The organism is Acinetobacter sp. WU_MDCI_Abxc222, assembly GCF_025514755.1.
Classification (GTDB): domain Bacteria; phylum Pseudomonadota; class Gammaproteobacteria; order Pseudomonadales; family Moraxellaceae; genus Acinetobacter; species Acinetobacter geminorum.
Window position 1 is genome coordinate 1 of the sequence record NZ_JAHPVG010000013.1, and the last position, 56,368, is coordinate 56,368.

Annotated in this window: 60 protein-coding genes and 2 pseudogenes; 18 read left to right on the forward strand and 44 right to left on the reverse strand. The window is 37.5% G+C overall.

Annotation, left to right across the window (positions count from 1 at the left end):
• Positions 1-230: 230 nt before the first annotated feature.
• From KTJ10_RS15730 to KTJ10_RS15740, 3 genes are all read right to left on the reverse strand, one after another.
• Entirely contained in the window at positions 231-419 is a 189-nt protein-coding gene (locus KTJ10_RS15730; protein ID WP_199977540.1) for a type II toxin-antitoxin system Phd/YefM family antitoxin, read from the reverse strand.
• A 61-nt stretch (positions 420-480) separates the two neighbouring features.
• The gene (locus tag KTJ10_RS15735; RefSeq protein ID WP_262442399.1) at positions 481-1,749 is read right to left on the reverse strand and encodes a DcaP family trimeric outer membrane transporter; all 1,269 of its coding nucleotides are present in this window, start codon (positions 1,747-1,749) and stop codon (positions 481-483) included.
• A gap of 156 nt (positions 1,750-1,905) precedes the next feature.
• Positions 1,906-2,583 carry an RraA family protein gene (locus tag KTJ10_RS15740; RefSeq protein ID WP_262442400.1) on the reverse strand — a complete coding sequence of 226 codons (678 nt, stop codon included), beginning with the start codon at positions 2,581-2,583 and terminating at the stop codon, positions 1,906-1,908.
• A gap of 211 nt (positions 2,584-2,794) precedes the next feature.
• Here KTJ10_RS15740 and KTJ10_RS15745 point away from each other — a divergent pair, with 211 nt between their 5' ends.
• Together KTJ10_RS15745 and KTJ10_RS15750 are read left to right on the forward strand one after the other, a co-directional pair.
• Positions 2,795-3,772 (forward strand): hydroxyacid dehydrogenase, encoded by a 978-nt coding sequence (locus tag KTJ10_RS15745; RefSeq protein WP_005305610.1) that lies wholly within the window; start codon positions 2,795-2,797, stop codon positions 3,770-3,772.
• Positions 3,773-3,847: 75 nt separating this feature from the next.
• A complete protein-coding gene (locus KTJ10_RS15750) occupies positions 3,848-5,167 on the forward strand; it encodes an MFS transporter (protein ID WP_032006243.1) in 1,320 nt (439 codons plus the stop codon).
• Positions 5,168-5,226: 59 nt separating this feature from the next.
• On the opposite strand, the gene KTJ10_RS15755 is transcribed toward KTJ10_RS15750, so the two are convergent.
• From KTJ10_RS15755 to KTJ10_RS15765, 3 genes are all read right to left on the reverse strand, one after another.
• Positions 5,227-5,925: an IclR family transcriptional regulator gene (locus tag KTJ10_RS15755; protein ID WP_002113797.1), complete on the reverse strand. Its 699-nt coding sequence runs from the start codon at positions 5,923-5,925 to the stop codon at positions 5,227-5,229.
• 203 nt (positions 5,926-6,128) lie between these two features.
• Positions 6,129-6,587, reverse strand: coding sequence for a DMT family transporter (locus tag KTJ10_RS15760; RefSeq protein ID WP_086398763.1), 459 nt, complete (start codon positions 6,585-6,587; stop codon positions 6,129-6,131).
• 9 nt (positions 6,588-6,596) lie between these two features.
• A complete protein-coding gene (locus KTJ10_RS15765; RefSeq protein WP_001166490.1) occupies positions 6,597-7,031 on the reverse strand; it encodes a DMT family transporter in 435 nt (144 codons plus the stop codon).
• Positions 7,032-7,130: 99 nt separating this feature from the next.
• Between KTJ10_RS15765 and KTJ10_RS15770 the strand changes: the two genes are divergently transcribed.
• Positions 7,131-8,063: a LysR family transcriptional regulator gene (locus KTJ10_RS15770; protein WP_262442401.1), complete on the forward strand. Its 933-nt coding sequence runs from the start codon at positions 7,131-7,133 to the stop codon at positions 8,061-8,063.
• A 38-nt stretch (positions 8,064-8,101) separates the two neighbouring features.
• On the opposite strand, the gene KTJ10_RS15775 is transcribed toward KTJ10_RS15770, so the two are convergent.
• From KTJ10_RS15775 to KTJ10_RS15785, 3 genes are all read right to left on the reverse strand, one after another.
• Entirely contained in the window at positions 8,102-8,485 is a 384-nt protein-coding gene (locus KTJ10_RS15775) for a hypothetical protein (protein WP_262442424.1), read from the reverse strand.
• Between the two features lie 29 nt (positions 8,486-8,514).
• Positions 8,515-9,105 carry a hypothetical protein gene (locus KTJ10_RS15780; protein ID WP_262442402.1) on the reverse strand — a complete coding sequence of 197 codons (591 nt, stop codon included), beginning with the start codon at positions 9,103-9,105 and terminating at the stop codon, positions 8,515-8,517.
• 204 nt (positions 9,106-9,309) lie between these two features.
• Complete coding sequence (locus tag KTJ10_RS15785; RefSeq protein WP_262442403.1) at positions 9,310-9,669, reverse strand: hypothetical protein; 360 nt, start codon at positions 9,667-9,669, stop codon at positions 9,310-9,312.
• A gap of 244 nt (positions 9,670-9,913) precedes the next feature.
• Between KTJ10_RS15785 and KTJ10_RS15790 the strand changes: the two genes are divergently transcribed.
• On the forward strand, positions 9,914-10,378 hold the full coding sequence (locus tag KTJ10_RS15790; protein WP_262442425.1) for a DoxX family protein: 465 nt from the start codon (positions 9,914-9,916) through the stop codon (positions 10,376-10,378).
• Positions 10,379-10,501: 123 nt separating this feature from the next.
• Here the strand turns inward: KTJ10_RS15790 and KTJ10_RS15795 are convergent, their stop codons facing one another.
• Positions 10,502-10,717 (reverse strand): hypothetical protein, encoded by a 216-nt coding sequence (locus KTJ10_RS15795; RefSeq protein ID WP_017481069.1) that lies wholly within the window; start codon positions 10,715-10,717, stop codon positions 10,502-10,504.
• A 352-nt stretch (positions 10,718-11,069) separates the two neighbouring features.
• On the opposite strand from KTJ10_RS15795, the gene KTJ10_RS15800 reads away from it, so the two are divergent.
• Positions 11,070-11,246 carry a hypothetical protein gene (locus KTJ10_RS15800; RefSeq protein ID WP_017481068.1) on the forward strand — a complete coding sequence of 59 codons (177 nt, stop codon included), beginning with the start codon at positions 11,070-11,072 and terminating at the stop codon, positions 11,244-11,246.
• A 253-nt stretch (positions 11,247-11,499) separates the two neighbouring features.
• Here KTJ10_RS15800 and KTJ10_RS15805 read toward each other — a convergent pair whose 3' ends face one another.
• From KTJ10_RS15805 to KTJ10_RS15845, 9 genes and pseudogenes are all read right to left on the reverse strand, one after another.
• Entirely contained in the window at positions 11,500-11,736 is a 237-nt protein-coding gene (locus KTJ10_RS15805) for a hypothetical protein (RefSeq protein ID WP_061875132.1), read from the reverse strand.
• 191 nt (positions 11,737-11,927) lie between these two features.
• Positions 11,928-12,071 (reverse strand): hypothetical protein, encoded by a 144-nt coding sequence (locus KTJ10_RS15810; protein ID WP_262442404.1) that lies wholly within the window; start codon positions 12,069-12,071, stop codon positions 11,928-11,930.
• A 269-nt stretch (positions 12,072-12,340) separates the two neighbouring features.
• Positions 12,341-12,658, reverse strand: coding sequence for a hypothetical protein (locus KTJ10_RS15815; protein WP_262442405.1), 318 nt, complete (start codon positions 12,656-12,658; stop codon positions 12,341-12,343).
• Between the two features lie 100 nt (positions 12,659-12,758).
• Positions 12,759-13,796, reverse strand: a complete 1,038-nt coding sequence (locus KTJ10_RS15820; RefSeq protein WP_262442406.1) for a hypothetical protein — start codon at positions 13,794-13,796, stop codon at positions 12,759-12,761.
• A 202-nt stretch (positions 13,797-13,998) separates the two neighbouring features.
• Positions 13,999-14,178, reverse strand: a pseudogene (locus KTJ10_RS15825) (TetR family transcriptional regulator); the annotation flags it as partial.
• A gap of 103 nt (positions 14,179-14,281) precedes the next feature.
• Positions 14,282-16,681 carry a membrane-bound PQQ-dependent dehydrogenase, glucose/quinate/shikimate family gene (locus KTJ10_RS15830; protein WP_262442407.1) on the reverse strand — a complete coding sequence of 800 codons (2,400 nt, stop codon included), beginning with the start codon at positions 16,679-16,681 and terminating at the stop codon, positions 14,282-14,284.
• Between the two features lie 313 nt (positions 16,682-16,994).
• Entirely contained in the window at positions 16,995-17,606 is a 612-nt protein-coding gene (locus tag KTJ10_RS15835; RefSeq protein WP_017403363.1) for a glutathione S-transferase family protein, read from the reverse strand.
• A 70-nt stretch (positions 17,607-17,676) separates the two neighbouring features.
• Positions 17,677-18,096 (reverse strand): DoxX family protein, encoded by a 420-nt coding sequence (locus KTJ10_RS15840; protein ID WP_017403364.1) that lies wholly within the window; start codon positions 18,094-18,096, stop codon positions 17,677-17,679.
• A gap of 12 nt (positions 18,097-18,108) precedes the next feature.
• Complete coding sequence (locus KTJ10_RS15845) at positions 18,109-18,681, reverse strand: FMN-dependent NADH-azoreductase (RefSeq protein ID WP_262442408.1); 573 nt, start codon at positions 18,679-18,681, stop codon at positions 18,109-18,111.
• Between the two features lie 158 nt (positions 18,682-18,839).
• On the opposite strand from KTJ10_RS15845, the gene KTJ10_RS15850 reads away from it, so the two are divergent.
• Positions 18,840-19,757 (forward strand): LysR substrate-binding domain-containing protein, encoded by a 918-nt coding sequence (locus KTJ10_RS15850; protein ID WP_262442409.1) that lies wholly within the window; start codon positions 18,840-18,842, stop codon positions 19,755-19,757.
• A 54-nt stretch (positions 19,758-19,811) separates the two neighbouring features.
• Here the strand turns inward: KTJ10_RS15850 and KTJ10_RS15855 are convergent, their stop codons facing one another.
• The 13 genes from KTJ10_RS15855 to KTJ10_RS15915 form a co-directional block, all read right to left on the reverse strand.
• Positions 19,812-20,873 carry an MBL fold metallo-hydrolase gene (locus tag KTJ10_RS15855; RefSeq protein ID WP_262442410.1) on the reverse strand — a complete coding sequence of 354 codons (1,062 nt, stop codon included), beginning with the start codon at positions 20,871-20,873 and terminating at the stop codon, positions 19,812-19,814.
• A gap of 193 nt (positions 20,874-21,066) precedes the next feature.
• Positions 21,067-21,243: a hypothetical protein gene (locus KTJ10_RS15860; protein WP_017481060.1), complete on the reverse strand. Its 177-nt coding sequence runs from the start codon at positions 21,241-21,243 to the stop codon at positions 21,067-21,069.
• A 103-nt stretch (positions 21,244-21,346) separates the two neighbouring features.
• On the reverse strand, positions 21,347-21,898 hold the full coding sequence (locus KTJ10_RS15865; protein WP_262442426.1) for a TetR/AcrR family transcriptional regulator: 552 nt from the start codon (positions 21,896-21,898) through the stop codon (positions 21,347-21,349).
• 234 nt (positions 21,899-22,132) lie between these two features.
• Positions 22,133-22,294, reverse strand: a complete 162-nt coding sequence (locus KTJ10_RS15870; RefSeq protein WP_262442411.1) for a hypothetical protein — start codon at positions 22,292-22,294, stop codon at positions 22,133-22,135.
• 187 nt (positions 22,295-22,481) lie between these two features.
• Positions 22,482-22,880 carry a hypothetical protein gene (locus KTJ10_RS15875; RefSeq protein ID WP_262442412.1) on the reverse strand — a complete coding sequence of 133 codons (399 nt, stop codon included), beginning with the start codon at positions 22,878-22,880 and terminating at the stop codon, positions 22,482-22,484.
• 254 nt (positions 22,881-23,134) lie between these two features.
• On the reverse strand, positions 23,135-24,037 hold the full coding sequence (locus tag KTJ10_RS15880) for a bile acid:sodium symporter family protein (protein WP_262442413.1): 903 nt from the start codon (positions 24,035-24,037) through the stop codon (positions 23,135-23,137).
• A 74-nt stretch (positions 24,038-24,111) separates the two neighbouring features.
• Entirely contained in the window at positions 24,112-25,752 is a 1,641-nt protein-coding gene (locus KTJ10_RS15885; protein WP_199993336.1) for an AMP-binding protein, read from the reverse strand.
• A gap of 137 nt (positions 25,753-25,889) precedes the next feature.
• Positions 25,890-27,263, reverse strand: a complete 1,374-nt coding sequence (locus KTJ10_RS15890; protein ID WP_002113782.1) for an outer membrane protein transport protein — start codon at positions 27,261-27,263, stop codon at positions 25,890-25,892.
• 157 nt (positions 27,264-27,420) lie between these two features.
• On the reverse strand, positions 27,421-29,244 hold the full coding sequence (locus KTJ10_RS15895; protein WP_262442414.1) for an acyl-CoA dehydrogenase: 1,824 nt from the start codon (positions 29,242-29,244) through the stop codon (positions 27,421-27,423).
• A 9-nt stretch (positions 29,245-29,253) separates the two neighbouring features.
• The gene (locus tag KTJ10_RS15900) at positions 29,254-29,715 is read right to left on the reverse strand and encodes a MaoC family dehydratase (RefSeq protein ID WP_069036739.1); all 462 of its coding nucleotides are present in this window, start codon (positions 29,713-29,715) and stop codon (positions 29,254-29,256) included.
• Positions 29,716-29,717: 2 nt separating this feature from the next.
• A complete protein-coding gene (locus KTJ10_RS15905) occupies positions 29,718-30,629 on the reverse strand; it encodes an SDR family NAD(P)-dependent oxidoreductase (protein WP_000154577.1) in 912 nt (303 codons plus the stop codon).
• Positions 30,630-30,673: 44 nt separating this feature from the next.
• On the reverse strand, positions 30,674-31,429 hold the full coding sequence (locus KTJ10_RS15910; protein WP_199993339.1) for an SDR family NAD(P)-dependent oxidoreductase: 756 nt from the start codon (positions 31,427-31,429) through the stop codon (positions 30,674-30,676).
• Between the two features lie 12 nt (positions 31,430-31,441).
• Positions 31,442-32,206: an SDR family oxidoreductase gene (locus KTJ10_RS15915; RefSeq protein WP_000190709.1), complete on the reverse strand. Its 765-nt coding sequence runs from the start codon at positions 32,204-32,206 to the stop codon at positions 31,442-31,444.
• Between the two features lie 179 nt (positions 32,207-32,385).
• Between KTJ10_RS15915 and KTJ10_RS15920 the strand changes: the two genes are divergently transcribed.
• The 3 genes from KTJ10_RS15920 (at position 32,386) to KTJ10_RS15930 (ending at position 35,143) form a co-directional block, all read left to right on the forward strand.
• Positions 32,386-33,321, forward strand: coding sequence for a LysR family transcriptional regulator (locus tag KTJ10_RS15920; protein WP_032056047.1), 936 nt, complete (start codon positions 32,386-32,388; stop codon positions 33,319-33,321).
• 93 nt (positions 33,322-33,414) lie between these two features.
• Entirely contained in the window at positions 33,415-33,984 is a 570-nt protein-coding gene (locus KTJ10_RS15925) for a TetR/AcrR family transcriptional regulator (protein WP_262442415.1), read from the forward strand.
• Positions 33,985-34,123: 139 nt separating this feature from the next.
• A complete protein-coding gene (locus KTJ10_RS15930) occupies positions 34,124-35,143 on the forward strand; it encodes an MBL fold metallo-hydrolase (RefSeq protein WP_262442416.1) in 1,020 nt (339 codons plus the stop codon).
• Positions 35,144-35,200: 57 nt separating this feature from the next.
• Here KTJ10_RS15930 and KTJ10_RS15935 read toward each other — a convergent pair whose 3' ends face one another.
• Positions 35,201-35,569 carry a hypothetical protein gene (locus tag KTJ10_RS15935; protein WP_026056125.1) on the reverse strand — a complete coding sequence of 123 codons (369 nt, stop codon included), beginning with the start codon at positions 35,567-35,569 and terminating at the stop codon, positions 35,201-35,203.
• 406 nt (positions 35,570-35,975) lie between these two features.
• On the opposite strand from KTJ10_RS15935, the gene KTJ10_RS15940 reads away from it, so the two are divergent.
• Complete coding sequence (locus KTJ10_RS15940) at positions 35,976-36,524, forward strand: RrF2 family transcriptional regulator (RefSeq protein ID WP_000323486.1); 549 nt, start codon at positions 35,976-35,978, stop codon at positions 36,522-36,524.
• 158 nt (positions 36,525-36,682) lie between these two features.
• The gene (locus tag KTJ10_RS15945) at positions 36,683-37,888 is read left to right on the forward strand and encodes an NAD(P)/FAD-dependent oxidoreductase (protein ID WP_262442417.1); all 1,206 of its coding nucleotides are present in this window, start codon (positions 36,683-36,685) and stop codon (positions 37,886-37,888) included.
• A 92-nt stretch (positions 37,889-37,980) separates the two neighbouring features.
• On the opposite strand, the gene KTJ10_RS15950 is transcribed toward KTJ10_RS15945, so the two are convergent.
• The 6 genes from KTJ10_RS15950 to KTJ10_RS15975 all read right to left on the reverse strand — a co-directional run bounded on the left by KTJ10_RS15950 (position 37,981) and on the right by KTJ10_RS15975 (position 44,110).
• Complete coding sequence (locus KTJ10_RS15950; RefSeq protein ID WP_262442418.1) at positions 37,981-38,673, reverse strand: type 1 glutamine amidotransferase domain-containing protein; 693 nt, start codon at positions 38,671-38,673, stop codon at positions 37,981-37,983.
• Between the two features lie 182 nt (positions 38,674-38,855).
• Positions 38,856-39,686, reverse strand: coding sequence for an alpha/beta fold hydrolase (locus KTJ10_RS15955; RefSeq protein WP_126645604.1), 831 nt, complete (start codon positions 39,684-39,686; stop codon positions 38,856-38,858).
• 306 nt (positions 39,687-39,992) lie between these two features.
• The gene (locus tag KTJ10_RS15960) at positions 39,993-41,462 is read right to left on the reverse strand and encodes an amidohydrolase family protein (protein ID WP_238516846.1); all 1,470 of its coding nucleotides are present in this window, start codon (positions 41,460-41,462) and stop codon (positions 39,993-39,995) included.
• Positions 41,459-42,253, reverse strand: coding sequence for an ABC transporter permease (locus KTJ10_RS15965; RefSeq protein ID WP_032063340.1), 795 nt, complete (start codon positions 42,251-42,253; stop codon positions 41,459-41,461). Before KTJ10_RS15965 ends, KTJ10_RS15960 begins: the two co-directional genes overlap by 4 nt.
• Entirely contained in the window at positions 42,246-43,067 is an 822-nt protein-coding gene (locus KTJ10_RS15970) for an ABC transporter ATP-binding protein (RefSeq protein ID WP_262442419.1), read from the reverse strand. Before KTJ10_RS15970 ends, KTJ10_RS15965 begins: the two co-directional genes overlap by 8 nt.
• A 50-nt stretch (positions 43,068-43,117) precedes the next feature.
• Positions 43,118-44,110: an ABC transporter substrate-binding protein gene (locus tag KTJ10_RS15975; RefSeq protein ID WP_019767751.1), complete on the reverse strand. Its 993-nt coding sequence runs from the start codon at positions 44,108-44,110 to the stop codon at positions 43,118-43,120.
• 658 nt (positions 44,111-44,768) lie between these two features.
• Here KTJ10_RS15975 and KTJ10_RS15980 point away from each other — a divergent pair.
• The 3 genes from KTJ10_RS15980 (at position 44,769) to hpxO (ending at position 48,082) form a co-directional block, all read left to right on the forward strand.
• Complete coding sequence (locus tag KTJ10_RS15980; protein ID WP_199977581.1) at positions 44,769-45,782, forward strand: isopenicillin N synthase family dioxygenase; 1,014 nt, start codon at positions 44,769-44,771, stop codon at positions 45,780-45,782.
• Between the two features lie 233 nt (positions 45,783-46,015).
• Positions 46,016-46,732 carry a FadR/GntR family transcriptional regulator gene (locus KTJ10_RS15985; RefSeq protein WP_002113694.1) on the forward strand — a complete coding sequence of 239 codons (717 nt, stop codon included), beginning with the start codon at positions 46,016-46,018 and terminating at the stop codon, positions 46,730-46,732.
• A 192-nt stretch (positions 46,733-46,924) separates the two neighbouring features.
• The gene (hpxO, locus tag KTJ10_RS15990) at positions 46,925-48,082 is read left to right on the forward strand and encodes an FAD-dependent urate hydroxylase HpxO (protein WP_262442420.1); all 1,158 of its coding nucleotides are present in this window, start codon (positions 46,925-46,927) and stop codon (positions 48,080-48,082) included.
• Between the two features lie 97 nt (positions 48,083-48,179).
• Here the strand turns inward: hpxO and KTJ10_RS15995 are convergent, their stop codons facing one another.
• From KTJ10_RS15995 to KTJ10_RS16015, 5 genes are all read right to left on the reverse strand, one after another.
• Positions 48,180-49,475, reverse strand: coding sequence for a hypothetical protein (locus tag KTJ10_RS15995; RefSeq protein WP_262442421.1), 1,296 nt, complete (start codon positions 49,473-49,475; stop codon positions 48,180-48,182).
• Positions 49,476-49,650: 175 nt separating this feature from the next.
• Complete coding sequence (locus KTJ10_RS16000) at positions 49,651-51,021, reverse strand: nucleobase:cation symporter-2 family protein (protein ID WP_262442422.1); 1,371 nt, start codon at positions 51,019-51,021, stop codon at positions 49,651-49,653.
• A 50-nt stretch (positions 51,022-51,071) separates the two neighbouring features.
• A complete protein-coding gene (gene uraH / locus KTJ10_RS16005) occupies positions 51,072-51,407 on the reverse strand; it encodes a hydroxyisourate hydrolase (RefSeq protein WP_262442427.1) in 336 nt (111 codons plus the stop codon).
• A gap of 358 nt (positions 51,408-51,765) precedes the next feature.
• The gene (locus KTJ10_RS16010) at positions 51,766-52,560 is read right to left on the reverse strand and encodes a TorF family putative porin (protein WP_262442423.1); all 795 of its coding nucleotides are present in this window, start codon (positions 52,558-52,560) and stop codon (positions 51,766-51,768) included.
• A gap of 80 nt (positions 52,561-52,640) precedes the next feature.
• A complete protein-coding gene (locus KTJ10_RS16015; protein WP_017386078.1) occupies positions 52,641-53,555 on the reverse strand; it encodes a LysR family transcriptional regulator in 915 nt (304 codons plus the stop codon).
• 100 nt (positions 53,556-53,655) lie between these two features.
• Between KTJ10_RS16015 and KTJ10_RS16020 the strand changes: the two genes are divergently transcribed.
• From KTJ10_RS16020 to KTJ10_RS16035, 4 genes and pseudogenes are all read left to right on the forward strand, one after another.
• Positions 53,656-54,762 carry a muconate/chloromuconate family cycloisomerase gene (locus KTJ10_RS16020; RefSeq protein ID WP_025465977.1) on the forward strand — a complete coding sequence of 369 codons (1,107 nt, stop codon included), beginning with the start codon at positions 53,656-53,658 and terminating at the stop codon, positions 54,760-54,762.
• 23 nt (positions 54,763-54,785) lie between these two features.
• Entirely contained in the window at positions 54,786-55,076 is a 291-nt protein-coding gene (catC, locus tag KTJ10_RS16025) for a muconolactone Delta-isomerase (protein WP_000897236.1), read from the forward strand.
• 160 nt (positions 55,077-55,236) lie between these two features.
• A complete protein-coding gene (gene catA, locus KTJ10_RS16030) occupies positions 55,237-56,157 on the forward strand; it encodes a catechol 1,2-dioxygenase (RefSeq protein ID WP_032006281.1) in 921 nt (306 codons plus the stop codon).
• A gap of 134 nt (positions 56,158-56,291) precedes the next feature.
• Positions 56,292-56,368 (forward strand): annotated as a pseudogene (locus KTJ10_RS16035) (hypothetical protein); the annotation flags it as partial.

Below are 56,368 nucleotides of genomic sequence, written 5' to 3' on the forward strand. Positions count from 1 at the left end.
GAATAAGGGAAGAAGTTATAAAATTCTTAGTTAACATTTTATAGACAGAATTGTACGTATAATCACACTATTTTACATAAAAAAACATATTATTCAATTTTTCTTTATCTTTTGATAAAATTAAATTTATCAAGATTAAGTAACTACCGACCACCATCTTATTAATTTTAATAAAAAGATATTATTTTAAAAACCTTTATGGAGATGCTTGAGAAGCGGATTGTTGCGGGTTAAAAATCTTTGTTTTTTAATTTATTGAGCTCAAACATTGCATTTTTATATTCAAGATATGCCTTTTCACTGATTAGAACCACAGCATCTTTCTCTTTTCGTGTAATTTTTACGGGGTAACCTAACAGCACTCTTTCCATGACTTTTGAAAATTGTGATCTTGCATTCGCATAATTAATTTGTTCCACAATATTAGACCTTCTCAAATAAAAGAAAGCCACTTCTGATATTAAAGTGGCTGTGATTACATTAAAAATTGTATCGACCTAATAAGTTGATTCGAGATAATTTCCCTTCTAAATCTGAAAATGTTTCTCTCTTTCCATAGGTGTATTCAACACCAAGATCGACTTTCTCAACAGGCGTCCAAAATAAATTGACGCTTGCATTGATTAGCCTTTTATTTTGATCACGGTTATTTTCTGAAAAATTTGAATCTTTATAGATAAGGCTACCAGCAGATAAAGAAGAGCGTAAATTTTCATTCCATTTACGCAGATACCCTAACTCAATAGAATCAAATTCACTTAAATACATTCGATTTTGATCAAAGTAGAAGGCATCATTATCTTTTGAATAAAGCATGTAACGGTTATCGCCAGCAATGTGATAGTAATTAAACACAACTGAGTCATTTTCAGAAAGCTTATACTTTGTGCCTAATCCAACACCCCAAGCAAGTTTAGTTTGCTCTTCATTCGTGTCAGACACTGCTCGATTTTCATGAAGCATGCCGTGTAATTGAACCAAAAAATCTGGATTCTTAAATTCATATCGCATGGTTAATGCAGGAAAACGGCTTCCACCTTCTATGTTTTTATTTTCAACATCACCGCCCTCTAAAGCGACTAATAATTTTTGTTTGGCATCAACGATGTGCTGATAACGGATTTGTATATTACGCTGAGTTCCTGTGCCCATCGCTCCTGTAAAATCAACCAAACTTGGAGCCGTATCACTATTCACAAAAGGTGAAGTCGTCTGGCCAATCAACCAATTTCCTAGTGAAATATAAGCGTGTCTAACCCGAACCGAACCATTACCGTTATCTCCACCACTTCCCATAAAATCGGCTTCTAGCTTTCCAACCAAATCTCCTTTCGAGGTCGGCTTAACAATATCCACCCCTACACGTGAAGTCGCGGCAGAAACATTTAATGATTTGCTTGTTGAGTTTGAATTGTCTAATGGTATTGACCCTGTCTTATTCGCAATGGAACGCGTTGAACCTTCAAAATCATATGCCGCATCAACACGTATATTTCCATAAAATTTAATTTTAGTCTGTTCAGCCGAAACAGGCTTGTCAGTGTTTGATGTTTTGTTTTGAATTAACTCAGGCGCTTTACTCACTCCGTTATTTTGATTTAAATTCTGCCTCTCCATGAGATAGTCTATTTGCTGTTGTAATTTAATTATTTTCTCATTTAACGCCGAGTTATCTTCGCTTTCAGCTTTGGCTTGCTGCAAAGTAATACTCATTAGTAATGATAAAGAAATTATCCCTTTATATTTCATGTCCTTTTCCTTTAGACGAAATCACATAGACCGAATTGAAATTTCCTATTTTTCAATCAGTAAAATAATGATTATTGAATTAACTTTAGATAGGCTAACGAAGCTCAATCATTGACTTCGCTAGTTCCCTTTGTGTTTGAATGGTTTTGAATAACCTTATTCCGGTAATTCACATCCTTTTTGTTTTAAGCTGTTAATCACCCAGCTACGGTCATTTTCACCTACGGCGATTTGCTCTAATTGCTTTTGTTCAGCGGCATGTTTGGCGCTTGCTTTCAGATAAACTTCTTCAACTTCTGCATAAGGCACGCTTAAAAGCCCATCTTCATCACCTAAAATCAAGTCTCCCGGTTCAATTACCATTCCATTGATTGCGATAGGGACATTAATTTCCCCCGGTCCGTCTTTATAAGGTCCTCGATGTGAAACTCCTGCCGCAAAAAGTGGAAAATCTCCCTCTCCAATTACTGCTGCATCACGAATAGCACCATTAATAACAATGCCAGCAACACCTTTCTTAATGGCATACGCGACCATCATTTCCCCAATTAATGCATTGGTTAGATCGCCACCAGCATCAACCACAATGACATCTCCTGGTTGGGCGATATCAATAGCATAGTGCAACATCAGGTTGTCACCCGGACGAGCCTTAACTGTAATTGCTGGCCCACAAAGATATCCCTCTTTATGCATTGGTCTTAATTGAGCCCCACCTGAAGTCATTCGATTCATTGAGTCACTGACATTAGCGACTGGTAGATCTCGATATTGCTCAATCCATTTTTGCTCAACTTTTCTGTCGTTTTTTAGCACTCTAAAACCAATTGCCATAACTTTTCCCTTAGATCAGTTTTCTTGTGCAAATTAATATGACAGCATTTTTTTGAAATGTCATTTCATTTTTAATTAAATTTAAACTAAAATTTGCTCAATTTTTAAATTTATTTTTTGCTATTGACTATTTTTTTGAAATGACGTTTTAATAATATGGATTATTAAGGACGTATTTTGCTCGAAATACTTAAATGGAGTGTAAGTCAAAATGAAACGTAAAGTTCTTATCACGGGGCCAACATTAACTTCAGATGCGTTACTGTATGCTCAGTCCCATGATATTCAGTTGATTCCAACTGAACCCTACATGGCAAAAGATGAAATGGAAAAACTCATCCATGATGAACAACCTGATGCAATCATTGTTCGAACAGGCAAACTTTCTAGAGATATGATTTTTGCTTCTGATAATTTAAAAGTGATTGCAAAACATGGTGTTGGGTTTGACACAATCGACACTCAAGCTGCTGCTGAACGAAAAATTCCTGTCACTATTGCAGTAGGCGCAAATGCACAATCTGTTGCCGAACACGCTTTTGCACTCATGTTCAATGTTGCTCGACAAGTCACATGGTTAGACCAACGTATTCGAGAAGGTCATTGGGACAAAGCAAGTGCAAATGGTGTGGAGCTTTATGGTAAAACACTGGGCTTAATTGGTTTAGGGGCAATCGGTAGCATACTCATGAAGTTAGTGGCTCCCTTAAACATGAAAGTAAAAGTATATGATCCGTTTTTACAAAATTTGCCAGAGCTCGATTATGTAGAACAGGAGCACGACTTTGAAAAACTTTTAGAAACCAGTGACATTATTAGCCTACATTGCCCACTTACAGCAGAGAATAGACACTTATTTTCTCATGCCCAATTTGAAAAGATGAAACGCTCAAGCATCTTAATCAATACAGCACGTGGTGAATTAATTGATCAAGCTGCATTAGTTGATGCACTAAAAAATAATAAAATTGCTGGTGCAGGTTTAGATACCTTTTCTTCAGAACCACCAGAAAAAGATAATCCACTATGGGAATTACCTAACTTGGTTGTGACTCCCCACATAGGAGCAAACACAACAGATTCGCGTAATCGCGTCGGTCTTTTAGCACTTGAACAGATTGTGAGTATTTGGGATGGCCAATTACTAAACCCACGAGCTATCGCTAACTGGAAGTTACTCAATAGCTAATCATGGAACTCAATTGTTTCTAAGCTTTTAGATGCGAGAACAATTAAAATACTGAATATAAAAAAGGATTTTTTTATGTCTACAGAATATTCTCAAGTAAGTGCGATTGAACGCGAAACGATGCGCAAGGTGGCGTGGCGATTACTGCCTTTTTTAACACTTTGTTATGTCATCGCTATTATTGATCGTGGCAATATTGGTATGGCTTCATTACAAATGAATGAAGACCTTGGATTAACAGCTACTGCTTTTGGTTTTGCCAGTAGCTTATTTTTCTTTGCATATTTTCTATTTGAAGTACCCAGCAACCTCGCCATGCAAAAATTTGGAGCAAAAGTATGGATTGCTCGAATTATGGTGACGTGGGGAGTGATTACAGCCGCAACAGCATTCGTTGAAAGCTCCACATCATTATATATTATGCGATTCTTACTCGGCGCTGCCGAAGCAGGCTTTTTCCCTGGTGTAATTTTATATTTAACCTATTGGTTGCCTGCAAACTATAGAGCCAGAATGGTTGCAATATTTATGGTGGCAATTCCGGGTGCAAACTTTATCGGTTCACCACTATCGGGTCTTTTATTATCGCTAGATGGCTGGATGGGCATGCGTGGGTGGCATTGGCTATTTATTTTAGAAGGTATCCCTGCCATTTTATTAGGTATTGCCTGCCTATTTGCACTCACAGATCGACCAGAACAAGCAAAATGGCTCAATAGCGAACAAAAAGCTTGGTTAGTTGAAAGATTACAGTTTGAACGCCAACAAAAAACCCCAATTGGCCATATTTCACTATGGCAACTTTTAAAGAATAAATATATTTGGTCTATGATCATTATTTATTCTGGTGCTTCTGCTGCTGGAAGTACAATGAGTGTTTGGGCACCACAATTAATTAAATCATTTGGTTTGAGTAATTTAGAAATCGGTTTAGTAAATGCGATTCCTTATGGCTTAGCTTCTATTGCAATGATTTTTTGGGGTCGTAGTTCTGATCGTAAAAATGAACGCCGTTGGCATACAGCAATCACACTATTGATGATCTCATTTGGTTTATTAATTGCTTTGTTCACGTCTTCACTTATTGGCACAATCTTTTTACTCAGTATCGTATTAATTGGTGCTTATTCTATGAAAGGTCCTTTCTGGGCTTTAGCATCCTCATGGATGTCACCGACTACAACGGCGGCAGGTCTAGCAGCCATTGGTGCATGTGCTAATTTAATTGGTGGCGGCATGATGGTGAATATCTATGGCGCAATTCATGATGCAACAGGAAGCCACGCTATTGCCTTACTTCCACTTGCAGCCTTAAATCTCGTGTCGGCTATCATGGTTTTCGTTATGTCTAGAAAGAAAGCAGTTTTGTTTAGCCAACCACAAAGTACTTCATAAACAATATATATAAAAAGGGGCTAACGATTTAGCCCCTTTTTATATCTACAATATTAGAATTAATTACGAATACTCTTACCACCTAAACTTTTCGTTAAATCATCTGCAATTTTGAAGAAAAAATCCCCCACAGATTTTGCAATTTCCGCAGTAAAACGACTTGATGGTCCCGAAACGACTAATGCTCCAACTACATCATTTTGAGCGTCAAATACTGGCAATGCCATTGAAGCAGCATGTGGTTCCGTTACACCCGTTGAATAAAAAGGTTCAGTTCTTGCTAAAACTTGTTCGTGTGTTGATCGCAATGCTTGAGCGCCTGCTGCTCCATCCATTGGTCGAACTTCGCCCGGCTGAATATGAACACGCAGTCGATGGGTAGAGTTCACTCTATATTGGCAAAGACGATATGCCCCATGTTTAACGTAAAATGAAGCAGTTTCACCAGTTTCATCAACAAGTTGCTGTAAACACGGCACCACATGTCTTTCTAGATCTAAAGCATCTTGATAAATTGTATTTAAACGCATAACTTCGCTGGCAAGCGTATATCTGCCATCCGAAAGACGGTTAACAAAACCAAAATCTTCTAGCGAAACGATTAAGCGCATGATGGTTGCTTTATTTAATTCTGTTCGTTCTGCGAGTTCTGCTAAGGTTAAAGATTTATCACCTATTCTAAAAGCAGTTAACAAAGTTAAAAGGCGATCAGCCGATGCATTTCCGCTTGTTGCTGGGTGAGGTTTAATTTTAACCATGTTTTTCCTACAATAGCTTGATATCAATTTTAATGTATTGAATTAGGTTTTTAACTTTACCATATTTCTTATATTTTAATTCTATCTCTCGACAGCAACTTCTTTCATTTATCAAAGTACTTAAAATATGAAGTATAGCCTCATTATTAGTATGCTTTACGACTAACAATGAGACCTATATTAATTTCAATTTTAAGCTTGTATTACGCTTCTATCTTTTTGTCTTTACTACTTGAATAGATAAAATATAAAGCAATCCCTAAGCAAATTAGCGCTCCTAATCGATACGGTGAAAAAGAGAGCATTTCATTACCAAACCAGCCAAAGTTATCAATCAAGATACTCATCAAAAGTTGTCCAAAAATTACAGCTACCGTAGCTACGGCAGCTCCAATTCTTTGCACGGCCATTACCATAATGACAATATACGGCACTCCACACATAGCACCCAACAACTGCCATTTGGGAACATCTAACAAGGTTAAGGTTTGTTTTGGTTCAAAGTAAAAAATAAGGAGTGCAGTAATTAGAGCACCGACTGAGAAAGTCAAAAAAGCACTACGAAATACACCAACTTTTGCTCCAAGTTGACCATTAATTGCGGCCTGTACACTCAATAAAGCACCACCAATGACGGCGAGAAGGATCATTAAAATTGTCATGCGGGTCTCCTATGCTTTTGCGACAAGTACAAGTGCAGCAACAATAAAGATGAGTGCCAAAATTCGTTTACGGTCTACCTTTCGGTGTGGAGTCCCCAACAAACCATAGTGGTCGATGATCAGGCTTTTAGACACCTGACCCGCTAAAATGCCTATCATCGTCATGGCAATACCGATAATTGGAGTGGTAATGGTCAAAATAATGACGTAAGCAGGCCCTAAAACACCACCCAGTAATTGCCAAGAAGGAAGCGTAAAAAATGAAGGACTATTACGTGGACTAAAAAACAGCATGAGTAAAAAGGTAAGTGCTGCACCTACACCAAAAATACTAAACGTGGCCCATAACTCACCCACTTCCTTTCCTAACGGCCCTAAAAGCCCCGCTTCGACCGATAGCCCCATACCCCCTAAAATGGTTAGGAGTAGTAATAGAATTTGCATCTACATTGCCTCTTCTGTATCTAGGCAACGAATACTAAGGTAGCCAATTCATCAGAAAAACAGCATAATTCATGAATCACTTTTGCAGAAATTGCACAAATGGATTTAACAAATTCGATTGATATCCGCACGCTTCGCTTCTTTATTAGTGTTTATAACGCACAAAACTTCTCAAATGTAGCACGTAAAGAAGACGTATCAGCATCTATGATTTCTCGAACCATCCAACAGCTTGAAGATGCGTTGGGACAGCAACTTTTCTACCGAAATACGCGAGCAATTACGCCGACCGAATCGGGCAAATTATTTTTTGAATATGCAAAAAGAATTACCGAACAATTTGATGAAGCACAAAAGGCATTACAAGATAAAACCATAGAACCATCCGGACTCGTCCGCATCAATGCCCCTGTATTTTTTGGTCAACGGCATATTGCGCCGTGGTTGGCGGGTTTATCAGAACGTTATCCAAGACTCTTAATAGAACTAATACAAACCGATGAATTTATAGATCCGTTACGCGAAAGCACCGATTTAATATTTCGGATTGGAACGCTAACTGATTCTTCATTTCATGCCCGTATTTTTGCTACACAAAAGTATCATTTAGCAGCATCTCCTCAGTATGTTGCCAAATATGGTGTTCTTGATCACCCAACAGAACTTAATCAACACAAATGCCTAGTCTATAAAGGTTTTGAAGGGCCTAACCGCTGGTTAGTGAAAAAGCCTGATGAAGAATGGATACATTACCCCCTTACTCCTTTACTTTCGTCAAATAATGCCGAGAGCTTAATGACAGCTGCGCTTCATGGTATGGGGATTGTTTTATTTCCTGATTGGCTGATTGGCGAAGCTTTAAAACAAGGTGACTTAATAAAGCTTTTACCTGAATATGAAGTCGCGATTAAATCACAACCCCAGCATATCGCAGCCATTTATCCAAATGTCCGCCATCCTCCCTTAAATATTCGAGTGGTAATAGATTATTTTGCTGAAATCTATGGAGACACACCGTATTGGCAGAATTAATTTTTTATTTATAACAAATCTATAAAGACTAAGATGAATCAATGTTTTCCTATCCTTATACGAAAACTATGCGGACTTACATCCGTAATTTTAATCGTATATAGATATTTAAGCTGTTCTTGATCTTTTCTCATATCAATCTTAACTACCCCATCAGCTTTCTCACCTGTTATATCAACCCGATAAGAGTAAGCTGGTCGCTTAGGGCTAGAATAATGGTCCGATCCAAAACTACGAATACTATAACTTTTAATTTCTCCAAATTTCTCAGTTATCGTTTTATCTGTGTATATCACTGATTCTATTCTTTGAACATTTCCCTTATTATTAATAATTAAATACGATCCACCAAAAATAAGAAAAATTACAGTTAATAAAGCGATGTTCCTTTTTTTCTTTAAATCTCTAAATTCTATAAATATTTTGTTTTATCGATATTCAGCAGAATTAATCATACAAACGATAATGGTTTAATAGACCAACTAACAAATTTAATTTCTATTGGTAGATCTGGATTATTCCAAAGAGATTGTATTTCATCAACCTTTTTTAAATTTTCAACTGTACTTTTCCCTTTAACTTCAACAACAATATTCCCATTCTTTTCATTGTAGCTAACAGTTTGAATGGTATTAAAATAATTTTTTACTAGTTTTTGGGCTTTATTTATCTGATCTTTAGCAACCTCTCTTGTTTCTTTTGCCCCATATTGAATATCAATAGGCAAATTATTTTTAGAAAATTCATTTCCTACTGCTATATTTCTTTTCTCATTCTGGCCATACCCTTTGACTCTGACCACAATTTTATATGTAGGTAAGTTTTCCACATAAATACCAGCTATACGTCCCTTAAACTCCTTTTCAATAGCATCTAATGCAGAGTCTCGATGAGCCTCTAAAAATAATGCTTTATTTGCTTCTGCTGTGCTAACGCCATGCAATAAAGAATAACTATGGATATCCTGCTCAAATCCCTCATTTGATGCAGCAAATGTATAAGATGATGAAATTAAAATTGTTAGCAATAATATTTTTTCCACTTTTACCTTCGAATCAGAAATAAGGTTAATATATAACAATATATTGTTTATTTAAAAACCAACCAAATTTTAAAAATGAGCTGCATAACCTGAAGTGTTCTTTGACACTTCAGCATTAAATATAATATTTATAAGGAAAAATTAGAAAATTAAAACTCATAAAACAAAATATTATAACCCGTTATTTTTTGTTTATTTTCTAAGTTAGCCGCACATACTAGCAACTATTCTTTTAGTTTTTGGGTTGATTACTATAGTGACTCTGTCGGGGCGAAATTCTTCTGTAACTGGTTCCCCAATGTAAGCACTTCGATAGACTCTTGCATTAGTCATCGATAGGATCTGCTTTTCTGTTAAATCAGTTTTACCTATGAGATTCTTAGCTTTAACTGGATCACAATCAAAAGACGGATCCCATTCTTTACTTTTGCTAGGTACTAGAGGCTTAGATTCTATCTTTTGTTGCTGTTCTTGAGCTTGTTTAGCAGCTTCAGCATTTAATACATTATTTGAGCAAGCTGAAAGTAGGCTTATCACAAGCCCCCAAAGAATATACTTTTTCATATTTCTAAATACTAATTATCTATTTAGAACCAATATATCATAAATTAGAAAGGTAACCCCCGCCCACAGCCCATATAGCATAGAGCTTACTGTATTGTGATAATCTATTAATTTTTAATATAAAATCAGTTAATTGCTTTTTAGCGTAAAGAATTGAAAGACAAATATCATACATCACAAAACTTGCTTAAGCGTGAACACTTCATCCATATTTCTTGAATATTTCTCCACTTTTTCCCACTCTATGTTGAAAATATTTTTCCAAAATCCCCTCTACTCACCACAATTTAGTAATTTTTCCGGAGCCTTAATAAGAATATCAGTTGGGCTATTCTTTTTAACAACTGGTTATAACAAGCTATTTGTAGAAAAGAATCAGCAAATTATGTTGGATACCATAATTCATGCAGGAATACCATTTCCTGAATTCATGGCTGTCTTTGTGTCTCTTTGTGAGTTTGTACTAGGACTAATGCTTATCATCGGGCTTTTTACTCAACTTTCTTGTTTGATCTTAATCTTTATTTGTTTTATTGCATTCATCACAGTAGGCATCTATACAATTCCATCAGGACTAGATTTAATAACTTGGACAAGTTGGTTTTTCTATATTCATGATCTGCTTTATATATTTATTCTAACTTTTATTCTTTCCAAAAAGCCTGATCCTTTAACTCTTGATCATTTGTTATTTAAAAAGTATATGTAAATAAAAGTTCTGCTAATAATAAATCTTTAGCAGGACTTCCTATAGCTAAACATGTTCGACTAATAGAGACCAATTAACTGGTCTTTATATATAGATCACTCATAAAAAACCCACCGAAGTAGGTCATTTATATTCTATATAATAGCTGTTGCCATCAGAACTGTTGAAAACCATATTTAAAGTAGGGTAAATAAATTCACCTCTTAATAAAATATATTCAACTTTAGTTCTCTGAACTCTAGATGAATGATTGATTCTATTAGTATTTTCCTCTGTATAGTTTGCCTGTGCCCTTGTTTCTTTTCCTTGGTAATCAATAATTGTAATGTCTTTTAGCATTAATATGCTCCAATTTAATTAGACATATTATGCTTAACAAATTTTTTATACTATCAATATTTTGTAGGCAACTAATTTAAATTAATTTTTAAAACTTAATCATCTGTACCTTGAGAAAATTTATATATGTGTGCTTTATGTACCCCTACTTGAAATTGAAATAGGATATTTTCAAGTTTTAAAGGATAAGACTCAACAGGTTACATATAATTGATTTTATTTACGAAATATACAGTCGAAATAAAGTCGATTTCTATGACATATCAACACATATCAGTCTTAAAACAACCGTAATGTAAAGTGATTTAAAGCGTAGTATGAACTTTCCTCTAGTGAAGATAAGAAGATAAAAATGTCAGGTTTTAAAAGTTTTTCTCAAAATACAACTAACAACGCTAATGTCGTTAAAGCTCAAATGAATAAGCATTCTGCAACACAACCACCTACCGAAACTCAACCATCAGAAGTTCCTGGCACCGTAAAAGATCTGCCTGAGAATAATGATCAACCTGATCCAAATAACAAATAATTTCTTATTAACAGTGCCTTGGAAGTTATTTTGAGGTCCTGCTACTATTAAAAATAAATTAGTGCACTGATTTATTATACTATTAACTACTTTTATCAATTTGATTTGTTTAGTTATTTAAGAAATTGCAGCCATTCATTCCAGAAAATTGATATGACTAGTCTCTCAGATATGAGGGGCTTTTTTAATTGTATTTCTACTTAACCAGTACTTACCCACTCATTAAAAAGAGCACCTAAGTGCTCTCTCATCCTTATTGATTTTTATATAAGGCAAAATTTATTGCCCTATCATATGCCTGTTCCTGTAACTCCGTATATACATAAAAGTGCTGTTCTGCCTTGGTAACAGGATTAATAAGTTTCATTGGTTCATAACTATGAGTATTTAAATCATTAGGATCAACATCAAAAGCTTCTAATTGCTGCTCTCTCCATTCTCCACTTAGTACACCACCTACACAAAGCCATTTCGTTGTATTGTCTGACATATCTAATCCATATTTTGGAGGTGTTTACATACCATAACACGCCGTTCTTTGAGCTGTATTATTTTTTTCATGACTAAAAAATCGATCATCTAATTAAATGACTTCTTTAGTAAAGTAACTTTAGGATCCATCACAATAAAAAAAGCCCATCTTCCGATGAGCTTTTTATTTAATTAAAAATATTAAATGTATTAGGCTTTAAATTCTGCTAATACAAAGTTTTTTACTATTTCATCAAAATTAGGTTTCAGAAGAGTTGGCTTGCTATCTTTTATAGTTTTATACCAATAACTCGCTGCAACTACTCCCATACTAATCAAAGCTAACAATTTCATTGCTCACCTCACTTATTGGGAAGATTGAAACTTAAAGTATCACTTGCATTTGTAGCGTTCCAACTCGTTTCAGGGAGTTTTCTGTATATTTTTTAAGCAATGTGTAATAAAAAAGCTCACATCTTTTTGAGCTTTTTTAAGCTTCAGAATGAAAATATCTTTATATTAATTCAAATCATATTAACTGCACATTCTATAAATAACATAACAGAAACTAGCCTATTTGTAAGATCATCCTTTCTACAAAGAATGTTCCCCTTCTATTTAAGTTAGTCTTTACACTTAACTTTCAAAATTGCCGCTTTGGTATTCACCGGAATAATCATTCCTGAATTGTAGGCAGTGTGATGGTTTACAATTTTGTTATTACTATCTAACTCATCAAAACCTTTATTCTTACATATTTCTTCAGCCTTATTGATGAGCTTTGATCGTAAAGCATCCCTTGAACCAAATGCATTGCTTTGAGCATGAAGTTGATAAATTCCAGGGTTTATCTCAGCTACGGTAGGCGGAAACATTTGTAAACAACCTGACAACATGAATGGAACTATACCCAGAATAGTTATTAATTTGGTCTTTTTCATTTATCTGATCTTCAAAAATAATTAAGCAAAATAAAGCTTGAAAATGACAATATCATTTCAATAATTAAATTCTCATTTTTGAGAATAAAATCATCTGAAATTAATTCAATAAACTCTGATTAATCAATGATTCAATTTTTTGAGATGCAACTGAATTATAGTAAGTACACTCATTCTTTGCTTCTTCAATTGCACTTTTGAATGAAATTACATCAATATTACTATTAAATGAATCAAGTGATCTTTCATAACCTGCAACTAGAGTCTCAATTGAAGTATTAGGATTTTTTTGCCAATAACCTGAAGCTAATTTATTGTCTATATTCATATAAACCGAAATCGTATAATACTTTGGATCATTTGCCTCGGTATTTAAATAAGCCCACTGTACATTCCCCCATTTTCCAGTAACGGCATTACTTCCGGCTAAAGAAATATAATTTGAAAGGTTATTAACACTAACACCATTAATAAAAGCCAAGCTGTCCGTATTTGTAATTACATAATAAGGTACTGAATAACTTGTTCTTTCAACTTGAAAACATTTCGCTCCTGCTGGAAATGTATTTTTCTTGGTTAAAGCTAAAAAATCTTTAAACTGATCACCAATAAGTTTTGGATGAAAAAATACACTTGTAGGAATTTTCTCTGCAAGAAGATTCCAATATACAGCGGTTCTGTCACTTATCCTGACATTTTTTAAATCAATCCAGCGGCCTTTCTCTTCTATAACAATATTTTTTAGACCATCTTTGTTATAAGGGGTTTTTCTAAGTGTCGTTCCATCTTGCGAAGTCGATCTCAAAATATAACGTCTATAACCCAATGGATACTTCGTCTCATCTGGTCTATAAAGGCCATCTGTACTTAACATTAAGCGTCCAATATCTGGTTCTGTACCTTTATCTAACTTAGGATAATCAGCATACCAAATATTTCCATTTCTTGAATTCTTTGTAATCTCAACAAATGTTGTATCAAACTGAATAGATCCCCATTTGTAAGAAGTTGTATTATCAAATTCTGTATTAAGAATTTCATCTTTTGTTGTGGCAACAGTTTCGTTACTTCCACCACCACCACAGCCCACTATAAGACCTGAAAGTAGAAAAAGAAAAATAGTTTTATTAAGTGTCATCAAATTTACTCTTTTTTATTGACTGGTATAAAATACTTTTAAATATAATAATTTAAAAATTTATTTTATGAAATAATTAATTCTCAGCTTTAACTTCTTTAATAGCAGACGGGATAATAGAAAACTATTAACGGCCCATCCCTCAAAAAAACCTCACCCCCACCACATCCCTTTTCTCCAGACTTTTTGAGCTTAAAATCTAGAACATCAAGCCATCAATTAAGTTTAAAACCATATCGGCACTTGGTTTCAACGAGCAGTTTTCCAAACTAAAAACCAAATCAAAAAGTTCTTAAAGCAGCTATTTTCTATACTCAATTGCCATGGGGTAGACCTGTAGGTAAATCTATTTAATTTCAAAAATGACTTTAAGTATGCAGTGCCGCCTAATTATGCCACTACACCTCAAGCAGTAAAACTAAGAAAAAAGAGACCTTTTATGGCCTCTTTTTCTAAAAAATAGAACTTGGTAAAAGATTTAAAATTTATTTTTTCATTAGTTTAAAAGCAACTACATAGTCACCGGGCGGTGTTTGCATAAAGTAATGGCCACCTGCAACAATGACAACATACTGCTCTCCATCAATAGAATAAGTCATAGGTGTTGCTTGTCCACCCGCAGGTAATTTGGCACTCCAGATCGACTTACCCGTTTTACTGTCAAAGGCATGCAAACGGTTATCAGTTGCAGCAGCAACGAATACAACTCCACCATCTGTAATAATAGGCCCACCATTATTAGGTGTACCAATATTAATAGGTAAATATGTTGGCAATCCAAATGGACCATTGTGCTCTGCAGTTCCCAAAGGTTTTTGCCAAATCACTTTCTTGGTGTTCATATTAATAGCAGTAACCATTCCATATGGTGGTTCATTACAAAGCACATTGGTAATTGGAGCATAGAATGGTTGAACATTTACTGCATAAGGAGATTCAGCCATTGCTGCAATTGAGCCATTTTTCTTAGCACTAAATTTCGGATCATCCATCGGTAAAATACCTTCTTGATCTGCTTTAGCTCTTGCAACCAACTGGTTGTACATTGGGGTATTACTCCAGTTAGCGATCAAAATACCATTTTTAGGGTTATAGGCTATGCTTCCCCAATCACTACCACCATTAAATCCAGGATATTGAATCCATGGTTTATTAACCGTAGGAGGAGTAAATTCACCAACATAATATGCTTGTCTATATTTAATACGACAAAGCATTTGGTCAATTGGTGATATGCCCCACATTTTTGATTCTGTTAAATCTGAAAACCCTAATCGAGGAATATCTACAGACCATGGTTGTGTAGGCGAACGCACATCATCTGGAATAACAGATTCAGGAGCTTGGCGCTCGACAACTTTTGAAATGGGTTTGCCTGTAATTCGGTTTAATACAAATGTTTGTCCTCTTTTTGTTGGCATAATGAGCGCTGGAACAATATTTCCTGATTGATCTTTATAATCAAGTAGAGTTGCTTGTGATCCTAAATCATAATCCCATGCGTCCTTATGAACAGTTTGAAAACTCCATTTTTTTAAACCTGTTTGAGCATCTAATGCGACAACTGCGGTAGAAACTTGATTTTCTTCTTCTGTACGTAAAGCGCTATAGTAGTCGGGTGCTGAACTTCCTGTTGGAACATAAACTGTATTTAATTTTTCATCAACAGTCATAACTGTCCAAGAGTTAGGCGTACCACGGCTATAGGTTTCACCTTTTGGAGGTAATCCATGTCGATTTGGTTGTCTTACATCCCAAGCCCATTTAAGAGAACCAGTATCAACATCATATGCACGTATTACACCAGAAGGAGCTGTACGGCGTTGGTTATCTTGAACTTTATGGTTGACTACAATTACTCCATTTACGACAGGGGGTGGCGATGTAACAGCCATGAATCCTGGAACTGTATGACCAATTCCTTCTAGCAAGTTCACATGTCCGTTTGTACCAAATTGGGGACATTCCTTTCCTGTTTTTGCATCTACCGCTATAAGTTGCATATCTAGCGTGCCTTCAATCACCTTTTCATGACATATTTCATTCTCAGGAATTACTTTTGAAGTATAGAACGTGACACCGCGACACACTGCGGTCGACGGTAATTTCTCGTAAGCTAAATTATGCTTATATTCCCAAATTTTCTTACCAGTACGCGCATCTAATTTCAGCATGTTATTAGTAGCAGTACACAAGTAAAGAGCATCATTGACTTTAATTGGTGTTGTTTGGGCAGCCCATTTATTTTTTTTATCTACAGGAGGCATATCTCCTGTACGTGTTACCCAGACTTGTTTTAATTGATTAATATTTTCAGGGGTAATTTGATTAGTGGGTGAAAAACGGGTTCCCTGCGCATCTCTTCCATAATACCGCCAATCGTCAGTAGGCTGTTGATTATCCGAATGGTATTGAGCAAGAGCTGTATTTGGAATTTGGTTTTGATCAAATGTAGAGTAGTGTGGAAACCAAGCTAATGCACCCGCCATAATAAAACATAAAATGACTAGAGCTGTTAAAATACGAGAGATTCTTTTGCTAACGCCTTGTTCAATATAAGGTAAAAGTAAAGTTAAAAATAAAGTAAAAATAGCAATTGTTGCAACCCTAGGTATCCACCCCCAGTATCGATCACCTACCTCCCACATTGTCCATATTAAAGTATAAATAAAGACGCCAGCAAAAATTTTAGCTCCTAGCAATTTATTTCTGAATAAATAAAAACTTGAGACTAAAAGTAAAAGCCCTGTTATCAGATAATAACTAGATCCATTCAGATAGATTAAATACGCACCCCCACAGTACAATATAAGGGCAAATATCATTTGAAATAGTGCATAGGTTTTTATAAAAAAAATATGCATATTAGTAGGTGCATCTTTCATTAATACCTCTTTAATTTTTATAGAACATGAGAGTGCTAATGAATAGTTAACTAACCTCTTTAAATATGATTTTTTCAATACTTAAAGACTCATTTTTAATTCACGCTTTCTTATTATATTTTTTTTAACGCAAATCTTTGTTGCCAAATTCACAACTTTAAATTTCACTTTTGACAACATAATTTATCTTTAAATTATAATTTTAATTATTTATTTAAATTTCATCCTACAAAATACGTTATTTCTATAATCTATTTTATGACTATAAAATATAAAAGAGGAACATACGGATGTTCCTCTTTTTACATAAAATTTATTGCGACAAACTTGATTCAAACTTTAGAACTTCTTGTATAGAACTTCTTTTTTCCAAGTTATATTTCAAATTGAGAATCTTAGGCCATTTCTCTAAGTCTATAGAAAAATAGTCACACCAATGTAGCATTACAAAGAAATAGAAATCTGCGATTGAGATTTCATTGCCGTTTAAATACTGATTTGACTGAAGTTTATTTTCAATAAAATCAAAACTTCTTGACAACTTATGTTTGGATACTTCAATCCAAGACTCAATCTTTTCTTTGTAGAAAAAAGCAGAGAAATTTTTATGTATATCCATACTAATAAATGACAATAGACTCATCATTTCATAACGTTCAAAAGAACTAGATTTGGGTATTAGATTTTTCTCTGGAACCAAGTCAGCTAAATAAGTCAGTATTGTTGTAACTTCAGTTATGACTTTACCATTTTCAAGTCCAAGTGCTGGAACTGCCCCTTTAGGATTAATCTTTAAATAATCCAATCCGGACCCAGTGACTTTTGTTGATAAGTCTACAAACTCTGTATCAAATACTTGCCCTGTTTCTTTTAAAGCAATATGAATCGCCATTGAACAGGCATGAGGATAAAAAAATAATCTCATTGATAACAACCATTATTTAAATAGAAAAATAAAGGTAAAAATACAAATATGTACCTTTACCTTTCTGAAATTATTTAAGTTTCTTATCTACACTCAGGCCACCTGCGCCAAAGATAACAAGAGCCAGTAGACCTCCAGCCATTGAAATGTTTTTCATAAACATAATTTGGCTGTTCATATCAGAACCACTGTGAAATAGCACTGCTGCCACTAACGAGAAACCAAACAATAGAAATGCTGCAAGTCGCGTTTGAAGGCCAATCAATACAAGGAAACCACCTCCAAACTCAACCAGAATTGCTAATGGCAATAATGCAGATGACACTCCCATAGACTCCATATATCCAGCATTACTCGAATATTGAAATATCTTTCCTAATCCGGATAAGACAAAAATTACAGATATCATTACCCGCATTAGAAGTGATGCAAATCCAAATACTTTTGGATGTTGGATAATTTTTTCGATTGCGTTATTAATTCTAGTCATAATTATTCTCTCTCAGTTTGGAACAGGCATAGCAAACATTTGTGGAATACTATTAATTGCTTTACTAATTGATTGAGAACGAGTTGGAAAAGCCATTCCTTCAGCACGTACTACAAATACGTCTTGTATACCTAAGAAATTAAAAATATCTTTTAAATAAGATTCTTGATGATCCATAGGAAATTGATCACCATAAGCACTACCGCGAGCACTCACAATAATAACTTTCTTACCAGAAACTAAGCCTTGTGGCCCATTCTCTGTATATCTGAAAGTCCGACCTGCAATTAAAATTCGGTCTATCCATGCTTTCAATGTAGTGGGAATACTCAAGTTGTACATCGGTGCCCCTAGTACAAAAATATCTGTTTCTTCAAATTGTTGAAGAATACGTTCATCAACTTGTGCTTCTTCACTCAAACTATCAAAGTGTTTTGAAAAATGTGGAAGTGGCTCTACATGCAAGTCGCGATAGGTTACCTCTAAAGGCCCATGTTTTTTTAACTCTTGAACTACTGCTTGCCCAATCTCCCGAGTAGCCGAGAATTCACCGAGAGCACTTGAGTCTAAATGTAAAAGTTTCATTTCATACCTATAAGGGTTTTAAGTCGTGAAATGAGTTTATTCGTTTTATATTTGCCACTTAAGCCCTATAATCGGGAACATATGTTGCAAAAAATGCAACCAACAAAGATAAAGTTCGAAGTAAGATAAATTATTGGTTCATTAAGGTTAAAACACCGATGAAAGATTTAAATGATTTATATATTTTTGCTTTAATTGTCGAACATGGTGGTCTAAGTAAAGTAGAACAAAAAACAGGTATATCTAAATCAAAATTAAGCCGAAGACTCTCAAATTTAGAGAAAAATTTAAACGTTAAATTATTACAACGAGACTCTAGACAAATTAAGCTTACGGCAATCGGCGAGCAGATTTATCAATATGTACAATCAATGCTTTTAGAAGCGCAAACTGTTTATGACTTAATAGATCAGTTACGCGGCGAGCCGATTGGATCAATTACTGTAAGCATTCCTATAGATGTTGCAGAAAGAATTATGCCTCTCATTCTTCCTGAATTTATGGATAGATACCCAAAAGTAGAAATTAAATTTATTGTCACTAACAAGAGAGTTGATATCCTTAAAGAATCTGTCGATATCGGGATCCGTATTCGACAGAACTTAGATAGCGATCACAATTTAGTGATGAGACATCTTGGTTATACACAATCAGTATTAGTCGCCAGTCCACAATATCTCAGCCAATATGGTACACCTACGCATCCTAGCGATTTAAGTAAGCATAAATTGTTAAGTAATATCGAAAATGAAAATCAAACTTGGTTCTTTAGCAATCAAACTATTAATGAAAACGTAAGTTTGCCTATAAAACCATTTATCAAAGCTGCAAGTTTAACTTTGCTTAATTGTTTAGCTACCGATGGAAAAGGTATCGCTTTGCTGCCTTTGTTAAAATGCAAAAGCCTGATATTAGAAAAGAAACTTATCGTCGTTTTACCTGACTGGGAACTTCCAACTGGAAATTTTCATTTAATCTTTCCATCTCGAAGCGGTGCTTTACCAGCATCAAAGGTTTTTCTTGATTTCTTAATCGAAAAAATTCCTCCTCTACTCAAAGAAATGCAGGATATCTAATTAAAATAAATATATAAAATGTCTACACCCAATTTTAGGTATAGACATTTTTTACTATTGATAGGCATACATTAGTAAAGCTGTGATTTCACCATTCTTTGGAACTGAAGTTTCAAACCCATAATATTGTCCATATTTTGGTCGTAAATATTCAGTTGCCTGATTACCTATTGCATCAAGATATGCTGGTAGCTGGGCCATATGTGAATTTGTTTTCTGAGGATCAGGAGCTCCTACTCCCCACTGCACTACGCCATATGATTGGCCCACTGCTTGTTTCATATCTTTTAGGAACTCTAAATAGAAGTCTACATCAGCTTTAGATCCAACATTTCCATGGCCACCACTCAGAAATACCCAATTTAAACTTTTTAATTCTTTTAAATTTTCTTCAAAATAAAGAGGAACTTCAGCACCAGCGAAACCCCAATAAGGTAATTGATCGGCATTTATTAGATCGGGAATATGTGCAACTTTCTCACTTGGAATTAACCAAACACCTGTATCGGCAGTATGTGCTGCATATTTGAAACCATGTATTTGAACATTCACCCCTTCAAAATTAAAACTACCATTTTTAAAAGGAATTGTTTCAGTAGGTTTTGGTAATTTACTTTTAATTCGGTTTAAAAGCTCTGCTGTAGCATCAGATGAAATAATACGTACTTTGACACCTGCCTTTTTAGAAGCTTCAACAATTACTGGAGCTGAGCTGATATGATCAGCGTGCGCATGCGAATAGACAATTGTTGTAACAGGTAATTTTGTTACTTCTGAGATGGCTTTTAAAATCTTTTCTCCAGCATTTTCAACTGGGTCAAATAACAGTACTCCTTTTTCACCTACATAAAACATCGTTCCATAAAATTGAGATTGAAAAAAATAAGTATGTTCTGTCATACGTTGCAGTACATACTCTTGCTGAAGATTTCGGTTATATAGACGGTCAATTTTTTCCGATGGATTTAAAGCTTTATTACTCGATTGGGAAACATAAACCGCATTTACAGTAGAGGGAGCTTCTGGAATATCTATCGTACTTTGAGCATTGGCTCCATAACTTATGCTCAAATACATTAAGCCTAGTAGTGTGGTATTTAAAAAGATCTTTTTCATTCGAAACCTCAGATATACAATTAAATTAAATGTTCTATACTTGATAAAAACATTCTTATATTTCTGATTTCGAAAGATTAAAACAAGCTACTAAAATAAGAACTTAAGTTGCAAAAATAAGAACAGTCAGCAGTTATTTTTTAACTTAATATTCTCGTATTAATAAATTTTTTTTAAATATAAATGCTCAACGCTATTTTCTAGATTCGTAACAAGCTTTTTTTAAGTTTTCCATTGCCTCTGCTGGCATAGGTGCTGTCATCATTGCATGATAATTCATACATTCTGGGGTCTCTTCCTTTTGCACATTCTGATTAGTAACACAGGCAGAGATAATAAAAGGGATAGATAATATTCCTAACAATTTCATAAGCAAATTCCCAAATTATGATGAAATAATTCTAAATAATTTTATTTTAATATATGTTTGATTTTGTTAAATATACTCAAAAATCAAACAATTAAAACTATGTTCAATTAATAGAAAAAAACCTCTCCACCACCACATCCCTTTCATCCAAACTCTTTGAGCTTAAAATCTGGAACATCAAGCCATCAATTAAGTTTAAAACCATGTCGGCACTTGGTTTTAAAGCAGGAGTTTCCAAACTAAAAACCAGATCAAAAAGCTCTTTAAGCAGCCATTTTCTATATTCAAGCGCTATACGGTAGGCTTGCGGGTAAATCTGTTCAGTTTCAAAAATGGCTTTAAGTAATAGATAGTACAGGCTATTAAAATTGACATGTAAAACAATAATCTCTTTGAGTTTATCGCTTGAGGTTCGGTAACGGCTTGAATAAATAATTGCCAGCACTTCTTCTTTGAGTTTGCTTTTTTGAAAGGATACGCACATTTCAATAAGTCGCTGTTTTGAGTGAAAGTAGTTATAAAAAGTGGCTTTAGGAATCTTGGATTTTTTGACAATTAAGTCCACACCCGCATTGTGAAATCCATAGAGATTGAACAGCTCAATTGCTGTATGAAGAACCTGTAATTTTTTGGAAGATCTTTCTAAAGTTGGCATCGTTTTACCGTTATAAATTCTTGTTGTTGCTAAAAGAGATAAAAAAGCCTGTGCCTTTTCTGGGAGAAAAAAAGGCACAGCAAAGCCGTAAAGACTGTGCTTGGCACATCTCAAGTTTTATTGTTGCTAAGTTTTAGACGTAATGATTTAAAGCCTGAAAAGCCTATAAGCAATCAAACTGCTTTAAAATTTTAAGTTGTGTCGAGATAGATTTTGACAGTGACTGCCGATAATTTATGAATGTGCATAGCCAACTCCTTCTTTTGGGAGTTCTGCCGAAACATTATAAATTATGGTGGCAGAACGGAAGCGGGTTGACGGACTGGGTAAGACTCCAGCACACCCGAAGGTGTCCCACTCCCGTCCTACCGCTACGGGAGGGAACGGGGTGCGCACATATGAGTATCCCTCAGAAGGAATAGCTCTGATGTGGTCTTACAAACTCGGTCCGTCAAAACCGACTGGCAATGTAGGCCAGCCCGCAAATGGTAATCTTCAATATTTGAGCTGTCAATGTGAAATTGGCTAGAAATTATTTAATTAAATTATTGTTTTTCATTTAATTACATAATTAAGAAAAACCTTAAATATAAGATTTATTTAAGTTAGACTTAAAAGCTACTCTAACGGTATAAGTTGGAAAAAGTGGTTCTAATAGGATAGTTTCATTAAAAATAAAAACTTTAGGGCACAAAGCCATAACGTCGTATATATTTTCGATAATTGATTTCAGCTTAGAAGTAAAGACTGGAATATTCTGATCATCTGCAACAACATAGACATTTTCATTGTGAATTGTTTGCATGCTTTCTAACAACTCGTCCATATTATCAAAGTCGTTAAAATTCATATCTGTCCATAAAATACAGTTTTGTTTTATGGGATACATATTCAATTTCGTATAAACAACTTCTACGTCTATACCACTAATAATTTGAAAATCATTTTTGAGTGCATTTTTGCATTCTTCAAATAAGGACATATCTTTTACCTAATTTCTTTTTAAGAGTAATAATCTATTCCAGATGTATTTTATAACTTTTCAGCAATTAATTTAAGGTTTTCCAATTAGTTACCAAATTAAGAAAAACCTTAAATATTGACTTAACAATTTGCTTTGATAACAGCACTCTAACGCTTTCTTTTTATTGAGGCTAAAAAAGGAGGTATTAGCCTCCTCTTTTAATTCAAACTATAAACATCTGGTGGTAGTTAAATACCTTTATCTGCCAGATATTACTGAAGATTCTTTGAGTACGTTTTAGTTGATATTTGTGTAATCTCTTTCTTTTCTAGACGATTTAATAATGTGCCAAAGATAGCTGCAACAATGTACATAAATAATGAGTAAACTGCTGCTGGCATAGCGGCCATACTGCTTGCCATTACTGTAAAAGCAATAGTCATGGCTAAGGTACTGTTATGAATTCCAATTTCAAACGCGCAAGCTTTTGCCTGAAAGCTATTTACTCCCAATAGTCGTGGAACAAAATAGCCAACCATTAAACTACATACGCAAAACAGCAAAGTTGCCAATCCAATTTGCCCAATATACGTCATCAGATTTTGGTAATCTCGCGCAACTGCTAATATGATGATCGATACGAGAAAAAAGATAGCAAAGATACGCACAGGTTTATTGAGCTTTTCAGCCGTATGCGGCGCAAAATGACGGACTAACATCCCGATCCCAACGGGAACTAAAATAATGAGAAAAACCTGTATGATTTTCGAGAATTGCAATCCTACATTTTGTCCATTTTCCATAAAGTGTTGTATTGCAAAATTCACAATTAACGGAAGTGTAAAGGCAGCAATGACCGAATTTATAGCCGTTAAACTAATATTTAAAGCGATATCTCCTTTATAGAGATAACTAAATAAGTTAGCAGTTGGCCCGCCCGGTGACGCAGAAAGGAGCATTAATCCAACAGCAAGCATTGGTGGTAAAGCAAGAACCTTACAAATAATAAATGCAATACCGACTAAAATAACCAGTTGGCAAAATAATGCGATAAAGACCGCTTTTGGGTGTTGTCGTACGCGTTTAAAGTCATTTATGGTCAACTCTAGACCCAAACCAGCCATAATAATTGCGAGTGCAATTGGTAAAAATACGGTAATTAATCCTGAACCCATAATCTCATTCCTTTTTTCATTTATTTATGGAGCTTCTAGTCCCATACATTTATGTTTTTAATTAAAAGTTCTTATTAAACCTTTAGTTCTTTTCTTAAAATTTTACCCACATTCGACTTGGGTAATTCATTGATAAATTGGATATAGCGTGGTTGTTTGTAACCAGTCAGGTTTTCTTTTGCATAGATTTGAATTTCTTCAACCGATAAAGAGTCATCCTTTTTGACAATAAAGGCTTTCGGCACTTCACCCGATTTTTCATCTGCAATGCCAACCACGGCGACTTCTAAAATTTTTGGATGTTGGGCTAAAACTTCTTCAATTTCGTTTGGAAAAACATTAAAGCCTGACACTAAAATCATGTCTTTTTTACGGTCAATAATTTTGGTATAGCCTTTTTCATTCATAAAGCCAATATCACCCGTTCTAAAGAAACCATCAGCAGTCATGACCGCTTTCGTTTCTTCAGGTAAATTCCAATAACCTTTCATAACCTGCGGGCCACGAATCGCAATTTCTCCAGTTTCACCGGGTGCTAATTGATGACCTTCATCATCCAAAATTGCAATATCCGTGCTCGGTACAGGAATACCGATTGTGCCACTAAAAGTATTAGAGATTGGCGGGTTAAAAGTCGCAACAGGCGAAGTTTCTGATAAGCCATACCCTTCACGGATAATACGTCCTGTCAGTTTTTCCCATCCATCGGCCGTGGATTTCAAAATTGCCATACCGCCGCCTGTAGTAATTTCTAAACGGCTATGGTCCAATTTATTAAAGCCTTCATGATTAATCAGCGCATTAAATAAAGTATTTACAGCAGGAAAAACCGTAGGACGATATTTTTCAAAACAATGCACGAGAGCATCTAAATCACGCGGATTTGGAACTAAAACAGTGGCATAACCTTTATTCATTGCACTGTGCAATAAACAGACAGTAAAACCAAAAATATGATAAAGCGGTAAGGCACAGATCGCTATTTCATCTTCAAAAGCATCTCGGTCACCAAAGTAGCTTTTAAAAACCACATTATTTTGTAATAAGTTGGCGACAATATTTTTATGGGTTAATTCTGCGCCCTTGGATACACCTGTTGTTCCACCCGTATATTGCAAAAGCACAGTATCCTCAAGAACAAGCTTAGGACGTATATAGTCTTGTGCATTTGCCTTCAATAAGATTTGCCTAAAAGCGTATTTTTTAGAATCTAAGGTGTCTAATTCAGTAGGTTGCTCGACCAACATTTCAGTCATGGTGGTGGTAATAATTTGTTCAACCGCCACTTGCTCTTTGACAGCGTCATAAACAGGTAAAAGTTGTTCTAATATAAATAAGACTTTTGCGCCTGCATCATTTAATTGATGCTTTAACTCGCGGGCTGTATAGAGGGGGTTAATATTGACCAGAATGTAACCTGCACGAATGACGGCAAGTGAAATAATTGGGTACTGAATAATATTGGGCATCATCACGGCAACACGTGTACCTTTTTCTAGCCCTAAACTTTGCAAGAATGTTGCTACTTGTCGACTATATAAATCGATTTCAGCATAAGAAAAAGATTGATCTGCAAATATAAAAGCCTTTCTTTGCTGGAACTTATTAAAACTGTTGTCCCATAAATCGAGAAGTGAAGTTTGTTCATCCGGCAATGTAATCGTGCTTTCTATATTCCATTGCTTATATTCGTCTAACCAGATCTGTTTTGTCATCTTATTGTCCTTTTATGAGAGGGAGAAATGGAACTGTTCCTACTCCACTTTTTATATTTTCTTTAATCTCTTAATCTGCTTACTCTCGTGCAGAAATAAACTGTTTATATAACTAAGCGATCCATCAAATAGTTGAATTAAAATTTATAACCAATTTTCAAACCGTAACCGATTGAATAGTTATTTTTATATTCACCCACATAATATTCACTGCCTGCCTGGGCACCAAGCTGACCTTTGGCGTCACCAAGCCATAGATACTTCATTCCACCTGAAATAAAGTATTTTGAAGTTGGACTATATTGCGCACCAAGACCAACACTGTAATAACCTTTAGCTGGTCCGCCTGTGGATACGCGCTCACCTGCTCCCGAGTCCCAACCTACAGAAACTGAACCCGACCATTTATCGCTTAGGCGTTGTCCAATTCCAAGATTGGCAGACCATTGATCATCATAATAACGAACCAGATTAAAACCATTTGGACGACTTGGCGTTGATAGAACCCCAACAACTTCTGAGATTTCGCCAAAACGATATGGTTTAAACTCAAAATCGTTCCAGTGAACCCAACGCACGTTACCGAACAATAAAGTCCCTTTGCGTAATCCGGTCTGAAATTCCAAATTTACTGACTCTGGCGCTCTAAACTTAGTTGAGCCTGATGTTCCTGCTTCGGGTAAGCCCGCAACAATACGATTGAGTGCCTCCCTCCGCGATTCAGTGAGTTGTCCTATAGAAACCATATACGCCAAATGCTGATCAAGAAAATCACGGCCTTGCTGTGTACTCAACATATCAACCAGTGGCGCATTTTCATTGGCAGTCACTTCATGCATAATTTCTGAACGATAGGTCAATGAGGCTTTTATGGCTTTTTCGGGAATTTGATAACCAAATCCTGCCAGCCATCCCCAATCTCCAACTTCTTTGGCATTAAAGTCATAGCCATTATATAAACTGAAAACTTGACCTCTTAAATTGACGTTACTTTTAAATGTCTGATAAACAGGACCTGCATAAAAATTCCAGTTTTTATCCGGTTGATAACCCAATATCAGACTAAAATTTTGCATAACAAAATTCGATTTGGTGTTACCTGTTACGACTTCTCTACCAGTCTTTTGGGCAAGTGTTGCTGAATCAATGCCCGGTACTAAAATCGTATCACTCGGCTTAGCAACAAAGCTGTTATTTCCATAATATTCTGAGTCGGAAGTAAATGGCTGATCGTAAAGAAAACCAAATGAGAACTGAGGTGCTAACTGTAATTTCAAAGCTGCACTGGGACGATAATCAGAGTTTGCAATATCAGAAATACTATTACGCGTTGGGTTTGTCCCCGCTTCTTGTCCTTCTAACGAAGTGTCTGAAACAGATAAACTTGCCTCAAAATAATTACCGGGTTGTAGAAATGCAGAAATTGATTGTCCTGTTCGATCAAATGCTGCTGCATAGAGTGGGCTCGTACAAAATGAAGCCATGACCATGACTAATGTTTTCTTTTTCATCTTTTAATCCGTCCTAGATTTTTATTTTTACTTATTAGGGCACTCTTTACTGAACGCCTGATGTTTGTTTTTACATAGTGATTCTTATTAGGTATTTTCTATAAAATCAGGTTGTTCTCCTTTTCTGTCAAACGGCGCGGTTAAGGAATGGTTCTTACTAGAACCATTCTTCTGACATATTGAGTGGAGTCGTCTCTACCGGATCAAGTACCGCTAGCCAACTCATAATTTTCGGCATTTCCCAGCCAAAGAAATAATCACACGCGGCAAGCTTCCCACGTAGAAAATCAGGGTCTGTTGAGTTCGGCATGAGTTTATGAATGACTACCGCTTGATCAAGCCATAACCATCCCACCACAAGATGTCCAAAAGCTTCTAGATAATTGGCGGCATTTGCCAGTTGAAGTTCAACATCGGTTAATGCATGCAATTTCTCTGTTACATTTCGGATGAGTTGCCATTTTTGGTCTAATTGATCTGCATGATCTTTTAAAGAAGGCTCTGCGTTGGCTTGTTCAATCGTATTCATGATTTTTTCATGTAATAGCTTCATCGACAGTCCCTGATTAAGACGTGTTTTTCGTCCTAATAAATCGAGCGCTTGAATGCCAAATGTTCCTTCATGAATCGGGTTGAGTCGATTGTCCCGATAAAACTGTTCAACATTATATTCACGGGTATAACCGTAGCCGCCATGAACTTGAATGGCTAAATCATTTGCCACAAGCCCCCATTCAGAAGACCAGCTTTTCACTACTGGTGTTAATAGATCAAGTAATTGATGGGCTTGATCGCGTTGCTCGGCATCGTCAAGCGAGTGGATATCATCGGTTAATCGGGCTGCATATAGGCACAGTGCCAACGCACCTGAGACATATGCTTTTTGCGCTAATAGCATACGGCGAACATCCGCATGTTGAATGATCGGGATTTGTGGAGAACTTGGATTACGTTCACTACGAGAGCGACCTTGTACTCGAGTTTTTGCATAATCTAAAGCATGAAGATAACCTGTATATCCTAATGCTGCTGCCCCAAGTCCAACCGAAATTCGGGCTTCATTCATCATATGGAACATATAGGCCAGTCCTTTACCAGCTTCGCCGACTAGCTCACCAATTGCGCCTGCATCTCCTTCGGGTGTGAAACGACCTTCCCCAAAATTCAGCACACAATTCACTGTTCCCCGATAGCCCATTTTGTGGTTAATTCCAGCTAATACCACATCATTACGTTCACTTGGCTGTCCATTTTCATCGAGTAATTTGCGCGGTACGGTAAACAGAGAAATGCCCTGCACACCTGCTGGTAATTGTCCATTTTCATCTGGAATTTTTGCCAAAACCAAATGAACAATATTGTCAGAGATATCGTGCTCGCCACCTGAAATCCACATTTTGTTTCCAAACAAACGATAACGACCATCTTTTGTTTTAATCGCACGTGTACGAATATCAGCCAGACTTGAACCTGCTTGCGGTTCAGATAAACACATCGTTCCGAAGCATTTGCCTTCTATCATAGCGTTGACATAGGGTTTCACTTTTTCAGGTTCACCATGGGCCATTAATAAATTTGCATTACCAATGGTTAAAAAGGCGTAGCCCGCTGTTCCTGAATTGGCACCGAGTAGATATGCCATACCTGCACGCTCGATGGTATTGGGTAAGTTCATTCCATTCCAATCTGACGGAAACGCTGCACTCATCAAACCTGCATCAGCAAAGGCCTTTAGCGCTACCCCGACTTCAGGATTGACAGTTACACGTTCACCATCAAAAACAGGTTCGTTACTGTCATTTTTTTTATTATGAGGAGCAAACAAATCGGTTGCCAAAGCCTCGTAAACGTTTAAAACAGACGTATATTCAAAACGGTCCTGTCCTGCAAAAGAATTGCGTTGGCTGAGTTCTTCGACTTTTAGCCAATCGAATAGCAAAAAATCGACATCACGGCGAGAGAGAATTAATTCATTGCTCATGGGTTATTCCTATACATTTACAAGTGTAAGCCACTCGGCCACAAGTGCTGGTTTTGCCTGATCTTCGATTTCAATCGTGACTTCCATGATCAACTGATAACTTCCCTTATTTTTTTGGGAAACATTTTTTAAGTGAAAATTTCCACGCACTCGCTTACCGCTATGTACAGGACTCATAAAACGCAAATTATTGATGCCATAATTCACGCCAGATTTCTGCCCCTGTACAGTCGGCAAGACCTGAGCGGCCATCGCTGAAAGTAAAGAGAGTGTTAAAAAACCATGGGCAATGGTGCCACCAAAAGGTGTCTGACGAGCAGCTTCTTCATCCACATGAATAAATTGATGATCTTGTGTGACATCCGCAAAGGTATTAATCATGCTTTGATCAATGGTCATCCATTGCGAGCTACCTAATGCTTGACCTTGTAACTCAACAAGCTGGTCGATACTTAATGTATTTTTTGTCAAAATTATTCTCCTGCCATTAATGAAGCTTTTTTCAGCTCAAGCTCACCCTGAGCGCCTCCTCTGACAGGAACAAACTCATCTGTTCGGTCTGAAACATCAGCTAAACGTTGTGCTAAAACATGCGGAACTTGTTCATCCGTACCTAAATAAATTCCTTGCGTAAGGGTAATGTGGGCAGCTTCAAAACTACCTGCGCCAGCACAAAGAATCATACGGGTAGGTGCATCTTCGCTAACCAAAGTCGCGATTGCAGGACTGACCGCACTTGGAGCAAGAGCTTTAAGGGCTTCTTCGGGTAATAATCCTTCAAGCATACGAGTTGCAGCTGTTGGTGCTAGACAGTTCACCCGAACATTAGATTTTTCACCCTCTAAAGCCAGTGTCTGCATGAGTCCAACCAATGCCATTTTTGCAGCACTATAGTTGGACTGCCCAAAATTGCCATATAGACCAGAGGATGAAGTCGTCATAACGATACGACCATATTTTTGCTCGCGCATGATATCCCATACCGCTTTAGTGCAATTTACTGCCCCCATTAAGTGGACATCAATCACGGTACGGAAGTCATCTAAGGACATTTTGCTAAAAGTTTTATCTCGAAGAATTCCAGCGTTATTAATTAAAATATCTACACGTCCCCAACGGGCAATTGTTTCATCTACCATCTGTTGAACTTGTTCAATATCAGTGACTGAAGCACCATTTGCCATCGCCTCGCCACCAGCCGCAATAATTTCATCCACGACTTTTTGGGCCGCCATGGTTGAGCCACCTTTTCCGTTCACATCGCTACCAAGATCATTCACGACCACTTTTGCACCCAAACGAGCCAGTAACAATGCATGTTCCCGCCCTAGACCTGCACCTGCACCTGTAACAATAGCCACTCGATTGCTTAAATTAATTGTCATGATTTTTTCCTAAATATATGAATAAGATGTATTTAATAAATGTTTTAATAAGCTGTCACGCCGCCATCAATTGCAATGGCTTGACCTGTGAGATATGAGTTTTCTTTGGCACACATCATCAGCATCATTGCCACCACTTCGCTTGGATGGCCAAGACGCTTCATTGGCGAGGCCTGCGCTAAAAAGTCTTGTTTCTCTTTGAGTTCACTGTCGACCACCATCGGAGTGGTTGTATAAAATGGACAAATTGCATTAACTCGAATGCCTTTATTTGCATATTCAATCGCTGCTGTTTTGGTTAAGCCCACCACAGCATGCTTTGCCGCAGAATAGGCAGCCAATTTGGGAGCCGCACCTAAACCTGCAACAGAAGCAACATTCAGAATAATGCCACCCCCTTGTTGCAACATCTGACGAATTTGATGCTTCATTCCAAAGAACACACCTTTGGCATTGACGGCAAAACTCAAATCCAGATCTGCTTCATCGGTATCAATAAAGCTTTTCATAGGCGGACTCATACCTGCATTATTTATCCCGACATCGATTCTACCAAACTGAGTAACTGCACTTTGCACCAAAGCCTGTACATCTGCTTCAGAGCTGACATCACACACTTGCGCAACCACCTCCACTCCTGCTTGGCGTAGCGGTTCAACTACAGTATTTAACCCTTCAATATTCAAGTCACCCAACACTAATTTTGCACCATACTTCGCCAGTTGCTCTGCCAGCAATGCACCAAATCCACTCGCCGCACCTGTGATTAAGACCACTTGACCTGAATAATGTTCGTACATTGCTATTCCTCCCTAAATAGTTAAACCGCCATCAACTACAATACATTCACCATTGGTGTAACTCGCAGCATCTGACACTAAATAAAGTACAGTTCCAGCCATTTCACGCGGTTCTGCGTGACGGCGTAATGGAATTGTGTCCATCCAGCTTTTATAAATATCTTCATTTTCAAATAGTGCCGAAGCAAATTTAGTCTTGGTAAGACCCGGCAATAAAGCATTCACTCGAATGCCCAATGGTCCACATTCTTTTGCAAAGGCTTTGGTCATATTCACCACCGCAGCTTTGGTAATAGAATAAATACCTTGTCGGTCTCCGGGTTGCAGGGCATTTACAGATGCGGTATTAACAATTGCACCGCTGCCCTGTTCTTTCATTAATTTGCCCGCTTCAATAGACATGAAGAAATATCCACGAATATTGACTTCAACCGTTTTGTTATAGGCCCCAATATCTGTATCGAGAATATGACCAAAATAAGGGTTGGCAGCTGCATTATTGACTAAAATATCTAAACGACCGTGTTCTTTACGAATATATTCAAAAATTGCTGCAATATCTTCGAGTTTACCCACATGACAGGCGGCTGCCTCCGCTTTACCATTTGCTGCAATAATTTCATTAGCAACGCGTTGGCAATCTTCAATCTTGCGACTAGATACAATTACATGTGCACCTTGTTCTGCTAAAAGTTTGGCAATTTCTTCACCAATACCACGGCTTGCACCTGTAACTAAAGCTATTTTTCCAGTCAAATCAAATAAATGTGTTGCCATATCATTTCCTTATGTTCATAGGTTTTATAAAAATTAGTTGTAATCAACGCTTTCTAAATGCTGTTACTACAAGCGCTACATTCAAAATTCACAGTATTAATCACTCTATTTCTTATGCTATTTCCTGACCATATCTAACTTGTTACAATGAATAAAATGAATTGTTTGAATAACAAACTATGAATGAAATGAATAATAATATTGCCTCTCTTGCTCGTATTGATCTCAATTTATTTCGTGTATTTGTGGCAATTTATAAAGAAAAAAATCTAACACGGGCCAGTGAACAACTTTTTCTAAGTCAACCTGCTGTTAGCCATGCTTTGGCTCGTTTACGTGATCATTTTAATGACCCATTATTTATTCGAGATGGACACGGTGTTGTTCCATCACCTTTAGCCAAACGTTTATGGCCTAAAATTGAACAGTCATTACAACTTATGCATCAAGCAATTCAAAGCACGCATGATTTTGTACCAGCACGAGATTTAAAGCATCTCACAATTGCTATGAATGATGAGTATGAAGGAATTTTTTTACCCTCTATTATTCAGCACTTAACTCAATTTAATCCTAATTTGCAGTTAAATAGCGTACGCATTGATCGTAAAAACTTAAGACATGAGCTTTCTACGGGAAAAATCGATTTTGCGATTGATGTGCAACATTCGGTTGAAGATAGCATTGGTTATGAATGCCTTACAAAAGATCAATTTGTAGTAATAAGTCGCAAGCAGCATCCCTTATTATCCAAAACAAACCTAACCAAAGAAATTTATTTAGAAGCTAAACACATTACAGTGTCCTCTCGTCCTACAGGTCGTGTTTTTGAAGATTTTTTCTTATCTAAACAAGGTATCAAAAGAACGATTAGTTTCCGCTGCCAACAATATGAAACGGCAATCCGATTAATTACACAAATGGACCATTTACTCACGATTCCTCAATGTCAAATTGCTCATTTTAAAGATACTTACCCTCAAATTAAGGTGCATCCGCTACCGATAGATATTGTTGGATATCAGATGAATTTATATTGGGATCAGCAAAAGTCCCATGAACACCAAATCGTATGGTGTAAGAGTCAAATATTGCAGCTTATGAATAGTTTATAAAATAGTAAATTTATGACAATAAAATTCTATTTTGCTTGCGCTGCTCATATTTTTATGTATGATTGAGTAATCACTCAATTAATGTATTTATATATGGCTCGTCCACGCAGTGAAGATAAACGTAATGCAATTTTAAGTGCTGCTATTGAAACATTAGCAGAGCTTGGCGAACGTGCGTCTACCTCAAAAATTGCCAAAGTTGCTGGCGTGGCAGAAGGTACTTTATTTACCTATTTTAGTAATAAAGAAGAACTGCTGAACCAGTTATATCTTTCATTAAAGGCTGAACTGCGTCAGGTCATGATGCTGGGTTACCCTGCTAATTCCGACCTACAAACACAAATGTCGCATATTTGGCAAAGCTATTTGGACTGGAGTTTAGAAACTCCTCTTAAAAGAAAAGTCATGGCACAGCTTTCAACCTCGGAACAAATTACTGAGCAAAGCAAACAAATTGGCATGCAAACCTTTTGTGACCTCACCCAAAACATTCAAGAATGTATTAATGACGGAAAATTAAGAGATTACCCACCGTTATTTATTGCTTCAATTTTAGGTGCGCTTGCCGAAGTTACACTCAATTTTATTGCCCAAGACCCTTCTCAAGCCGAGCGTTACCGCAAATCAGGTTTTGAAGCCTTTTGGCATGCAGTTTCAATATAGATAAAAGTAAGGATGCACGGCGTCCTTATTTTTGAATGAATTAATGAGTGAGTAAATACTCATTTAAATAAATCAAAATAAGTACTTAGCCCAAGTTCTTATTTGTACGTATAGGTTTGTTCCAATAAGGAAAAACAAAATGACTATTTCAAACACAACAGACTTGCCTGCTCCCTTAATGCCATCTCAGCAACATAATGGCAAATTTAGAAATATGCGTCCGAACCAACACCAGCCTTCTTTTGGCAAAACGCTTCAACTTATGTGGAAGTTTCTATTTAACAAACCAAAAGACACTGTTCCAAACAAAGCAATTCCTGTTTTAAGTTTGTCAAAAGAACAGCTTTTAAGTGCGCCTGACCGCTCTCTATTTCGTTTGGGCCACTCAACCATCTTATTAAAACTACAAAATGAGTTTTGGTTAACCGACCCTGTTTTTTCAGAGCGTGCGTCACCTTTTCAATGGCTTGGACCAAAACGTTTCCACCAGCCACCGATTAGTATTGCCGAATTACCACCCATTAAAGGCGTGATTTTGTCACATAACCACTACGACCACCTCGACTACCATGCAGTTATGCAGCTTAACGATAAAGTTCAGCATTTCTTAACACCGCTTGGTGTGGGTGATACGCTCATTAAATGGGGAATTCCAGCAGAAAAGGTTCAACAACTTGATTGGTGGGATACTACCCATGTAGATGGCCTAAAATTGGTGGCTACCCCTGCTCATCACTTTTCAGGCCGTGGGATGGGCGATAGCAATGCAACACTTTGGGCGTCGTGGGTGATTATTGATAATGACTTACGTGTATTTTTTAGCGGTGACACGGGATATTTTGACGGTTTTAAAGAGATTGGACATCGTTACGGTCCTTTCGATCTGACCATGTTAGAAACTGGTGCTTATGACCCCGAATGGCCCGATGTTCATATGCAACCAGAGCAAACTTTACAAGCACATATCGACTTAAAAGGACGTCATTTGTTGCCTATCCATAACGGTACTTTTGATTTGGCACTTCACGCTTGGGATGACCCGTTTGAACGTATCGTCGCCTTGGCTCAACAAAATGAGTTAGCCATTAGCACACCGCAAATGGGTGAACTCTTAAACTTAAATGAGCCGAATGTTGAGAATTATTGGTGGCGTTCGTAAGTTTGAAAAAATTATTTGGAGAGTAAAAAAATGCTTTTGCTCTCCAATCTTTAAATTTTAACTTGTTTTATGTGCTTTCCAAGGAAACTTAATTGTGCACAAAACAAAAACCAGAAATAAAAATTGCGAAATATACATATAGTTGAGCAAGTCTCGCCCTACTTTTAATGTAATCCAAGTGTTGTGAATGACATCACTAAATATAATAAGAAAAGTTAGAATTAAGCCGATACGAGGTCTATAAAATAGAAGAATTGCTGCAAGTGGATCAATAAACGTTAAAGATGTCCAATAAATACAAGTAAATAAAGGCGCATTGTTATAGTCCCAAAACAAACCATGCATCAAAACTGTTTGTAAATGGTTGAACCCTGCACCGATAAGGCAAAGTGCATAAATACATCTAATAATAAATTCAGTTTTCAAAACAATTCTCTTATTCATTCATCATGCTATGTAAAAAATATTTTTATTCAGATAAAGCTATTCAATATTTTAAGTAAAACAATCTACGTAAATATAATTTAAAAGACTCTATAAATAAATGATAAATGCCTATCCCATTTCATCTATCTTACTTATAAGTCGTGAACTATTTGATTAAACACCTATTAGACATTCATACGATTAAAAGAACTCAATAAAATATTTTTTATAAAATATTAAAATCTTTTTATTTAATAAAATTTAAATTATTCAATTAGATATATTCAAAATTAATACTTTTAAATAGCCTTTTTAAAACTAGGACTGATTCTGTCTTAGTTTTGTTGTTGACTTAAAACACAGACTACATTAGTCTGTGTTTGTAATTGATCAATTATGAAATTAAATGGCTTATATCACTAGTAGCGTCGAGTATGCGATTCACTGTCTTCTTTTTCTTGTGAACAATGAAGATAAACCTTTGAGTAGTAAGGATCTTGCTGAATTACAAGGAGTCTCTCCGAGTTTTATGGCCAAGATTTTTCCTAAACTTGAAAAGGCAGGACTTGTGGTCGCACAAGAAGGTGTTCGTGGTGGATATTTACTCGCCCGATCTGCTCACGAAATCAGTTTTTTAGATATCGTGAATGCAATTGAAGGTGAAAAACCACTTTTTGAGTGCCAAGAAGTGCGTGGTAAATGTGCAGTCTTTAACAATGCCCCGCCAGATTGGGCAACCAGTGGTGTATGTGCAGTACATGCTGTCATGCTACAAGCCGAAAAAGCTATGCGAGACGCTTTAGGTGCTCATACACTTGGCGATATTGCAGACCGTTTTGGCCGTTATGCCCCCGACGTATTTTTTAGTGATGTAAATGGTTGGATCAATGAACGCATTGAAGGAAGAACAGCAAAAATGCGGAAAAGTAAAATATCGCGGGATACTCCCGACTAATGAGCTAATAAGCCTCAAATACTAAAGTAAAACATCCCTAATCTGTTTTAAACGCCTTCTCAGATTTTTTCGGACAATCAGAGAATGGATTCGCTCACCCAAAATTTTGTGATGAGCTGGAATGTGTTGTCCGAAAAATTGATCAAAAGGATAATCAAATGAGTAAGCGTATTGTTATTGCAGGTTCTGGCTTTGCTGGTTTATGGGCGGCACTCGCTGCACAAAGAGCAATTCACTTGGCTTCACAAGAACAAAACATTGAGGTGGTGATGGTTTCTCCTAGTCCAAATGTTGGGATTCGTCCTCGTCTTTATGAAGCCGTGCTTGAAAACATGAACCCTGATATTTCAGAGTTATTAAGCGTGGTTGGGGTTAAATTTCTGGCAGGTTGGGTAAATAAAATTGACTCAAACCAACAGACAATCGAAGTTTCAACCACCGATGGCAACAAACAAACCTTAAGCTATGACCGTTTTATTCTGGCAACAGGAAGTACTACGTTTATGCCACCGATACCGGGCCTTACAGAATATGGATTTAGTGTAAGCACACTAGAAGATGCTGAAAAATTAGATCAACATCTTAAAAACTTAGCCCATAAACCTGCAAATGCGGCTCGTAACACTGTAGTTGTTGCTGGTGGTGGACTGACTGGGCTTGAAACTGTGACCGAAATGCCTGAACGTCTGCGTAGCATTTTAGGTGAAACTGATGTCCGTGTGGTTTTAGTAGATTCCTCAACAGAAATTGGTGCAGCAATGGGTGACCAAGCCGCTACTGTTATTCGAGAAGCCCTTAACGAGCTAGGTGTTGAAGGTAAAGCTGGGCTAAGAGTTACTGCACTAGATGCCACTGGCGTAACGCTTTCTAACGGCGAAAGAATTGAAACAGAAACTGTGATTTGGACTGCGGGCATGCGAGCCAACCCACTCACTTCTCAAATTGCTGGTGAAAAAGATAATTTAGGCCGTTTGATTGGGGATGCTTATTTACATGCACCTGAAGCAAAAAATGTTTTTGTGACTGGCGATACTGTAAAAGTTCTAACCGATGATTTAGGTAATTTTAACGTGATGTCTTGCCAACATGCCATGAGCCTAGGCCGTGTGGCGGGTTACAATGCTGCGGCAGAATTGGTTGATTTACCACTTCATCCATACAGCCAACCAAAGTATGTCACTTGTGTTGACTTGGGTCCTTGGGGTGCACTTTATACCGAAGGTTGGGATCGTCAGGTGCAATTTGTGCGTGATGAAGCTAAAAAAATTAAACAAGAAATTAATACTATCTGGATTTATCCACCAGTTGCAGACCGTGAAGCAGTTTTTGCAATAGCAAACCCTGATTTTGTGATTGTTCCTTAAGCTTAATTTTTTTGATCAATCCATTTATTTAAAAACCCTAAAAGCAAGCCCATCGCTGTTTTGCTTTTAGGGTTTATATTTGAATCATTAAATTATGACTTTTCTAGGTCTTCTATTATCGCTAAAGCTGTCTTTTTAGCTGAAAACGGGTTTTGACCCGTAATTAACTTGCCGTCTTGAACGACATGTGGTGCAAAAGGAATAAAGGCCTTTTCATAACGAGCGCCATATTCTTTCACTAACTCTTCGGCATTGTACGGCACTTTTTTTGCCACTCCTGCCAAAACCTCTTCACTCCATGCAAAGCCTGTTAACTTTTTACCTTCTATTAGTCGTTTGCCATTGGAAAGTCTGACATTGAGCAAACCACAGTAGCCATGACAAACACTCGAAACAATACCGCCTTTTTCATAAATATTTTTGGTGATTTCTTGAAGTTCAGGGTTATCTAAAAAATCCCACATCACACCGTGACCACCTGTGTAGTAAATCACGTCATAGTCTTGCCAATTAATATCGCTAGGCTTAAAAGTATTAGCCAATAAAGTCATAAAGGCTTGATCATCTTCCCTCGCTTTTACAGACTTGTCAGAAACCAAAGCCCCTAATGATTTTGGCTCTATCGGAGTTTTTCCGCCGTTGGGGCTCACGATATCTTGTACATAACCTTGCTTTTCAAATTCGTCATAAGCATGAGTGAGCTCGCCTAACCACAGCCCTGTTGGTTCATCGACATCCTTATAGCGTGAAACATTGGTCACGACATGTAATATGCGTTTAGACATTTTTTCACCTCATTTCCATATTTATATTTCTATCTTTCATCTATCAAAACATAGAAAGCTGTTACTGAAAGTGTGCGCTTGGTAAAGTTATGAACCTTGTTTCAATCTTGATTACAATTTATTTTTATATAAAAAAAGAGGCACTCACCAGGCCTCTTTTTTAAAAGTTTAAACGCTTTAAATTATTCGCGAATAAATGCCAATAAGTCCGCATTAATCACTTCATGGTTCACGGTTAACATACCATGTGAAAAACCCGGATAGATTTTAAGTTGGCTATTTGGGAGTAACTCAGCAGATTTTACACCAGACGTTTTATAAGGCACGATCTGGTCGTCATCGCCATGCAACACCAAAACAGGAATAGTGATTTTCTTTAAATCTTCTGTAAAGTCAGTTTGGGAGAATGCCACAATACCGTCGTAATGTGCTTTTGCACTGCCCGTCATGCCCTGACGCCACCAGTTCGAAATGATACCTTCAGATGGCTTCGCATCTGGGCGGTTAAAACCATAGAACGGGCCAGATGGTAAGTCACGGAAAAATTGCGCACGATTGGTGAGTACTTGATTTTGCAGGTCATCAAAAACTTCTTTTGGTAAACCCTCAGGATTATTTTCTGTTTTAACCATCAATGGTGGAACCGCACTAACAAGTACAGCTTTTTTAACATTGTCCTGACCATGACGTGCAATATAGTGAGCTACTTCACCGCCACCTGTTGAGTGGCCAATATGAATTGCATTTTTAATGTTCAGATGTTTAACCACCTCTGCCACATCATCTGCATAATGATCCATATCGTGACCATCCCACACCTGACTCGAACGCCCATGCCCACGTCTATCATGTGCTACAACACGATAACCTTGTCCTAAAAAGAATAATAATTGTGTATCCCAATCATCTGAACTTAAAGGCCAACCGTGATGAAAAAATAAAACTTGGGCATCTCGTGGTCCCCAATCTTTATAGAAAATTTCTACGCCGTCTTTTGTGGTTACATATCCCATCTTTGTTCTCCTAGTGAAAAACTGCTTGTTGATTCGTTATAAAGGTTTAAATATTTATACTCAGTTAAAATGAGCTTTGATGTTCTAATAACAATGTTGCACATAAATTAACATGCTCTTATATAAGCATCAGTAATTACTCAGTCAATTAATGTAAAAGTAATTTTATTTCAAAAGATATAACAACTCATTAACTATATTGATAAATGAATTTGGCGGTATGATTACCGCCTTCTTTTTAGCTAATGTTTATCAAATTAAATAAACTTAAAGCTATTAATATCATAGTCTAATCACATATCTAAGTTAGGCTATTTTCGCCATTTCTACACTACGCTGCTGCAACAGTTTCACCGATTGCTTCGCTTGCCAAGCTAATTCCATCATATCAACATCAGGAATTTGGTCATTTTCCACTACCATTTTTCCGGCCACAAACATGGCTTTAATATGTGCTCTCCCACCACTTGCCACCGGGCCAATCGCCATATCATGTAAGCCGAAATAACGTGGATCATCCAATTGATAAGCCACTAAATCTGCCTGTTGTCCAACCTCAATTGAACCAACTTGATCTAAACCTAAAATCTTAGCTCCACCTAAAGTTCCCCAACGAATGATATCCTCAATACTTGCAGCATCTGCTCCTCCTTCAAATAACCCACCCTCATATTGAGGTAGAGCAGACATGCCCTTTCTGGCCCGTTGTAACAGCCATGCAGCATGGGTTTCAGATAACATATCTGCGGCTTCATTCGAGCCCGCACCATCTACTCCAATCGAAATAGTCATACCCGCTTGTTCTAAACTGACAAGATCAGCAATTCCACTACCCAAACGTGCATTACTCTGAGGACAATGTGCAATCCCTGTTTGAGTTTGGCCCAACAGCTGTATTTCTTCAGGTAATAGCTTAACCAAATGGGCAAACCAGACATCGCTTCCAACCCAATCCTGCTCTGCACAAAACTGTACAGGTGTCATACCAAATTTGGCTCTAGCCGCATCCAGATAATCTACTGTTTCAGATAAATGGCTATGCATGCGGATACCCAATTGTCTAGCAATCTTGGCGCTTTCTCTTAATTGCTGTGCAGTGGTCGAATGCAAAGCTGTAGTGGGTGCCATTACGATTTTCCGGAATGCATCGGAACTCGGTTGATGATATCGCTGTACTAGGAGTTCTATATCCTCCATATAGTCTTCAAATTTCTCAGGGCGTAATGCTTGCGGTAATTCGCTTTCTAAGCCACGCGTTAGAGTTGCACCACCTCGGCATAACACAAAACGCATGCCTAACTTTTCAGCTTCATCAAATAAAATCGCAGCCCCATCGAATGGCATTTGTGGCCAGTAAAGATAATGATGATCAGCTACTGTTGCGCAACCTGACCGTAATAATTCAATTAACCCAATGCGTACTGCCACTCGAAATGTGGCTTCGTCGAATGCACCACGAAATCGATATGGCGTACTGGCAAGCCATGAGGTTAGGTTTTGATTTAAACCTTGTGGTTCACCCTTCAATAAAGATTGAAATAAATGATGATGAGTATTTACCCAAGCTGGATAAATTACACAGTCTTTCGCATCGATAATTTGTTCATTCGGTTTTGCGGTCAGTTGTCCCAATTCAATAATTTTACCATCTTGAATACGGATATCAGTAAATGAAGAACGTGCTGCATCCCCCGATAACCCTGTCAAAATGGCATAAGCATTTTTGATTAAATAGCGATGATTTAAAGAACCATTATTTGAAAGATCATGACTCATACTTGTTCACTCTCATGCCATTTACTTAAAAAGAAATGACTTAATAAAGACATCAGCACAAATAAACCCAAGCCTGTGCACGTGATAAGAAATAATGCTGCAAACATTAATGGTAAATCGAGCTGAAAACCTGCTTGCAAAATTTGGTAAGCCAAACCTGCACTAGTCCCACCAGCTCCAGCCACAAACTCCGAAACCACGGCGCCAATAAGTGCCAAACCAGAAGAAATACGCAACCCACCAAAGAAATAAGGCAAAGCATTCGGCACACGTAAGCGTATTAAAATTTGCCAACGACTGGCTTTATTGATCTGAAAAAGATTAAGTAAACCTTTGTTGACGCTACGTAAACCTAAAGTGGTGTTAGTCAATATTGGAAATACTGCAACTAACATGGCACAAACGACTAATGCTAATGTTGTATTTTGAATCCAGATAATCACCAGAGGGGCAATAGCGACAATTGGAGTCACCTGAAATAAAATGGCATAAGGCATAAAACAGGCTTCTACTACACGGCTTTGTACAAAGACGAAAGCGATCAAGGTGCCAATGACTACAGCACAGACAAAAGCCAATAAGGTAATTTTTAGTGTGATCAACAAGCTTCCAAATAACACACTGGACTCTTTAATCATTGCCATAACAATATCGCTGGGTTTTGGCACGACATATACAGGTACTTCAAGCTGTTGAAAACTCAACTGCCAAACTAGTAGGAAAATCAGACCTAACCCTAGTGGAGCTGCAATACGTTGTACCTTTGGATGTTCCATTAATGGTTTAATCATGACCATGCCCTCGGCTTGCCTCAGCTAATACTTGGGATAGATGTGAACATTGTTGAATAAAGACTTCAGAACTACGGAAAGCTTCATCACGCACATAAGGCCCTTCAATTTCTAGATCAGCCACCACACGTCCTGGTCGTGCCCCCATCACAATGACCCGCGAAGATAAATACACTGCTTCATAGATGCTATGAGTAACAAAAACTACGGTTAAATCTCGCTCAGACCATAATTGACGGATATCACTGTCAAGTTTATGGCGAGTAAACTCATCTAAAGCTCCGAAGGGCTCATCCATTAACAGTAAGTCTGGTTCAGTCACTAATGCACGAGCCAAGGAGGCACGCATTTGCATGCCCCCCGAAAGCTCGCGGGGATAAGCCTGACTAAAGTTTTCTAAACCAACGGCCTTTAACGCGGCCATAACTTTGGGTGTACTAGTTGATTTCGAAATATGCTGCAAATCCAAAGGTAAGCGTACATTTTCTGCAATATTAGCCCAAGGCATCAGGGTTGCTTCTTGAAAGACCATTGCCATTTTACATTGTGATTGAATCTCGGCCTTGCCATTCCAACGCACTAGTCCCGCAGAAGGTTGCTCCAGATCGGCAAACATTTTCAGTAAAGTACTTTTCCCGCAACCTGACGGTCCAAGTAATGAAACAATCTCACCACGTGCAATATTTAAATCCAAACGTTGTAAAGCATTAGTACCATTTGGATAAGTCTTTTCTACCCCTCTGACCATAATCATTGGCGTAATAAAATTTGAAGATTCATGTATAGAAGTATCAATTGTTAATGCAGAATTCATATGGTTTCCCCTCCGCGCGAATGCCTTTTTTCTTAACCCTATAACCCTGACTACTTGGCAGTTTTAACAAACTGTGTGGTATAAGCAGTTTTCCAGTTGGTTTGAGCTTTTAACAAGCCAGCGTTCACCATAAAATCTCGTGTGGCTTTCCAACGCGCATCGGTCATGACCCCGATTCCTTGTGTTTTAGCATCTCCTCCATCAATCAGTTTGAGTTTGCGCATTTGACCTACTGCAAAGGCCAGCAGATCATCTTTCATATTTGGGTTTTCTTTTTTAATCAGACTATTCCCTAATCGAGGATCAGCTAAATAGTTTTTCCATCCCTCCATCGATGCCTGAACAAAACGACGCACAACATCTGGTTTGTTTTGAATCACATCATTACGTGTAACTAAAATACCGCCATAAGCTGGATAGCCAGCATCAGCAAATAAAAAGAAATTACTTGAAGGCTCTGCTTTTTTTGCCTGAAAGACTTCAGAGGTTGCATAGGCTTGCTGTGCCACATTTTTGCCAGCTAAAAATGGCTGCATATTGAAGGTATAAGGGCGAGCCTGTGCTGCATTTAATTTATATTTCCCTTTTAACCATGGCCACCAGCTTGCTTGCCCACTGGTTGAAACAAGAATTGTTTTGCCTTTTAAGTCCGCCAAAGACTTTACATCGCCATGAGTTAATACACCTTGTGGATCAAACTGAAATGGTGCCGCAACTGCTTTGATTGGAAAATTACTTTCAATACCCTTTAAGACCTGTAAATCATAATTAATTATAATGTCGGCACGTTTGGACAATAGTAAGGTCATATTATTGACTTGTGGCCCACCAATTTTAATATCGACATCGAGTCCGTATTTTTTATAAATCCCTTGTGCAAGTGCCTGATAATAACCACCTTGCTCGGCTTGTGCATACCACGTGGTTTGTAGAACAAGTTTATCGGCAGCATAACTGGTTGAACTGAAAATTGTTCCTAGCCCCAATAATGCACTCACAATAACAGTACGTCGCCCTTTGCTTACATAGTGCTGAATATTCATAAATAAGCCCCCTAAATCTGTATTGATTTATCTTGCTATTCTTTTTAGGGGGGCAATCAATGTATCAAATGCACATTTCTCTCAAAACCAAGATGGTTTTGTCCCCAAAAGAGGAACAGCAAACGCTGTAGAGCAATGTCCCGCATGTTTACTACACACTGACCGCTTATACTCAGGAATGAATTAGCAAGCTCTGTGCCAATTTTGATTTCATTTTGTTTTTCATAGTAATAATCTAATTTGGGCTTATTTTTAATCATGCCTAGATGAATAAATTGCGTTAATTAATTTGTTTTATATGCGGCTTAGTGGTGCACTAGTTCATCATTCATGCACTTCGCAGGTGCTTGTCTGGCATAAGGACTTTTTGATTATTCATCTGTAATTCCTCTATAAGTGCAATATTGCTCTCCCCATCCCAACTTCATAACCTATCCTTAGAAATTGGCACAAAAAGTGCTACATGCTCTATGTCAGAGTAGAAGCGTTCAGCATAGTAGTAATATTAATTGCTATGTGGGTCATTGCTCAGAAAACAGCTCATGTTCTTTGCATAAAGTTATCTTTTATTAAGAACGTGTGGCTCTTTTTTGAATGTGACCCATCTATTTCAATCTATTTGATTGGGTCACGATTATCCAAAATATGAGGTTGAAATATGAACAGCGCCAATATGACTCCAGTAGCTGAAAATGACTACAGCTTAGAAGAACTGCAAAAAGAAGCTCGTATGGGAGCTTTTGGTCAAGAGACCTTTGAACGGGAAGTCCGGGTCATTGATTTATCTAATTTTGAACAACGTAAATATGAAATTGCGGACCAACTCTGGTCAGCAGCTACTGATATTGGTTTCTTTCAAGTATCGAATCATGGGATTCCACTTGAGCAGATTCAAACTGCATTTGAAATGACACAACAGTTTTTTAATCTGCCAGAATCGATTAAAGCTCGCTACCCACTCAATCGCAATGCAGGTTGGGAAAGTAAGGCACAGGTTCGTCCATCGACCAGCACACCAGACCAAAAAGAGTCTTATCAAATTACCCGCCCACGTATGGAAGGTCTTTATCCTAGTCAAGAGGAATTACCTAATTTTAAAGATACCATGTTGGAGTTTGAACATGCATGCTGGCAAGTCGGCATGAAAATTTTATCTTGCTTTGCTTATAAACTAGGCTTTGCCGATAACTTCTTTACTCTTGCTCATGACCCTGATCAAGAAAGCTACCAAAGTACTTTAAGAATGCTGCACTACTATGCAATTGACCCTGCTCTTAAAGATCAATTAGGTCTATGGCGTGCAGGAGCGCATACAGATTTTGACTGTTTAACGCTACTGTTCCAACGTAAAGGACAAGGTGGCCTGCAAGTTTGTCCGGGTAAAGATATGGAAGAACAGCAATGGACCAGCATTGAGCCACGTGATGATGTAATTACCTGTAATATCGGTGATATGCTCACGCGTTGGAGCGATGATCAACTGCCTTCTAATTTTCATCGTGTTAAAAATCCTGAAACAAATGAATATCAAGGCGCACGTTATAGTTTGGCGTTCTTCTGCCAAGCCAATGAAGATATGATCATTGAAGGACCTCAAAAGAAATATCCGGCCATTACAGCTAAAGAATATTTAAAACAAAGAATTAGCGCAAACTTCAACGGAAAGTATTAAAAGTACTGTGTACGTTCAGAGATAAATAATCTCTGAACGTTCTGAAGTTTCAGCAATACATATTCTCATTAATCATTCTTAAACTTTTTATCCTTATTCAATAACGTAATATCCAGTTCAACTGGTCTGATCTGTTATTAAAAATACGGCTAATTTTAAGCACGTGCACCAACAAATAGATAAATTTTGTGTAGAATCAAATTATTTATTTATATATTTACGGTGTGTTGCTTATGAGCCCACAAGCTATGCTCAATGGAAAATCATCTCAGGTGACTGAGCAAGCGGTGGAAATCATTTATCAACGCATTCAACAAAATACTTATGCAGTCGGGTCTGCCTTACCCTCACAACGTGAGCTTGCCATTCAATTAGGAATCAGCCGTGCTTCTTTACGTGAAGCATTAACCCGCCTCGCCGCTTTAGGTCTATTAGAAATCAAAGCAGGTAAAGGTGTTTACGTTATTTCACAGCATAGCCAAGCGGCAGAACAATGGGATGGTGAACATCGTGTATCACTTAAAGATTTCTATCAATTACGCTATGTACTAGAAAGTTTTTGCGCACTTCTCGCATGTGAGTATTTAACTGAAGACGATAAGTCCATCTTACAGCAACATTACCAATCATTAGCAAGTGCAATCAAAGAACAAAACTGGCAAGCAGCCTCTGAATTTGATTATGCATTTCATCAACATATTATTGAACTTAGTCATAATCAATCTATTATTCAAACACTTAAAATACATACTGACTGGATTAAAAAGAGTCAGATCCTACCCTTTGTTCAACCCAATCTGGCATTTAAAACCATTCATGAACATGAATTAATTCTGCAAGCTTTATTTAATCAGGACTCAGCAGCAGCTGAAAAAGCTATGCAAGCACATATTATTGGTGCCGCACAGCGTGCTGGTGTGTATTTTTCCAGACATAACAGCGCAATATAATCATAAATTCCAAATTTGTAGTGCTATGCACTACTTTGCTCCATACTTTGAACCACATCAATACCACTTTATTAAGATTGCTTTTTAATGGAGCAACATTACTGGTATGACCAGTAAAACCAGTTAATAAAATTGGCACACTTCTCGCTTAGAACGGTTTAGAAACTTACTAAAATACTTAGGATCTGAACAATGAATATCGCGATTGTAGGTGCAGGTATGGGCGGTTTAACTGCTGGTATCGCTTTAAAAAAATTTGGTCATCAGGTCACAATCTATGAGCAAGCAGCCGAAATATTACCTGTTGGCGCTGCCATCTCACTTTGGTCAAATGGTGTTAAGTGTCTCAACTATCTTGGTTTAACGGATCAAATCCAGAAACTAGGTGGACAAATGGAGTCTTTAGCATATCTTGATGGTCTTAACCAACAAACCATGACCCAATTTAGTTTGTTACCTTTATATAAAGAAGTAGGACAACGTGCCTATCCTGTCGCTCGAGCTGATCTACAACAATTATTAATGCAGCAATTTGGTCTGGAAGACATCAAACTCGGGATGAAAATGACTGCAATTGAAGCTCATCAAAATGATGTCACCATACATTTTCAGGATGGTTCTCAGATAACAGCCGATCTACTGATTGGTGCAGATGGTACACATTCACTTACGCGGCAGTTTGTACTGGGCCATCAAGTTGAACGTCGCTATGCTGGCTATGTAAATTGGAATGGATTGGTTGATATTGATGAGCAGATTGCACCAGCCATGCAATGGACCACATATATTGGTGAAGGTAAACGTGTATCACTCATGCCCGTTGCACAAAATCGTTTCTATTTCTTCTTTGATGTGCCGCTTGAAGCTGGACTGTCAAATCAGCGTGAATATTATAAGCAAGACCTTAAAATGCATTTTAGTGGTTGGTGTGAACCAGTACAAAAACTCATTGAGCGTTTAGATGAGCAAAAAACCAATCGTGTCGAGATCCATGATATCGAGCCTTTTATGAATTTCTATAAAGGACGTGTAGTGCTCTTAGGTGATGCTGCCCATAGCACTACTCCGGATATTGGACAAGGTGGCTGTCAAGCCATGGAGGATGCGATTTATCTTGCTCGTGCCTTACAAATCAATACTTTTGGATTGGAAGATGCTTTGAACCGCTATCAAAACAAACGCAATGATCGTACTAAGGAAATGGTGTTAAGAGCACGCAAACGTTGTGATGTGACACACATGAAAGACCCGAAAATCACCCAAGAGTGGTATGAATCTTTATATCAGGAACAAGGTACTCACATCATGCAAGGGATCATCAGTAATATTATCGGCAATCCTCTCGACTAGATATTTAAATACTTCCTCCTCTATAGGGGGATTTTTTTAACCCATAAAAAAAGTGCATATTTAGATTTAAATATGCACTCGATGCTATAAAACACAGTTAAAATTTATAAGACAGTGCAAAACGGTTTTGTAAGAATTTTTTGTCATAGCGTGGTGATGTTTGGATACCTGCAAAATTACTGACACTAAAACCTTTTAAAGCTCCTGTAAAATTATAAATACCAAACAACATATATTCAGATTGATTTCGACTCGCGACATTTTCCGACTCTTTTAAGTCCATAAATGAATAACGCGCGCCAGCTATCAACTGATCTGTCAATTTACCTTCTAAAGACAACATCAATGCATTACCTGCACCTAAATCTTGAGTGCTGGTGAAAAATGGCTGGGCAAAAAGTTCACCTGAAGAGGTTTTAGCTGCATAGGGTGTTAATAATGCCCCATTCAAATAACTGCCCTGATCTGGTTTTATATAGTTATACGCGACTTTTAGACTGGCGGTAGGCATAACCTTAAACGCAGCCTGTACACCGAAAATTTGGCTATTAACCTCTCCAGCAAGTGCTTTGCCCTGATCTTTACCTGAAATATACTGGATTGAAAATTCAGGACTATAATTAAGCTTTGGAATTGCTAAATCAGCTTGGGTATAGATTAGACGAGTATAGTCATCATAATTTTGATACCAAAATTGCGTTTTTAAACTTTTATCATTGGCTAAATTAAAGCGCTTCCCTGCACCAACCGACCAAACCCCATTGGTTTCCACATTTGAATTTTGACGAGAAGTTTTATTGAACTCATCCTCGCCATAACTTTTATATTTATTTACTTTAGTGAGTCGTAAGAAATCATAATTATTCCCGATCTGTACATCAGCGGCCTGATATAAAAACATCAATACACGACGGTCAGCATAATCGCCCATAAAAGGTAAATTTAGCCGCTGGTTACCAATCGTCACTCTAGCCAAATCGTTTTTCCAGCTTACATAAGCTTCTGCTAGACCATCCCTATCTTCTTTTAATTCTGGCACTTCATCATTTTCATTTTTATCATCCAGTCGGCGTTGTATGTCGTATCCCACAGCTGCCTGTATGCCATAAAAAGGAGCTGTTTCATATTTAATATACCCACCAATGACGGTCGTATCCTGATTTAAATTATTCACAAAATAGCCATTATTAAGTGAGTAATATGCAGATTTAACTACCCCATGAATACTGCCGCACGCAAATGCTGCCCCTATACGGTCCATTGCATCATTACTCGTCTGACAATCCTGCTTTAGATTAAATAGGCCATTCAGACTGGTATCAGCAGCCCATACCGGCACAGTAGCAACCATGCTCAGCATAAGTAATGCCGATTTTAATTTAAAATTTCTCATAAAATTCCCCTGTAAGATTTGGTTTAAAAGTCGCTTATGGTCTTTCAAAAGACCTGTTTTTGACCTTTTAAAGTCAAAATCCCCCTAACCTATTCATCATTGAATAAGCGACCTTTAAATTTTTGCGAATGAAAATATGGTTAAATTAGAATGTCTAATCCCTAACCGGGGTCGATCAATGCCCTGAATTTATGGGCGTAGTTGCAACAACGGACTTTTTGCTAAACGGTAAGTGGTTAAAAATAATATTGAGCAAAATGGCAGTGATACAGGCAGAACTAATACCTGAATGTAATAGGGTTTTTACCCATGTCGGAAATTGCGCATAAAACTCTTGGTTTACAATTGGAATCATGCCGATTGTGAGTGAAGTAGCGACAATAATCAGATTTTTATGATCGTTATAATCTACTTTGGCTAGAGTTCGTATTCCACTGGCAGCAACTGTACCGAATAATACAATGCCTGCTCCACCTAAAACCGGCATCGGAATTGATGCAACAAAGCGGCCAATAACAGGTAATAAGCCCAAGATAATTAAAATTCCACCAGCCGTTGCCACCACAAAACGACTTTTAATGCCTGTAATTGCAACCAGACCTACATTTTGAGCAAAGGCGGTTTGCATGAATGAACCAAACATTGGGGAAATTGCACTCGATAGCATATCTGCACGTAAACCATCACCAATTCGTTTTGAATCAACTTTAGTTCCAACGATTTCACCAATCGCAATAATATCGGCAGTGGTTTCAGTCATGATTACCAAAGTAACAATGACCATGGAAAGAATGGCAGAAAATTCAAATACAGGAGAACCAAAATGGAAGAAACTTGGAAAAGCAAAAATAGGACCCGTACTTACTCTTGAGAAGTCAGTAAAGCCTGCAATATAGGCAATTACTGTACCCAAAACGATTGCTGCAAGAATCGCAAGACGGCGCAGAATCTGATTTTGTAACATACTAAAAATAATCACAATCGCTAGCGTAATTACCGCCAAACCAGTATTAGTCGGATCTCCCCAATTTTCAGCTTTCGGGTTTCCTCCCATAATCCAGCGGATCGCAACAGGTGTGAGTGAAATACCAATCATGGTAATGACGCATCCTGTGACCACAGGTGGAAAGAAGCGGATAATTTTTGCAAAGAATGGTGTAATCAACAAACCAATTAGAGATGCGACAATCACAGCACCAAATGCAGATGGCAAACCCCCACCGGTACTCACAATTGCCAAAATAGTGGCAACCCCTGCGAAAGATACGCCTTGCACAATTGGTAATTTTGCACCGAAATATTTAAAACCAATGGTTTGTATAACTGTGGCGAGGCCTCCCACAAATAAGGCGGCAGCCACCAATAAGCCAATCTCTGAAGCATCTAGACCTGCAGCTGCACCAATAATCAATGGCGGTGCAATAATCCCACCGTACATGGTCAACACATGCTGCAAACCATATAAGATGTTTTTATTCATCCCTAAATATTGATGTTCTGCCGAGATATGCGGATCTCTCTCTGGATTTATATTGTCTTGATGCATGGGTTAATTCCTCAAATTAAATTCATGATGTCCATATTGCTTGGGTTGATTTAGCTGCCACGATACGTTGAATATGAGAAAGGACTGATCAATAGAGGCACGTGAAAGTGCTGGTGAATATCATTGACTTTAAAATCAATACAGACTCTCGGATAAAAGCTATTGGTATTTAGGGCCTGAAAATAATCCCCTACTTCAAAAACCAATTGATAATGACCACGAATAAATGAGTCGACATTAAATGCTTGAATACGTCCATCTGCATCAGTGAACTGTTCATCGATTAAAATATATCCATGGCTCGTTTCCTCGAATAATTTCACCAATACTTGAGTTGCTGGCTGGCCGAGTGATGCATTTAAAATATGTGTGCTGATACCCGCCATTATTGAATCTCCTGATTTGAGCGAAGAAGGACGTTTCTGAATCAATTCAGAAATCCAAGTTGGGATATGCACACAAGCTTGTAATACCAGCCGAGCCTGGCTAGAAGCTAGTTGATTAAAAGTTTCGAGTTGCATATCCGCTCCAATTTAATGCATTGTCTGACTGGTCTGACCAGATACATTAAATTAAGCAACAAATATGCCAGTTTAAATGAGATAGGCTTTCTAAGAGTTATACATACAATCGGTTTAAAACTAATTCAGGCTTATTATGATTGAATTAAAAAATAATTTTATATATTCACTATTTAAAGCCTGATCACTCCAAATAAAGTCATCAGGCTTTTTTATTTATAAATTAGAATACCTTTTTAACTGAGACAGTAAATGTGGAATCAATCGGATTTGAAATTGGCGCATCAGGTTCACCATTACTATAATTTCTATATTCCCCGTTCTTGTCCCATGCTTTGGCATACGCTAAACCAGTAGTCCAGCCATCCCCTAAATCTTTAATCAATTCGACTTTCATATCTTGAAAGTTAGCTTCCGAGAAATTTTTAATTCTTTCATAACCGTAATGGGCACCAAAAGTCCAAGACTCATTGATAGGCTGAGTAAAAGTTAGATCTAGATAAGTTGTTCCTCGTGAACGTTTACCCTCAGGTCCCCCCATCGTATCTGAGTTATAGCCTGCATAATCTGGGGTATAGGTAATAAAATATTTAAGAGTCAAAGGCCCATAACCAATTTGAGGCACAATTTCGCCATAGTTATAACTGGTACTCCCCGTTTCAGGCGTACTTTTAGCTCCTGGATAATAGTAATAAAAAACCGTCATTCCGGCCGAAAACTTATCAAAAGTTTTTATATAACCTGTATAAAAATCCCACTCAACTGAAGCATCACGAAGATATTTAGAACTTACATTTGAAGCCCAAGTCCCTACAAATAATCCATTCGGATTTGCATAATCTAGACCAATTTGTAATGCAGGCTTGCCCCAAGTTTGTTGGAAACCACGTGAGATATATTGACTTGCGAAGGTTACATTAGCACTGTATGGAGAAATTTGTTCTTGTTCATTTACTTGCTCAGCATGTACAAAACCACTAGACATAATAAGAGAAGCTATCCCTAAAATTTTTCTCATCTAATAATCCTTTTAAATATTACCTATAGGTTTAAAGTTTTAAAATAACATGATAATTCAATTTAAAACGTATTAAAAAGTTATAAATTCAAATTTCTGGACACTTCTTCTTCGCTATAGATCTCTTCAATACAATCTAAGATTTTAGGAATATATGAACTTTGGTCCATATTGCGCATCGATAGAGAAATGGGACTATAGGCTTCTAAGTCTAAAATATTTAAATAAGTTAGATTCTTCATTCCAATATCACAGGCGCTTTCCGGAATAATACAAATACCCTCCCCAGATGCCACTAAGCCAAGTGCCATATGAATTTCGCGGACTTCAGTCAGTTTGGCGGGAACAAGACCTAATTTGGTAAACAAAGCTTGAATAGTGGTCGAAAAATTCGGTTTAGGTGTTGTGGGATAAGAAAAAATTGTTTCATTGATAATTTGAGATAAATAAATTCCTGATTCTTGGAACTCACTTAAAGGATGTTTTTTATGGATAGCGAGTTTTAATTTTTCTTTACGAAGTAGAAGTCGCTTAATGGCAGGATCACTAATCGGCAATCGGCCAAAACCTAAATCAATTTTTCCTAACTTTAAGGCTTCGACCTGATCCCGTGTACCACATTCAATAAGCTCGACATGAATGTCAGGATTTTTTTGTCTAAATAGATAAATGACCTGCGGTAATCGCCCGTAAAGAAGCGAACTCACATAGCCAACTTTAACAACATTCTCGACCAGCTTCATTTTTTTAGCCATAGAAGCTGCTTGAGCCGTATGCGTTAGAATTTGTACTGCATGTTGGTAAAAAAACAGCCCAGCTTCTGTCACTTTTAATGGACGTGAGCCTTTCACAAACAGATCAATTCCTAACTCTTCCTCTAATTTCTTGATTTGACGCGTGAGTGGTGGCTGAGCAATAAAAAGCTTCTCAGCGGCTTTAGTCAGACTTTGTTCTTCAACAACGGTAACAAAATAACGTAGATGTCTTAATTCCATTAATATACCTTTTTAGTATCTTAAAATACCGTTCTATATCTATTTTAGGCTATTACATTCTTCTATGGTATGTAAACAAGTTTGAAATAGTTGAAACTTCATGTATAGAACCATAGAAACCATACTTGTGGATATTCCAACTATCCGTCCTCACCAGTTGTCTGTGACTACCATGCGTACTCAGACTTTGGTGCTCGTTAAAATTACGACCACGGATGGTATTGTAGGTTGGGGTGAAGCGACCACCATTGGTGGACTGAACTATGGTGAAGAAAGTCCTGAAAGTGTCAAAGCCAATATTGATACTTACTTTGCACCATTACTCGCATCAGTTAAAGATTTAAATGTTGCTCAAACACTAAAACTGATTCGTAAGAATATTAATGGTAACCGTTTCGCGAAATGTGCCATTCAGACTGCTCTACTTGATATTCAGGCAAAACGTTTAGGCGTGCCATTAAGTGAAGTTTTAGGTGGCCGTCTGCGTAATAGTTTACCTGTACTTTGGACGCTCGCGTCTGGTGACACAGAAAAAGATATTGCTGAAGCTCGAAAAATGATTGAGTTAAAACGTCATAACACGTTCAAACTCAAAATTGGTTCACGCCCTTTGCAACACGATGTTGATCATGTGATTGCAATTAAAAAAGCACTCGGTGCAGATATTAGTGTACGCGTTGACGTAAATCGTGCATGGTCAGAGCTGGAATGTATTCAAGGTATTCAACAGCTTCAAGATGGCGGGATTGATTTAATTGAACAGCCTTGTGCTATTCAAAACACAGAAGCACTTGCTCGCCTCACCCATCGTTTTGATGTCGCAATTATGGCAGATGAAGCTTTAACTGGTCCCGACAGCGCATACCGTATTGCAAAAAGTCATGGTGCAGATGTATTTGCCGTGAAAATTGAACAATCTGGTGGTCTGATCGAAGCGTGTGAAGTTGCAAAGGTTGCAGGTTTGGCTGGAATCGATCTTTATGGCGGCACTATGCTTGAAGGCCCTGTAGGTAGCATGGCTTCTGCTCATGCGTTTGCAACCTTTGAAACATTAGCGTTTGGTACTGAATTATTTGGTCCGTTATTGCTTACCGAAGAAATTTTGAAAGAACCGCTACGTTACGAAAACTTTGAATTGCACTTGCCAACAGCTCCCGGCTTAGGCATTGAAATTGATGAAGATAAAGTCGAGAAGTTACGTCGTTAAGGCAACAGGATAAGGAGTTTCCCATGTTATTTCATGTACGTATGGATGTGCATATTCCACTTGATATGCCAGCCGACAAAGCAAATGAAATTAAGGCCGTCGAAAAAGCCTATTCGCAAGACTTACAGCGTCAAGGTAAATGGCGTCACATCTGGCGTATTACAGGCCAGTACTCAAACATCAGTATTTTTGATGTCGAGAGTAATGAAGAATTGCACAATATTTTACAGGGTTTACCTCTCTATCCCTACATGAACATCGAAGTGATGGCACTTAATCGCCACCCTTCTTCTGTTCGTGATGATGATTCGTAAACCAAAAGAATTTTTTAAATGTGATCTCTGAAGTCCATTTAAAAACCAAGCAGATTATTCAGAAGGTAACAAGGAACGTGGCGGCACTTATTCGCTAGCAAGACAAAATGCCCGCAGCGCTGCCACCCAAAACCGTATTGCATACTTAAGGAGTTTTAGTATGAACCGTCAACAAATTGATGCGCTTGTAAAACAAATGAATGTCGACACTGCAAAAGGCGAAGTTGATGCACGTGTTCAACAAATTGTAGTGCGCCTTCTCGGGGATTTATTTCAAGCCATCGAAGATTTAGATATTCAACCTTCAGAAGTATGGAAAGGTTTGGAATATTTCACAGACGCAGGTCAAGCAAACGAACTTGGTCTTTTGGCAGCTGGCTTAGGTTTAGAGCACTATCTTGATTTACGTGCAGATGAAGCTGATGCCAAAGCTGGTGTTACGGGTGGCACACCGCGTACTATCGAAGGTCCACTTTATGTCGCTGGTGCGCCTGAATCTGTTGGTTTTGCGCGTATGGATGATGGTACAGAATCTGGCAAAATCGATACCTTAATTATTGAAGGTAAAGTAACCGACACGGATGGCAATATCATTGAAAATGCCAAAGTTGAAGTATGGCATGCCAACAGTTTGGGTAACTATTCATTCTTTGATAAGTCTCAATCTGACTTCAACTTACGTCGTACCATCTTAACTGATGCTGATGGTAAGTATGTTGCATTAACAACTATGCCTGTAGGTTATGGTTGCCCGCCAGAAGGTACAACTCAGGCCCTTCTTAACAAATTAGGCCGTCATGGTAACCGTCCATCTCACGTTCATTACTTCGTTTCTGCACCGGGTTACCGCAAGCTGACTACTCAATTCAACATTGAGGGTGATGAGTACTTATGGGACGACTTTGCTTTCGCAACCCGTGACGGCTTAGTTGCAACAGCAGTTGATGTGACTGACCCAGCTGAAATTCAACGCCGTGGTTTAGATCACGCTTTCAAACACATCACATTTAACATCGAACTTGTTAAAGATGCCGCTGCTGCTCCTTCAACTGAAGTTGAGCGCCGTCGTGCTAGTGCTTAATTGAAAGTATATGTGAGTTAAAAGTTCGCTTTTGACTCACAAAATTTATTCGATTTATTACTACCATTAAGAATTTAAGTAAATTTTTAGCGGTAGTAATACATCACGTTACCTCATGCTCTAGGGTTTCTCACATGATTGACAAAAGTAAGTCCTCACTAAGCGAGGTTCTATCGCAGATTAAAGATGGTGCAACCATTCTGATTGGTGG

Excerpts from the sequence above, each read along its gene's own strand:
- KTJ10_RS15735 (WP_262442399.1), bottom strand. The coding sequence starts at position 1,749 with ATGAAATATAAAGGGATAATTTCTTTATCATTACTAATGAGTATTACT.
- KTJ10_RS15740 (WP_262442400.1), bottom strand. The coding sequence starts at position 2,583 with ATGGCAATTGGTTTTAGAGTGCTAAAAAACGACAGAAAAGTTGAGCAA.
- KTJ10_RS15745 (WP_005305610.1), top strand. The coding sequence starts at position 2,795 with ATGAAACGTAAAGTTCTTATCACGGGGCCAACATTAACTTCAGATGCG.
- KTJ10_RS15750 (WP_032006243.1), top strand. The coding sequence starts at position 3,848 with ATGTCTACAGAATATTCTCAAGTAAGTGCGATTGAACGCGAAACGATG.
- KTJ10_RS15755 (WP_002113797.1), bottom strand. The coding sequence starts at position 5,925 with ATGGTTAAAATTAAACCTCACCCAGCAACAAGCGGAAATGCATCGGCT.
- KTJ10_RS15760 (WP_086398763.1), bottom strand. The coding sequence starts at position 6,587 with ATGACAATTTTAATGATCCTTCTCGCCGTCATTGGTGGTGCTTTATTG.
- KTJ10_RS15765 (WP_001166490.1), bottom strand. The coding sequence starts at position 7,031 with ATGCAAATTCTATTACTACTCCTAACCATTTTAGGGGGTATGGGGCTA.
- KTJ10_RS15770 (WP_262442401.1), top strand. The coding sequence starts at position 7,131 with ATGGATTTAACAAATTCGATTGATATCCGCACGCTTCGCTTCTTTATT.
- KTJ10_RS15785 (WP_262442403.1), bottom strand. The coding sequence starts at position 9,669 with ATGAAAAAGTATATTCTTTGGGGGCTTGTGATAAGCCTACTTTCAGCT.
- KTJ10_RS15790 (WP_262442425.1), top strand. The coding sequence starts at position 9,914 with ATGTTGAAAATATTTTTCCAAAATCCCCTCTACTCACCACAATTTAGT.
- KTJ10_RS15795 (WP_017481069.1), bottom strand. The coding sequence starts at position 10,717 with ATGCTAAAAGACATTACAATTATTGATTACCAAGGAAAAGAAACAAGG.
- KTJ10_RS15800 (WP_017481068.1), top strand. The coding sequence starts at position 11,070 with ATGTCAGGTTTTAAAAGTTTTTCTCAAAATACAACTAACAACGCTAAT.
- KTJ10_RS15805 (WP_061875132.1), bottom strand. The coding sequence starts at position 11,736 with ATGTCAGACAATACAACGAAATGGCTTTGTGTAGGTGGTGTACTAAGT.
- KTJ10_RS15810 (WP_262442404.1), bottom strand. The coding sequence starts at position 12,071 with ATGAAATTGTTAGCTTTGATTAGTATGGGAGTAGTTGCAGCGAGTTAT.
- KTJ10_RS15815 (WP_262442405.1), bottom strand. The coding sequence starts at position 12,658 with ATGAAAAAGACCAAATTAATAACTATTCTGGGTATAGTTCCATTCATG.
- KTJ10_RS15820 (WP_262442406.1), bottom strand. The coding sequence starts at position 13,796 with ATGACACTTAATAAAACTATTTTTCTTTTTCTACTTTCAGGTCTTATA.
- KTJ10_RS15830 (WP_262442407.1), bottom strand. The coding sequence starts at position 16,681 with ATGAAAGATGCACCTACTAATATGCATATTTTTTTTATAAAAACCTAT.
- KTJ10_RS15835 (WP_017403363.1), bottom strand. The coding sequence starts at position 17,606 with ATGAGATTATTTTTTTATCCTCATGCCTGTTCAATGGCGATTCATATT.
- KTJ10_RS15840 (WP_017403364.1), bottom strand. The coding sequence starts at position 18,096 with ATGACTAGAATTAATAACGCAATCGAAAAAATTATCCAACATCCAAAA.
- KTJ10_RS15845 (WP_262442408.1), bottom strand. The coding sequence starts at position 18,681 with ATGAAACTTTTACATTTAGACTCAAGTGCTCTCGGTGAATTCTCGGCT.
- KTJ10_RS15850 (WP_262442409.1), top strand. The coding sequence starts at position 18,840 with ATGAAAGATTTAAATGATTTATATATTTTTGCTTTAATTGTCGAACAT.
- KTJ10_RS15855 (WP_262442410.1), bottom strand. The coding sequence starts at position 20,873 with ATGAAAAAGATCTTTTTAAATACCACACTACTAGGCTTAATGTATTTG.
- KTJ10_RS15860 (WP_017481060.1), bottom strand. The coding sequence starts at position 21,243 with ATGAAATTGTTAGGAATATTATCTATCCCTTTTATTATCTCTGCCTGT.
- KTJ10_RS15865 (WP_262442426.1), bottom strand. The coding sequence starts at position 21,898 with ATGCCAACTTTAGAAAGATCTTCCAAAAAATTACAGGTTCTTCATACA.
- KTJ10_RS15875 (WP_262442412.1), bottom strand. The coding sequence starts at position 22,880 with ATGTCCTTATTTGAAGAATGCAAAAATGCACTCAAAAATGATTTTCAA.
- KTJ10_RS15880 (WP_262442413.1), bottom strand. The coding sequence starts at position 24,037 with ATGGGTTCAGGATTAATTACCGTATTTTTACCAATTGCACTCGCAATT.
- KTJ10_RS15885 (WP_199993336.1), bottom strand. The coding sequence starts at position 25,752 with ATGACAAAACAGATCTGGTTAGACGAATATAAGCAATGGAATATAGAA.
- KTJ10_RS15890 (WP_002113782.1), bottom strand. The coding sequence starts at position 27,263 with ATGAAAAAGAAAACATTAGTCATGGTCATGGCTTCATTTTGTACGAGC.
- KTJ10_RS15895 (WP_262442414.1), bottom strand. The coding sequence starts at position 29,244 with ATGAGCAATGAATTAATTCTCTCTCGCCGTGATGTCGATTTTTTGCTA.
- KTJ10_RS15905 (WP_000154577.1), bottom strand. The coding sequence starts at position 30,629 with ATGACAATTAATTTAAGCAATCGAGTGGCTATTGTTACAGGTGCAGGT.
- KTJ10_RS15910 (WP_199993339.1), bottom strand. The coding sequence starts at position 31,429 with ATGTACGAACATTATTCAGGTCAAGTGGTCTTAATCACAGGTGCGGCG.
- KTJ10_RS15915 (WP_000190709.1), bottom strand. The coding sequence starts at position 32,206 with ATGGCAACACATTTATTTGATTTGACTGGAAAAATAGCTTTAGTTACA.
- KTJ10_RS15920 (WP_032056047.1), top strand. The coding sequence starts at position 32,386 with ATGAATGAAATGAATAATAATATTGCCTCTCTTGCTCGTATTGATCTC.
- KTJ10_RS15925 (WP_262442415.1), top strand. The coding sequence starts at position 33,415 with ATGGCTCGTCCACGCAGTGAAGATAAACGTAATGCAATTTTAAGTGCT.
- KTJ10_RS15930 (WP_262442416.1), top strand. The coding sequence starts at position 34,124 with ATGACTATTTCAAACACAACAGACTTGCCTGCTCCCTTAATGCCATCT.
- KTJ10_RS15940 (WP_000323486.1), top strand. The coding sequence starts at position 35,976 with ATGGCTTATATCACTAGTAGCGTCGAGTATGCGATTCACTGTCTTCTT.
- KTJ10_RS15945 (WP_262442417.1), top strand. The coding sequence starts at position 36,683 with ATGAGTAAGCGTATTGTTATTGCAGGTTCTGGCTTTGCTGGTTTATGG.
- KTJ10_RS15950 (WP_262442418.1), bottom strand. The coding sequence starts at position 38,673 with ATGTCTAAACGCATATTACATGTCGTGACCAATGTTTCACGCTATAAG.
- KTJ10_RS15955 (WP_126645604.1), bottom strand. The coding sequence starts at position 39,686 with ATGGGATATGTAACCACAAAAGACGGCGTAGAAATTTTCTATAAAGAT.
- KTJ10_RS15960 (WP_238516846.1), bottom strand. The coding sequence starts at position 41,462 with ATGAGTCATGATCTTTCAAATAATGGTTCTTTAAATCATCGCTATTTA.
- KTJ10_RS15965 (WP_032063340.1), bottom strand. The coding sequence starts at position 42,253 with ATGATTAAACCATTAATGGAACATCCAAAGGTACAACGTATTGCAGCT.
- KTJ10_RS15970 (WP_262442419.1), bottom strand. The coding sequence starts at position 43,067 with ATGAATTCTGCATTAACAATTGATACTTCTATACATGAATCTTCAAAT.
- KTJ10_RS15975 (WP_019767751.1), bottom strand. The coding sequence starts at position 44,110 with ATGAATATTCAGCACTATGTAAGCAAAGGGCGACGTACTGTTATTGTG.
- KTJ10_RS15980 (WP_199977581.1), top strand. The coding sequence starts at position 44,769 with ATGAACAGCGCCAATATGACTCCAGTAGCTGAAAATGACTACAGCTTA.
- KTJ10_RS15985 (WP_002113694.1), top strand. The coding sequence starts at position 46,016 with ATGAGCCCACAAGCTATGCTCAATGGAAAATCATCTCAGGTGACTGAG.
- hpxO (WP_262442420.1), top strand. The coding sequence starts at position 46,925 with ATGAATATCGCGATTGTAGGTGCAGGTATGGGCGGTTTAACTGCTGGT.
- KTJ10_RS15995 (WP_262442421.1), bottom strand. The coding sequence starts at position 49,475 with ATGAGAAATTTTAAATTAAAATCGGCATTACTTATGCTGAGCATGGTT.
- KTJ10_RS16000 (WP_262442422.1), bottom strand. The coding sequence starts at position 51,021 with ATGCATCAAGACAATATAAATCCAGAGAGAGATCCGCATATCTCGGCA.
- uraH (WP_262442427.1), bottom strand. The coding sequence starts at position 51,407 with ATGGCGGGTATCAGCACACATATTTTAAATGCATCACTCGGCCAGCCA.
- KTJ10_RS16010 (WP_262442423.1), bottom strand. The coding sequence starts at position 52,560 with ATGAGAAAAATTTTAGGGATAGCTTCTCTTATTATGTCTAGTGGTTTT.
- KTJ10_RS16015 (WP_017386078.1), bottom strand. The coding sequence starts at position 53,555 with ATGGAATTAAGACATCTACGTTATTTTGTTACCGTTGTTGAAGAACAA.
- KTJ10_RS16020 (WP_025465977.1), top strand. The coding sequence starts at position 53,656 with ATGTATAGAACCATAGAAACCATACTTGTGGATATTCCAACTATCCGT.
- catC (WP_000897236.1), top strand. The coding sequence starts at position 54,786 with ATGTTATTTCATGTACGTATGGATGTGCATATTCCACTTGATATGCCA.
- catA (WP_032006281.1), top strand. The coding sequence starts at position 55,237 with ATGAACCGTCAACAAATTGATGCGCTTGTAAAACAAATGAATGTCGAC.